The sequence below is a fragment of the Xanthomonas sp. NCPPB 2922 genome (genome assembly GCF_041520885.1).
GTDB classification, from domain to species: Bacteria; Pseudomonadota; Gammaproteobacteria; order Xanthomonadales; family Xanthomonadaceae; genus Xanthomonas; species Xanthomonas campestris.
Genome location: NZ_JBGOFY010000019.1, coordinates 1 through 57,671 on the forward strand (window position 1 = coordinate 1; position 57,671 = coordinate 57,671).

33 protein-coding genes and 3 pseudogenes are annotated in these 57,671 nt (G+C 65.2%); 19 read left to right on the plus strand and 17 right to left on the minus strand.

Features of this window, described 5'->3' with window-relative positions:
* Nucleotides 1–461: 461 nt before the first annotated feature.
* A pseudogene (locus tag ACD584_RS17560) lies at nucleotides 462–1,847 on the minus strand (glutamine synthetase family protein).
* A 6-nt stretch (nucleotides 1,848–1,853) separates the two neighbouring features.
* A complete protein-coding gene (locus tag ACD584_RS17565) occupies nucleotides 1,854–2,609 on the minus strand; it encodes a gamma-glutamyl-gamma-aminobutyrate hydrolase family protein (RefSeq protein WP_116923815.1) in 756 nt (251 codons plus the stop codon).
* A 129-nt stretch (nucleotides 2,610–2,738) separates the two neighbouring features.
* Here ACD584_RS17565 and ACD584_RS17570 point away from each other — a divergent pair, with 129 nt between their 5' ends.
* From ACD584_RS17570 to ACD584_RS17585, 4 genes are all read left to right on the plus strand, one after another.
* Nucleotides 2,739–4,118 carry a glutamine synthetase family protein gene (locus ACD584_RS17570; RefSeq protein ID WP_076035590.1) on the plus strand — a complete coding sequence of 460 codons (1,380 nt, stop codon included), beginning with the start codon at nucleotides 2,739–2,741 and terminating at the stop codon, nucleotides 4,116–4,118.
* Entirely contained in the window at nucleotides 4,118–5,431 is a 1,314-nt protein-coding gene (locus ACD584_RS17575) for an FAD-binding oxidoreductase (protein WP_076035589.1), read from the plus strand. The genes ACD584_RS17570 and ACD584_RS17575 overlap by 1 nt, the downstream gene beginning before the upstream one ends.
* 74 nt (nucleotides 5,432–5,505) lie before the next feature.
* On the plus strand, nucleotides 5,506–6,804 hold the full coding sequence (locus ACD584_RS17580; RefSeq protein WP_019237577.1) for a diguanylate cyclase: 1,299 nt from the start codon (nucleotides 5,506–5,508) through the stop codon (nucleotides 6,802–6,804).
* 85 nt (nucleotides 6,805–6,889) lie between these two features.
* Complete coding sequence (locus ACD584_RS17585; protein WP_075285614.1) at nucleotides 6,890–7,351, plus strand: bacteriohemerythrin; 462 nt, start codon at nucleotides 6,890–6,892, stop codon at nucleotides 7,349–7,351.
* 261 nt (nucleotides 7,352–7,612) lie between these two features.
* On the opposite strand, the gene ACD584_RS17590 is transcribed toward ACD584_RS17585, so the two are convergent.
* The 5 genes from ACD584_RS17590 to ACD584_RS17610 form a co-directional block, all read right to left on the minus strand.
* Entirely contained in the window at nucleotides 7,613–8,893 is a 1,281-nt protein-coding gene (locus ACD584_RS17590; protein ID WP_076035588.1) for an MFS transporter, read from the minus strand.
* Nucleotides 8,894–9,305: 412 nt separating this feature from the next.
* Nucleotides 9,306–9,575, minus strand: coding sequence for a hypothetical protein (locus tag ACD584_RS17595; protein WP_175611431.1), 270 nt, complete (start codon nucleotides 9,573–9,575; stop codon nucleotides 9,306–9,308).
* Complete coding sequence (locus ACD584_RS17600; protein ID WP_076035586.1) at nucleotides 9,565–11,913, minus strand: FdhF/YdeP family oxidoreductase; 2,349 nt, start codon at nucleotides 11,911–11,913, stop codon at nucleotides 9,565–9,567. Before ACD584_RS17600 ends, ACD584_RS17595 begins: the two co-directional genes overlap by 11 nt.
* Nucleotides 11,910–12,755 (minus strand): formate dehydrogenase accessory sulfurtransferase FdhD, encoded by an 846-nt coding sequence (gene fdhD / locus ACD584_RS17605; RefSeq protein WP_076035585.1) that lies wholly within the window; start codon nucleotides 12,753–12,755, stop codon nucleotides 11,910–11,912. Before fdhD ends, ACD584_RS17600 begins: the two co-directional genes overlap by 4 nt.
* Nucleotides 12,756–12,761: 6 nt before the next feature.
* A complete protein-coding gene (locus ACD584_RS17610) occupies nucleotides 12,762–14,441 on the minus strand; it encodes an OFA family MFS transporter (RefSeq protein ID WP_076035584.1) in 1,680 nt (559 codons plus the stop codon).
* 358 nt (nucleotides 14,442–14,799) lie between these two features.
* Here ACD584_RS17610 and ACD584_RS17615 point away from each other — a divergent pair, with 358 nt between their 5' ends.
* The 6 genes from ACD584_RS17615 to ACD584_RS17640 all read left to right on the plus strand — a co-directional run bounded on the left by ACD584_RS17615 (nucleotide 14,800) and on the right by ACD584_RS17640 (nucleotide 26,030).
* Nucleotides 14,800–16,152 (plus strand): aspartate aminotransferase family protein, encoded by a 1,353-nt coding sequence (locus ACD584_RS17615; RefSeq protein WP_076035583.1) that lies wholly within the window; start codon nucleotides 14,800–14,802, stop codon nucleotides 16,150–16,152.
* 253 nt (nucleotides 16,153–16,405) lie between these two features.
* Nucleotides 16,406–17,260 carry a plasmid replication/partition related protein gene (locus ACD584_RS17620; protein ID WP_076035582.1) on the plus strand — a complete coding sequence of 285 codons (855 nt, stop codon included), beginning with the start codon at nucleotides 16,406–16,408 and terminating at the stop codon, nucleotides 17,258–17,260.
* A 438-nt stretch (nucleotides 17,261–17,698) separates the two neighbouring features.
* Nucleotides 17,699–19,003, plus strand: a complete 1,305-nt coding sequence (locus ACD584_RS17625; protein ID WP_075285610.1) for a DUF445 domain-containing protein — start codon at nucleotides 17,699–17,701, stop codon at nucleotides 19,001–19,003.
* A 155-nt stretch (nucleotides 19,004–19,158) separates the two neighbouring features.
* Complete coding sequence (locus ACD584_RS17630) at nucleotides 19,159–23,253, plus strand: CHASE domain-containing protein (protein WP_116923811.1); 4,095 nt, start codon at nucleotides 19,159–19,161, stop codon at nucleotides 23,251–23,253.
* A 33-nt stretch (nucleotides 23,254–23,286) separates the two neighbouring features.
* A complete protein-coding gene (locus tag ACD584_RS17635) occupies nucleotides 23,287–24,270 on the plus strand; it encodes an HD-GYP domain-containing protein (RefSeq protein ID WP_070691097.1) in 984 nt (327 codons plus the stop codon).
* A 329-nt stretch (nucleotides 24,271–24,599) separates the two neighbouring features.
* A complete protein-coding gene (locus ACD584_RS17640; protein WP_076037659.1) occupies nucleotides 24,600–26,030 on the plus strand; it encodes a DHA2 family efflux MFS transporter permease subunit in 1,431 nt (476 codons plus the stop codon).
* Between the two features lie 126 nt (nucleotides 26,031–26,156).
* Here ACD584_RS17640 and ACD584_RS17645 read toward each other — a convergent pair whose 3' ends face one another.
* The gene (locus ACD584_RS17645; protein WP_076037658.1) at nucleotides 26,157–26,645 is read right to left on the minus strand and encodes a cysteine hydrolase family protein; all 489 of its coding nucleotides are present in this window, start codon (nucleotides 26,643–26,645) and stop codon (nucleotides 26,157–26,159) included.
* A 205-nt stretch (nucleotides 26,646–26,850) separates the two neighbouring features.
* Here ACD584_RS17645 and ACD584_RS17650 point away from each other — a divergent pair, with 205 nt between their 5' ends.
* Nucleotides 26,851–27,852, plus strand: coding sequence for a GlxA family transcriptional regulator (locus tag ACD584_RS17650; protein WP_070691095.1), 1,002 nt, complete (start codon nucleotides 26,851–26,853; stop codon nucleotides 27,850–27,852).
* A gap of 310 nt (nucleotides 27,853–28,162) precedes the next feature.
* Here the strand turns inward: ACD584_RS17650 and ACD584_RS17655 are convergent, their stop codons facing one another.
* The gene (locus ACD584_RS17655; RefSeq protein WP_076037657.1) at nucleotides 28,163–33,172 is read right to left on the minus strand and encodes an NAD-glutamate dehydrogenase domain-containing protein; all 5,010 of its coding nucleotides are present in this window, start codon (nucleotides 33,170–33,172) and stop codon (nucleotides 28,163–28,165) included.
* Nucleotides 33,173–33,460: 288 nt separating this feature from the next.
* Between ACD584_RS17655 and ACD584_RS17660 the strand changes: the two genes are divergently transcribed.
* Genes ACD584_RS17660 through ACD584_RS17670 form a run of 3 tightly spaced genes read left to right on the plus strand, consistent with a single transcriptional unit; the run spans nucleotide 33,461 to nucleotide 38,628 of the window.
* Nucleotides 33,461–34,120 (plus strand): TetR/AcrR family transcriptional regulator, encoded by a 660-nt coding sequence (locus ACD584_RS17660; RefSeq protein WP_011037509.1) that lies wholly within the window; start codon nucleotides 33,461–33,463, stop codon nucleotides 34,118–34,120.
* A 14-nt stretch (nucleotides 34,121–34,134) separates the two neighbouring features.
* Entirely contained in the window at nucleotides 34,135–35,445 is a 1,311-nt protein-coding gene (locus tag ACD584_RS17665) for an efflux RND transporter periplasmic adaptor subunit (protein WP_042597754.1), read from the plus strand.
* Nucleotides 35,446–35,457: 12 nt separating this feature from the next.
* On the plus strand, nucleotides 35,458–38,628 hold the full coding sequence (locus ACD584_RS17670) for a multidrug efflux RND transporter permease subunit (RefSeq protein WP_076037656.1): 3,171 nt from the start codon (nucleotides 35,458–35,460) through the stop codon (nucleotides 38,626–38,628).
* Between the two features lie 731 nt (nucleotides 38,629–39,359).
* Here the strand turns inward: ACD584_RS17670 and ACD584_RS17675 are convergent.
* A complete protein-coding gene (locus ACD584_RS17675) occupies nucleotides 39,360–40,355 on the minus strand; it encodes a LacI family DNA-binding transcriptional regulator (RefSeq protein WP_116923812.1) in 996 nt (331 codons plus the stop codon).
* 162 nt (nucleotides 40,356–40,517) lie between these two features.
* Here ACD584_RS17675 and ptsP point away from each other — a divergent pair, with 162 nt between their 5' ends.
* The 4 genes from ptsP to ACD584_RS17695 all read left to right on the plus strand — a co-directional run bounded on the left by ptsP (nucleotide 40,518) and on the right by ACD584_RS17695 (nucleotide 47,328).
* Complete coding sequence (gene ptsP, locus ACD584_RS17680; RefSeq protein ID WP_076037653.1) at nucleotides 40,518–43,034, plus strand: phosphoenolpyruvate--protein phosphotransferase; 2,517 nt, start codon at nucleotides 40,518–40,520, stop codon at nucleotides 43,032–43,034.
* Complete coding sequence (gene pfkB / locus ACD584_RS17685; RefSeq protein ID WP_076037652.1) at nucleotides 43,031–43,987, plus strand: 1-phosphofructokinase; 957 nt, start codon at nucleotides 43,031–43,033, stop codon at nucleotides 43,985–43,987. Before ptsP ends, pfkB begins: the two co-directional genes overlap by 4 nt.
* A 152-nt stretch (nucleotides 43,988–44,139) precedes the next feature.
* Nucleotides 44,140–45,879: a PTS fructose transporter subunit IIC gene (locus ACD584_RS17690; protein ID WP_076037651.1), complete on the plus strand. Its 1,740-nt coding sequence runs from the start codon at nucleotides 44,140–44,142 to the stop codon at nucleotides 45,877–45,879.
* Nucleotides 45,880–46,050: 171 nt separating this feature from the next.
* Nucleotides 46,051–47,328: a carbohydrate porin gene (locus ACD584_RS17695; RefSeq protein WP_161960870.1), complete on the plus strand. Its 1,278-nt coding sequence runs from the start codon at nucleotides 46,051–46,053 to the stop codon at nucleotides 47,326–47,328.
* A 239-nt stretch (nucleotides 47,329–47,567) separates the two neighbouring features.
* Here the strand turns inward: ACD584_RS17695 and ACD584_RS17700 are convergent, their stop codons facing one another.
* From ACD584_RS17700 to ACD584_RS17720, 5 genes and pseudogenes are all read right to left on the minus strand, one after another.
* A complete protein-coding gene (locus ACD584_RS17700; RefSeq protein ID WP_040942294.1) occupies nucleotides 47,568–48,218 on the minus strand; it encodes a hypothetical protein in 651 nt (216 codons plus the stop codon).
* A 40-nt stretch (nucleotides 48,219–48,258) separates the two neighbouring features.
* A complete protein-coding gene (locus ACD584_RS17705) occupies nucleotides 48,259–51,552 on the minus strand; it encodes a hypothetical protein (RefSeq protein ID WP_323370228.1) in 3,294 nt (1,097 codons plus the stop codon).
* A 786-nt stretch (nucleotides 51,553–52,338) separates the two neighbouring features.
* Nucleotides 52,339–52,977: a DUF1629 domain-containing protein gene (locus ACD584_RS17710; RefSeq protein WP_040941153.1), complete on the minus strand. Its 639-nt coding sequence runs from the start codon at nucleotides 52,975–52,977 to the stop codon at nucleotides 52,339–52,341.
* Between the two features lie 115 nt (nucleotides 52,978–53,092).
* Nucleotides 53,093–53,617, minus strand: a pseudogene (locus ACD584_RS17715) (hypothetical protein); the annotation flags it as partial.
* Nucleotides 53,618–53,747: 130 nt separating this feature from the next.
* Nucleotides 53,748–53,980, minus strand: a pseudogene (locus ACD584_RS17720) (imm11 family protein); the annotation flags it as partial.
* Nucleotides 53,981–54,593: 613 nt separating this feature from the next.
* Between ACD584_RS17720 and ACD584_RS17725 the strand changes: the two are divergent.
* A complete protein-coding gene (locus ACD584_RS17725; protein WP_076037648.1) occupies nucleotides 54,594–54,818 on the plus strand; it encodes a SymE family type I addiction module toxin in 225 nt (74 codons plus the stop codon).
* 159 nt (nucleotides 54,819–54,977) lie between these two features.
* On the opposite strand, the gene ACD584_RS17730 is transcribed toward ACD584_RS17725, so the two are convergent.
* Complete coding sequence (locus tag ACD584_RS17730) at nucleotides 54,978–55,442, minus strand: hypothetical protein (protein ID WP_043921809.1); 465 nt, start codon at nucleotides 55,440–55,442, stop codon at nucleotides 54,978–54,980.
* Nucleotides 55,443–57,410: 1,968 nt separating this feature from the next.
* Nucleotides 57,411–57,659: a hypothetical protein gene (locus tag ACD584_RS17735; protein ID WP_043921810.1), complete on the minus strand. Its 249-nt coding sequence runs from the start codon at nucleotides 57,657–57,659 to the stop codon at nucleotides 57,411–57,413.
* Nucleotides 57,660–57,671: the final 12 nt, after the last annotated feature.

Consider the following 57,671-nt stretch of genomic DNA (forward strand, 5'->3'; position numbering starts at 1 on the left):
GGGTTGCCTTGCTTTGCTCTGTGCCGCTGCTCTGCTCTGCTTTGCACGGCTGTGCGCTGCGCTGCCCTGCGCTTTGCTTTGCCCTGCCCTGCTCACGCTCTTCCGGGGCCCCATACCGCAGCGGCAAGGCCGGCAGATACAACCCGCAGGGCGGCGCGCACGGATGCGCGACGTTTTTGTAAGGGACATGGATGTCCCTTACAAAAATTTCTGCCGGACTTGCGCACCCGTCGCGCGCAGCGCGCCGGGCGCGAGGACGGGGTGTGCTTTCTTTTGGTTACTTTTCTTTGCACAAGCAAAGAAAAGTGACTCGCGCCCGAAGGGCGTGAAAGCCCTGCTTACTGCTTCATCTTGCATCAAGGAAAACACACAGCTGCGAGGAGCCCGTACAAAAAAACACAAAAAACTGCACTCACCTCACCAGCAAGCAACCGGTCAACCGGTCAACCGGTCAACCAACCTCACACATTCAACAACAAGAACTCCCGCTCCCACGAACTGATCACCCGAAAAAACGTCTCGTATTCTTTCCGCTTCACAGAAATATAGGCCCGCACAAACCGCGGCCCCAACATCTCCTTCAACGCCTCACACCCCTCCAACTCATCCAACGCCTCCCCCAACGACCGCGGCAAATCGTAGCCCTGCTCCTTGCCGTTGCTGCTGATCGGCGCGGTCGGCTCCAGCTTCTCGCGGATGCCCAGGAGCCCGCATGCCAGGGTTGCCGCCATCGCCAGGTACGGGTTGGCATCGGAGCCTGCAAACCGGCTCTCCACCCGCATGTTCTGCGGCGCATCGATCGGCACCCGCAACCCGCAGGTGCGGTTGTCGAAGCCCCACAGCACATTGCTTGGCGAGACCTCGCCGAACATCAGCCGCCGGTACGAATTGACGTTGGGCGCCAACAGCCCCATCGCCATCGGAATGTACTTCTGCAGCCCGCCCAGATAATGCGCGAAGGTGTCGCTGAAGCCGCCCTCGCGCTTGCCGCTGAACACGTTCTTGCCGGTGCCGGCATGCAACAGGCTCTAGTGGATATGCATCGCACTGCCGGGCTCGGTCTCCATCGGTTTGGCCAGGAAGGTGGCATACACCCCGTGCCGCAACGCCGCCTCGCGCATGGTGCGTTTGAACAGGAACACCTGGTCGGCGCGCGACAACGCATCGGCGTGGGTGAAATTGACTTCCAGCTGCGCGGCGCCGGATTCGTGGATCAAGGTATCCACGTCCAGCTCCATCGCATCGCAATAGTCGTACATCAGATCCAGGATCGGGTCGAACTCGTTCACCGCATCGATCGAATACGATTGCCGCGCGGTTTCCGGGCGCCCGGAGCGCCCTGCCGGCGGCAGCAGCGGAAAATCCGGGTCGGTGTTTTTCTGCACCAGAAAAAATTCCAGTTCCGGCGCCACCACCGGCTGCAACTTGACCTCGGCATAGGCCTCGAGCACGCGGCGCAGCACGTTGCGCGGCGCCAGTTCGTGCGGCTGCCCGTCCTTGGTGTAGCAATCGTGGATGACCTGCGCGGTGGGGTCGGCGGCCCACGGCACCATGCGCACGGTGGAGGCATCCGGGCGCAGGTGCATGTCCGAATCCGATGGCGAGGTCAGCGCGTAGTAATCGTCCGGAAAATCGCCGGTGACCGTGGTGGCGAAGATGCCTTCGGGCAGGCGCGTGCCGTAGTCATGGGAAAACTTGTCGGCTGGAATGATCTTGCCGCGCGCATTGCCGGTGATGTCTGGTACCAGGCATTCCACTTCGGTGATGTGGCGCTCCTTGAGCCACCGGCGCAGCGCGCTCTCCGGCTGCTTGGGCGTGGACTTGCGCGAACGTGTACGGATCGACATGCGAGCTCACTTTCCGCGCTGGGCGGCGTACTGGCGACAGGCCTCGCCAAAGGCCTGGAAGATGGCACGGTAGAACGGATGCTGTGTGACACGCCACTCCGGATGCCACTGCACCGCGAGCAGAAACCCCGGGCCAGGGCCGCGAAAGGCCTCGATCAGGCCATCCGGCGCGGTGGCTTCCACCACCAGCCCCGCGGCCAACGTGGCGATGCCTTGCCCATGCAGCGAGTTCACCTGCACCTGCGCGGTGTCGCTCATGCCGGCCAGCCAACCGCCCGGCTGCAGCTGCACCGGATGCGCGGGGCCGTATTGGGTGTCCAGCGGCGCGCTGCGGTCTTCGCGATGGTCCGCCAGGCCCGGCACCTCGTGCACGCGCTGGTGCAGGCGCCCGCCGAGCGCCACGTTGACCTCCTGCAGCCCGCGGCAGATGGCCAGCACCGGCAGGCCGCGCGCCAGTGCCTGCGGGATCAACGCCAGGCTGGTGGCATCGCGCGCGGGATCGTGCGGGTTGCCCTCCCAACTGGGTTCGTTGCTGTAGTGATGCGGTTCCACATTGCTGACCGCCTCGGTCAACAGCAGGCCGTCGAGCCGCTGCAGCCAGGCGCCGGCATCCAGCGGCGGTTGCAGGCTGGGCAACAGCACCGGCTGTGCACCGGCCGCCTCCACCACCGCGCGCACGTACTTCTCGCCCGCTGCCAGGAACGGGTGCGGCCCGTGCAGGCTGCGGTCGGTCGGCAACCCGACCAGGGGAACCATGGTCATCAACGCACTCCGCTGGCGGTCCTTCGAACTTAGCGCGCCGCCCGGTGCATTGCCACCGTGCGCACGCAACTCCTGCACCTGCTCACGCCCGCTTTGCTACGCTGGCCCGCGATTTCACAGGTGTGGCCCATGGCAACCGAAACCCGTGTCGCGTCCCTGCCCAGCACCGATGCCGCCACCCTGGCCGCGATCGAGGGCTGTGCGCTGGTGGACCTGCTGCTGCCCGATACCAACGGCGTGTTGCGCGGCAAGCGTGTCACCCGCGAGGCGCTCGACAAGGTCTACCGCGACGGCGTGTGCCTGCCGATGTCGCTGATCGCCACCGACATCACCGGCAATACGGTGGAAGAAACCGGCCTGGGCTACGCCATTGGCGACGCCGATCGCGTCTGCCGCCCGATCGCCGGCTCACTCCGCCCGGTGCCATGGGCGCCGCAGCCGATGGCGCAGCTGTTGCTGGCGATGCACACCCCCGACGGCGCCTTGTTCGAGGTCGCCCCGCGCGCGGTGCTGCAACGCGTGGTGCAGGGGTTCGCCGCGCTGGGCCTGACGCCGGTGATCGCCGTGGAGCTGGAGTTCTACCTGTTCGACGCCATGGCCGATGCCCAGGGCCGCCCGCAGACGCCGCGCGATGCATACACCGGCGAGCGCAACACCAGCACGCAGGTGTATGCATTGCAGGACCTGGACGACCACCGCAGCTTCACCGATGCCGTCACCGCGGCGTGTCGGCAGCAGGGCATTCCGGCCGATACTGCGGTGGCCGAATACGCGCCCGGGCAGTTCGAGATCAACCTGCAGCACCGCGCCGATGCGGTGGCCGCGTGCGACGAGGCGCTGCTGCTCAAGCGCACCATCAAGGCGATCGCGCAGCAGCAACACCTGCTGGCCAGTTTCATGGCCAAGCCGTTCGCTGGCCAGGCCGGCAGCGGGCTGCACGTGCACGTCAGCCTGCTCGATGCCGCGGGCCACAACGTGCTGCACGGCACAGCGGATGCGCCGGCCGCCGCTCTGCGCCATGCCATTGCCGGGTTGCAACGGCATGCGGACGCATCGCTGCTGCTGTTCGCGCCGCATGCCAACAGTTACCGCCGCTTCGTGCCGAATGCGTTCGTGCCGCTGGACGCCAGCTGGGGCTTCAACAACCGCACCGTGGCCTTGCGCATCCCGCACAGCGATGCGCACAACACCCGTATCGAGCACCGCATCGCCGGCGCCGATGCCAACCCCTACCTGGTGGCGGCGGCCGTGTTGGCCGCGATGCTGGACGGCTTGCAGCACCCCGGCGACCCCACCGCCCCGGTGCAAGGCAACGCCTACGCGCAGGCGACCTTCACCCCGCGTACCTGGCAGGGCGCGGTGGATGCGTTCCTGCGCAGCGACTTCATCGCCACCCAATTGGGTACGCAGTTCCAGCATGTGTTCGGCCAGCAGAAGCAGCGTGAGCTGCTCGACTATCAGGCGGTGGTGCCGGACCTGGACTACGCCCGGTATCTGCGGACGGTCTGATGGCCACCGCCTTGCCCGCCGGCTCGACTGACGCACCGGGCAACGGGTATCCCGACAGCTGGTATGCGCGCAGCACGCCGCCCTTGCCTGCGCAGGCGCCGCTGCACGGCGCGCAGCGCAGCGATGTCTGCGTGCTCGGCGCCGGCTACACCGGGCTCACCGCGGCGCTGGCGCTGGCCGAGGCCGGCTACCAGGTCACCGTGCTGGAGGCCCGGCGGATTGGCTGGGGCGCCTCCGGGCGCAACGGCGGTCAGGCCATCGTGGGCTATGGCTGCGAACAGGACACGCTGGAAGCGCTGGTCGGCGACCGCGATGCGCGGCTGCTGTTCGACTATTCGCGCGATGGCATGCGGCTGCTGCGCGAACGCATCGCGCGCCACGGCATTGCCTGCGACTGGCGCGACGGCCACGCGCACGTGCCGTTGAAGCCACGCCAGGTGCAGGCCCTGCAGCGCGGCATCGTGTGCATGGCCGAACGCTATGACTATCCGCTGCAGTGGTGGGACCGCAGCCAGCTGCGTGCGGAGCTGGACAGCCCGCTCTATCTTGGCGCCATGTTCGACGCGGCCAGCGGCCACTTGCAGCCCCTAGCCTATGCGCTGGGGCTGGCCCGCGCAGCGCTGGCCGCCGGCGTGCGCATCTACGAGCACAGCGCAGTGACGCGGGTGCAGCAGGGTGAGCGGATCGTGCTGCACACCAACCAGGGCAGCGTCTCGGCGGAGTTCGGTGTGCTTGCCGGCAACGCGCTGCTGCGCGGCATCGCCGCACCGCTGGAGCGCCGCATCATGCCGGTGGGCACCTACGTCGGCGCCACCCCGCCGCTGGGCGCCGCGCGGGCCCGCAGCCTGATCCGCAACGACATGGCGGTGGCGGATACCAACTGGGCCCTGGACTACTACCGGCTCAGTGCCGACCACCGGCTGCTGTTCGGCGGGCGGGCCAGCTATTCGTCGCTGCCCCCACCGGGGCTGGCGCGGCTGATGACCCGCCGCATGCACACCGTATTCCCGCAACTGCGCGACGTGCCGCTGGAAACAGTCTGGGGCGGCTACGTGGACATCTCGGCCAACCGGGCGCCGCACTGGGGCCGGCTGGCCCCGAACCTGTATTTCGCACAGGGCTTTTCCGGCCACGGGGTAGCTGCCACCGGGCTGGCCGGCCAGGTCATCGCCGAGGCCATCACCGGCCAGAGCCAGCGCCTGGACGTGTTCGCCCGCATTCCGCACGCGCCCTTCCCCGGCGGCCGGCTGCTGCGTACCCCGCTGCTGGTGGCGGCGATGAGCTGGTACCGGCTGCGCGATGCGCTGTGGTGAGTGCGACGCAGTGCTCAAGTTCTGCCGAACCGAGCCGTTAGCTGACCTGACGGTTCGATCCAGACGGCTGACCGATGTCCCCAGGCACCCTACATCGCAACAGTGAAAGCGAAGTCCTGCCGCAGCGCGTGCTGCTGGTGGAGAACTCGCGCACGTTCACCAGCATGCTGCGCGAGGCCATCGAGCAACGCGTGGAGCTGCCGGTCACGGTCGTATCGACCCTGGCCGAAGCCGCACGCGTGCTGGACGAAGAAAGTGGCTGGTTCCTGGTCCTGACCGGCCTGGTACTGGTGGACGGCGACCGCGACAAGGTGGTGGAGTTCTTCCTCTCGCGCAACCTGCCCACCGTGGTGGTCAGTGGCGTCTACGACGAAGACCTGCGCCAGCGCGTGCTGCAGCAGCAGATCATCGATTACGTCCTGAAGAACGCGCCAGGCAGCATCGAATACCTGGCCTGGCTGGTGCAGCGCCTGGAGCGCAACCGCCGCATTGGCGCGCTGGTGGTGGACGACTCGTTGTCTGCACGCACCTATGCTGCGGCGTTGTTGTCGATGTATGGCTACCGCGTGGTGCTGGCTGCCGACGGTGCTGCCGGGCTGCAGGCGATCGAACGCGACCCCGGCATCCGCCTGACCATCGTCGACCAGGAAATGCCCGGCATGGAAGGGGTGGAATTCACCCGCCGGCTGCGTGCGATCCGCTCGCGCGACAAGGTGGCGGTGATCGGCATCTCCGGCAACAGCGATTCGTCGCTGATCCCGCGTTTTCTCAAGAACGGCGCCAACGACTTCCTGCGCAAGCCGTTCTCGCGCGAAGAATTCTTCTGCCGCGTCTCGCAGAACGTGGACCAGCTGGAGCTGATCGGCACGCTGCAGGACCTGGCCACCCGTGACTTCCTCACCGGCCTGCCCAACCGGCGCTATTTCCTGGAGCAGAGCCAGCGGGTGATCCCCAAGTTGCTCTCGGAAGACCAGACCGTCACCGCGGCGATGCTGGATATCGATCACTTCAAGCACATCAACGACACCTGGGGCCATGAAGCCGGCGACCAGGCGCTGCGTGCGGTGGCAGCCTCGGTGTCCGGGCACGCCCGCCCGCAGGATCTGGTGGCCCGCTTCGGCGGCGAAGAATTCTGCCTGCTGGTTCCGGGGCTGGATGCCGCCAACGCCACGGGTTATTTCGAAACCCTACGCGAGCGCATCAGCGCCCTGCGCGTGCGTATCGGCGACGAGACGCTGAGCATGACCGTGAGCATCGGCGTGTGCATCGCCACCCAGCGTGACCAGTCGCTGCATCACCTGCTAGGCGAAGCAGACAAATACCTCTACCTGGCCAAGGCCGGCGGCCGCAACCAGGTGCGCCTGGCCAGCTGAGCCGCAGCGCTGGCTTGATCCAGATCAACGCGCATGGCGCGCGTGATGCCTATCGTGCGCCCATCGCATGGGGCAAGGCATATCGATGGCACTGCTGATCTGGCAGGACGAGCTCAACACCGGGATCGAGGTGATCGATCACCAACACCGCCGCATCGTGGAGATGATCAATCACCTGTACGTGGCGCAGACCAGCCTGCAGCGGTTGGTGGTGTCGGACGTGATCGACGAATTGATCGACTACACGTTGTCGCATTTCGCCTTCGAAGAAGAGCTGATGGAAGAAGCCGGCTACCCCTTCAGCCACGCCCACCAGCGGGTGCACGCGGTGTTCGCCAAGCGCGTTGGCGACTATCGCCTGCGTTTCCAGGCGGGCGAAGATGTCAGCGACGAACTCCGCAACATGCTTTCGCGCTGGTTGTTCAACCACATCCGCGGCGACGACCAGGCCTACGCCCCACAGGTGATCGCGCACCTGGATCAATTCAGCCGCACCCATCAACACGGCAGCTGGCTGGGACGGACGCTCAAGCGCTTGTTTCGCTGATGTATCGCGTGGCTGAGCCCGCGTAGGAGCGCGCTTGCGCGCGACCAAGCGTCGTCGGTAACGCCCGTCGCGCGCAAGCGCGCTCCTACGGATATGTGGCCCATTTTCTTCAGCGCCACGGTGCATCAACTGCGCGCACTCTCTGGGCACGTCATTTCAATTCAGAACAAGCAGCCTGGTAGGAGCGCGCTTGCGCGCGACCAGACTTCACCGGCGTTGCAGTCACACTCAAGCGCTCAGATGCTCAGACGCGCGCCTACCTCAGCGCCGCGATCGACGTGCCAGCATCAACGCAAACAGGCTCAGCACCGCCGCACCGCCGAGGTAATAACCCACCGCCTGCACGCCGTAGCGTGCGGCCAGTTGGGTGGCCACATACGGTGCCGGTGCCGCGCCCAGGATGCTGGCCAAATTGAACGACAACGACGCGCCGGTGTAACGCACTTCGGTGGGGTACAACTCGGCCAGCAACGTGCCGCACGGGCCGTAAGTCAAGCCCATGAAGAAAAACCCCAGCGACAAAAACGCCAGCACCTGCAGCGGGTGATTGGCCTGGAATAACGGCGCGAACGCCAGGCCGAAGGCCACGATCGCCACGCTGGCCAGCATCATTGCCAGCGGCGCGCCGTGGCGGTCGCCGAACTTGGCTGAGATCGGAATCCCAAGCGCGAAAAAAACGATGCCGGCCATCTGCAGCAGCAGGAACTGCTCCTTGTCGTAGCCCAACGTCTTGGTGCCGTAGCCCAGCGCAAACACCGTCATCAGGTAGAACAACACGAACGTTGCAAACGCGCCCAAGGTGCCGATGATCAGTGCCGGCCAGTGCTGCGCAATCACCGTGCCCAGCGGCAGCCGCACACGGGTGTTGCGATCCAGGGCTTTCTGGAAGTCCGGGGTTTCGGTGATGCTCAGGCGCACCCACAGACCGGTGAGCACCAACGCGGCGCTGGCCAGGAAAGGGACGCGCCAGCCCCAGCGCATGAACTGCGCATCGTCCAGCAGCGCGCCCATGCCCAGAAAGGTGCCGGCGGAGAGCAAAAAGCCCAGCGGCGCGCCCAATTGCGGGAACATGCCGTACCACACGCGCTTGCCGGGTGGCGCGTTTTCGGTCGCAAGCAGCACCGCCCCACCCCACTCACCGCCCAGGCCCAACCCCTGGCCGAACCGGCACAGCGCCAGCAGCAACGGCGCGAACACGCCGATCTGCGCGTAGCTGGGCAGCAGCCCGATCGCCACGGTGGAAATGCCCATCGTCAGCAGTGCTGCCACCAGCGTGGCCTTGCGCCCGACACGATCACCGAAGTGCCCGAACACCGCCGAGCCCACCGGCCGCGCGATGAAGGCCACCGCGAACGTCGCCAGCGACTGCAGCATGGCCGCGCCGCCATCGCCGGCCGGGAAGAACAACGTGGGAAACACCAGCACCGCCGCAGTGGCGTAGATGTAAAAGTCGAAGAACTCGATGGTGGTGCCGATCAGGCTGGCGAACAGCACGCGCGCAGGCGAATTGATGGGCGTGGCGGGCGGCGTGGCGGCAGTCATCGAGGATCGGCATCCGTTGGAAACACGGCCGATTCTCGCAGATCACACCGCGGCATTGCGCAGCCTCCGCCAACCCGCAAAAGTTGCATGCGTTACCGAACCACACACAGTGCGTTGCGTGTCACGGTTGGCCCGGGACCGTCCGGATGAAGAACGACGCCGTCTTGTGTTGAAGGCGAGACGGAGGCGTCTGTAGACAAGCGCTGTGCCTGGAGACGTCAGCTGCTCTCAACACGGAAGAGGTACATCACTACCGAAGCGCGTGCTGATCAGCATGGTGTGCATCTGAAATCGCCCAGCCCGCCGCGCGGCAGAGAAACCTCACCGCGCCTGCAACGCCACACCGACGACGTTTCGAAATACGCTCGCCTGCGCAGCCTGCCCCCCGCAGCGGAGAGCAAGCGCCTTAACGTTACCCGTCCGCCAACGACCCACGCTGCGCATGCGCATCCACTCCCGCCGGCGTCAGCACTGCAAACTGGCGATCGCTGCGCTCCTCCACCCGGATCCAGCCCGGGCCCGGCTGGCCATCCAGATTGGCGCTGCCGAGCCAGGCCAGCGTGCGCAGCAACACGCTCATGCGCACGCCAAGCTGCTTGCACAGCCGCGCCAGCGATACGCCCTCGGGCGCATCGGCCAAGACCTGCAGCAGCTGCGCGGTGAGGTGCGGATCAGCGGACAAGCACCGCTCCGATATCACGCGGCGCGGCATCGGCCGTTTCTGCGCGATGCGGCAACACCACCACCGGGATCGATTTGGACGTGGGCGTGCGCGCTTCGTCGGCAAAACTCGACAGCGGCACCAACGCGTTGGTCTCCGGGTAATACGCGGCCAGGCAGCCGCGCGGGATGTTGTAGTCCACCAGCAGGAAGCGCCGCGCCTCGCGGTGCACGCCGTCCTCGCACAGGCTTTCCAGGTCCACCCAGTCGCCAGCCTTCATATTCAAGGCCGCGATATCCGCGCCATTGATGAACAACACGCGGCGCTCGCCGAACACGCCGCGGTAGCGGTCGTCCAGGCCATAGATGGTGGTGTTGTATTGGTCGTGCGAGCGCGTGGTGGCCAGCGTGAACACCATCTGCTCGCCGCGGCTGCGCCGCGCGCGATGGATCGGGTTGTCGGTGGGCACTGCATGCGGCTTGAACACCGCGCGTTGCTCCGGCGTCACCCACTGGCGGTCGCTCGCGGTATTGGACAGGCGGAAGCCGCCCGGCGTGCGCACGCGCTGATTGAAATCCGCGAAGTCCGGGAACACCTGCGCGATCAGATCGCGAATGCGGTCATAGTCGCCCACCAGCCAGCGCCAGCGGATCGCGCTGCGCGCGCCCAACGTGGCCTCGGCCATGCGCGCCACGATCGCCGGCTCGGACAGCAGATCCTGCGACGCCGGCGGGTTGATGCCCGCCGACAGGTGCACCATGCTCATCGAATCTTCCACGGTGACGCCTTGCGAGCCGGCGTCCTGGATGTCGATTTCGGTCCGTCCCAGGCACGGCAGGATCAATGCATCCTTGCCGTGCACCAGATGGCTGCGATTGAGCTTGGTGGTCACATGCACAGTCAGTTCGCAATTGCGCAGCGCGCGGTGCGTGGCGTCGGTATCGGGCGTGGCCGCCGCGAAGTTGCCGCCCATCGCGAAGAACACCTTGCCGCGCCCGTCCAGCATCGCCTCGATCGCACCAACCGTATCGAAACCGTCCGCACGCGGCGGGTCGAAACCGAACACCGACTGCAGCGTGTCCAGGAACGTGGCCGGCGGCTTTTCGTAGATCATCATCGTGCGGTCGCCCTGCACGTTGCTGTGGCCGCGCACCGGGCACACGCCTGCGCCGGGCCGGCCTAGGTGGCCGCGCAGCAACAGCAGGTTGGTGATCATGTGGATGGTGGCCACCGAATGCTTGTGCTGGGTGATGCCCATGCCCCAGCAGGCGATCACGCGCTCGGCCTTGAGGTAGATCTCGCCGGCCTTGCGCAGCGCGGCCTCGTCCAGGCCGGACTCTTCGACGATGGTGTCCCAGGCTTCCGCATGCACGTCGGCAGCGAACGCGTCGAAGTTGGCGGTGTGCTCGGCAATGAACTCCAGGTCCAGCAAACGCGGCGTGCCATCGCGCTGTGCCTGCGCATCGCGCTCCAGCACATGCTTGATCATGCCCTTCACCGCGGCCAGGTCGCCACCGATCTTGAGCTGGAAATAATCCGAGGCGATGCGCGTGGAGCCGTTATGCAGCATCTCCAGCTTGTCCTGCGGGTCGGCAAATTTCTCCAGACCGCGTTCGCGCAGCGGATTGAACGCGGCAATCGCTGCGCCACGCTTGGAGGCCTGGCGCAACTCGCCGAGCATGCGCGGATGGTTGGTGCCCGGGTTCTGGCCGAAGATCAGGATTGCATCGGCCAGCTCGAAATCATGCAGCGACACCGTGCCCTTGCCCACGCCGATCTGCGAGCGCAGCGCGGTGCCGGATGGCTCATGGCACATGTTCGAGCAATCGGGGAAGTTGTTGGTGCCGAACTCGCGCACGAACAGCTGATACAGAAATGCCGCCTCGTTGCTGGTGCGCCCGGAGGTGTAGAAGATCGCCTCGTCCGGCGTGGCCAGGCCATTGAGATGCCCGGCGATGTGCGCGAATGCGTCGTCCCAGCTCACCGGCACGTAATGGTCGGTGGCCGCGTCGTAGCGCATCGGATGCGTCAGGCGGCCCTGCCCTTCCAGCCAGTAGTCGCTGTATTGCGACAGCAGGCTCACGCTATGCGAGGCGAACAACTCCAGCCCGGCGCGGCGCGCGGTGGATTCAGCGGCCACGGCCTTGGCGCCGTTCTCGCAGAATTCAAAGGTGGACGTGTGATCGCGATCCGGCCACGCGCAACCCGGGCAATCGAAGCCGTCGGGCTGGTTGGCGTGCAGCAGCGTCTTGGCGCCCTGCACCGCGATGTCCTGTTCCATCAGGTGTTTGGCCACCGAGCGCAATGCGCCCCAGCCGCCCGCGGGATTGTCGTACTGTTTGATGGTTTTCTTGCTCATGCGGGCTCTCCCACGGCAACGCCCAGATCCAGGCGTTGAGGATGGCTGTAAACAACACAATCGTGATCGCGGGCAAACCCGATCAGGGTCAAACCCGCACTGTCGGCCAGGCTGATCGCCAGCGCAGTGGGTGCCGAAATCGCCGCCAACAGCGGGATTCGGGCCTGCGCAGCTTTCATGGCCATCTCGTAACTTGCGCGGCTGGTCACCACCGCAAACCCTTGCGTTGCATCGACGCGCGCACGCGCCAACGCACCGATCAACTTGTCCAACGCATTATGCCGGCCCACGTCTTCGCGGACCAACTGCACCATGCCCTGCGCATCGGCCCAACCGGCCGCGTGCACCGCGCCGGTCTGCGCCGCGATGGGCTGCCGCGCGTGCAGTGCATCCAGCGCGCGCGCCAACGCGTCGACATCGATGCGCAATGCCGACTGCAGGACCGGCGGCACACGCAACACTGCTTCGATCGACTCGTTGCCGCACACCCCGCAACCGCTGCGCCCGTCCAGATTGCGCCGCCGCTGATCCAACGCGGCCGCGCGCTCGGGCGGGATCTCGATCTGCAGCGAGGCGCCTTCCAGAAAGGTATCCACCGCCACCACCCGCAGGTCCTGCGGGTGGTCCACGATGCCCTCGCTAAACGAAAACCCCAGCGCGAAATCTTCCAGGTCTTCGGGGGTGGCCATCATCACTGCGAACGGCACGCCGTTGTAGTTGAAGGCGACCGGCATTTCGGCCGCCACCATGTCCTGCACGGTGGCGCTGCGGCCACCGCGATGGCGGCGGACCGTACGCACCACACTGCCGGGGCGCACGGGAGTGGAAGGCTGGCCGGTCATCTCATCTCAATGAAACAGCACGAAGGCTTTTTGCAGCGTGACCCAGATGCCGAATGCCATCGGGACGCCCACTGCCAACCAGGCAAACGCCACCAGCGCAGGATTGCCGCCGTGGCCGATGCGCGCCATGTCTTCTGGCGCCAGCACGGCCTGCCCACTGCGGTCCACCTTTTCGTGGGCCAGCTGCTTTTCGCGCGCCAGTTCGTCGGGCGTCATGAAGTGACGCGCGGCTACCGGGCGCACCAGCAGGTTGCAGATCAGACCAAGCACGAGCATGCCGGCGAGGATGTACATGGTGGTGTTGTAGACCTGTGACGGCGGGCTGCCGTGCGCCAGCTGGTACTCGCGCATGTAGCCAACCACCACCGGGCCGAGGATGCCGGCAGTGGCCCAGGCGGTGAGCAGGCGGCCGTGGATGGCGCCGACCATCTGGGTCCCGAACAGGTCGGCCAGGTACGCGGGAATGGTGGCAAAGCCGCCGCCATACATCGACAGGATGATGCAGAAGATGCCCACGAACAGCGCGACCCCGCCCACGCCACCGGCCGACGGCGCGGCCGCATACAGGCAGATGCCCAGCAGGAAGAACAGCGTGTAGGTGTTCTTGCGGCCGAGCTTGTCGGACATGCTGGCCCAGAAGAAGCGGCCACCGATGTTGAACAGGCTCAACAGGCCGGTGAAGCCGGCCGCAATCGCGGCGATGCTGGCCAGCTGCGCGGCATCCAGGCTGCCGAAGCCGGCATCCACACCGATCAGACGGCCGCCGAACACTTCCTGCAGCATCGGCGAGGACATGCCGATCACGCCGATACCCGCCGACACGTTGAGGCACAGCACGCCCCACAGCAGCCAGAACTGCGGAATGCCCCAGACCTTTTTCACGTGCACGTGGTTGGCAGTGATCATGGCGTTGTTGGAGGCCACCGGCGCGGTCCAGCCGGCCGGCGTCCAGCCGCTGGGCGGCACGCGGTAGCCGAAGGCGCCAGCCATCATGAAGACGAAATACAGCGCCGCCATCACCAGGAAGGTTTCCATCACGCCCACCGAGGTGGGGGTGGCGAAGTGGCGCATCAGCGCATCGGCCAGCGGGCTGCCGATCATCGCGCCGCCGCCGAAGCCCATGATCGCCATGCCGGTCGCCATGCCGCGGCGGTCCGGGAACCATTTGATCAGGGTGGACACCGGCGAGATGTAGCCCAGGCCCAGACCAATGCCGCCGATCACGCCCGAGCCCAGCCACAGCATCCAGATCTGGTGGAAGTGGATCCCGGCCGCGGAAATCACCAGGCCGCCGCACCAGCACAGTGCCGAGACCACGCCGGCCTTGCGCGGGCCGGCGCGTTCGAGCCAGCCGCCCCAGATCGCGGCCGAACAGCCCAGCAGCACGAAGAACAACGTGTACATCCACTGTAGTTCGCTGATCTTCCAGTCGCAGGTGGTGGCCACCATGCGCGCGAACAGGCCCATGTCGGCCGGGCAGGCGATCGATTCGGTGATGCCCAGCGCCTTGGACAACGGCAGCCAGAACACGCTGAACCCGTAGGCCATGCCGATGCACAAATGAATCGCCAAGGCAGCCGGCGGCACCAACCAACGATTAAAACCAGGCCGCGCCACAATGCGCTCCTTGGACAACAAACCGGCATCTGCGCCGTTGGCGTTCGCCACGGTGGACCCTTGCGTCATGCGTATTTCCCCTAACTGACTGATGTGAAGTCCATTGATGGCTGCGATCGATCTGCGCGATCCGATGGGTGCAGCGGCGACGCTTGGGTCCGTCTGGTGGTCGTCTCGCGCATCATCGACGATCACCACCGGTTTGCAACGCTTTACAGCGCGCCAAAGCGTCTCAAAAACCTGCCGCGCGCAGCCGCACGCAAGCGTTCCTTGAGGTTAGCGGCCGACGCTGCGACTAATTGACTAGTCCCTATGGATTAGGCCTACGGCCGCCACGCGGCCCGGGTGCGCCAGGTGCGCGCCGCTGCGGTTCCAGATGACGCAGCTGCTGCCGTAGAGTCGGCCCATCCCCGCCCCGGAGCCTGCGATGCACGACCACCCTTCGAGCGATGCCGCCCACGCGGCACAGACACCGGCGGCGATGGAGGCGTTCTGGATGCCGTTCACGGCCAACCGGCAGTTCAAGGCGCGCCCGCGCCTGCTGGCCTCGGCCGCAGGCATGTATTACCGCGACGTGGAGGGCCGGCAGATCCTGGATGGCACCGCGGGGCTGTGGTGTTGCAACGCCGGCCATGCGCGCGAGCGCATCGTGGCCGCGATCCGCGCGCAGGCCGGCACGCTGGATTTTGCGCCCACCTTCCAGATGGGCTCACCGCTGCCGTTCGCACTGGCCGAACGGCTGGCCGCGTTGGCCCCGCCGGGCCTGGGCCATGTGTTCTTCACCAACTCCGGGTCGGAAGCCGTGGATAGCGCGATGAAGATCGTGCTGGCCTTTCACCGCCTGCGCGGCGAGGGCCAGCGCACCCGCTTCATCGGCCGCGAGAAGGCCTACCACGGGGTTGGCTTCGGCGGGATGTCGATCGGCGGGCTGCCCAATAACCGTAAATGGTTCGGCCCGCTGCTGGCCGGCACCGATCACCTACGGCACACGCTGGATCTGCAGCGCAATGCGTATTCGCGCGGCCTGCCCGCCTTCGGAGTGGAGCTCGCCGACGACCTGGAACGGCTGATCACCCTGCACGACGCCTCCACCATCGCCGCAGTGTTCGTCGAACCGGTGTCCGGCTCGGCCGGGGTGATCCTGCCGCCGGAGGGCTATCTGCAGCGGCTGCGCGCCATCTGCGACCGCCACGGCATCGTGCTGGTGTTCGACGAGGTGATCACCGGCTTCGGGCGCGTGGGCGAGGCCTTCGCCGCGCAGCGCTTCGGGGTGACCCCGGACCTGATCACCGCCGCCAAGGGCCTGACCAGCGGCACGGTGCCGATGGGCGCGGTGCTGGTGGCCGATGCGATCCACGATGCCTTCATGCATGGGCCGCAGGCGGCGATCGAGCTGTTCCATGGCTACACCTATTCCGGACATCCGCTGGCCTGCGCCGCAGCCCTGGCCACGCTGGACACCTACGCCGAAGAACAGCTGTTCACGCGGGCAATTACGCTGGGGCCGCAGTGGGAGGAGGCGTTGCACAGCCTGCGCGGACTGCCGCACGTCATCGACATCCGCAACATCGGCTTGATCGGTGCGATCGAACTGGCGCCGCGCGAGGGTGCCCCGGGGGCGCGCGGTTACGAGGTGTTCGAACGCTGCTTCCACGAGGGCGGCCTGCTGGTGCGTGTCACCGGCGATGTCATTGCGTTGTCGCCGCCGTTGATCGTCACCCCCGACCAGATCGGACAAATGGTGGAGACGCTGGCCGCGATCCTGCGCAAGGTGGACTAAAGGCCTTTCAGTGCGAGCGGCCGCTCGCATTGGCGTGCCGACGCGCTGGCTGGCCAGTGTGTCACCGGGCCGCGCCATGGCCGGCCGCCCTGCCCGCCACACGGCGACGTCCCGTGCCGCTACGCTCCTTACTGCGAGCAATTAAGACCCGGCAACAGGCGCCCGCGTGTCATGCCAACGGGCGCCACGTCAAGCGCGCAAAGCCGGGGCAGGCTCACTACAATGCCGGCCCCGCTCCTCCCGCAGTTGCCGCATGAACATCGTTGTCAAAGAAGAACTCAAGGCCTACATCGACCCGCTGACGCCCGACGAGCACGAGGCGCTGGAGCGCAGCCTGCTGGCCGAAGGCTGCCGCGATGCGCTGGTGCTCTGGGGCGAGGTGCTGGTGGATGGGCACAACCGCTACGGCATCTGCCAGAAGCACGGTTTGCCGTTCCAGACTGTGCAGAATCCGCACTTCCAGTCGATGCAGGACGTGCATCTATGGATGATCGAGCAGCACCTGGGCCGGCGCAGCGTGTCGGACTTCCAGCGCGGCGTGCTGGCGCTGCGCAAGCGCGAGATCCTGGCGGCCCGCCAGCGCAGCCAGCGCGATGCCGATGCCGCCGGCAGCCCCCCGGAGGCAAGCGATGCCGAGCTGAGCGTCGATACCTCCGACGCCGCAGCGCGCCCGGCCGAAGCGCTGGACAGCCCGCCGTGGGAGGAGACCTCCACGCCAGTCAGCCGCGCCGAGCTGGCACGCGAAGCACGCCTGAGCAGCAACCAGGTGACCATGATCGAGCGCATCCACAAGCAGGCCGCGCCGGAAGTGGTGCAGGCGGTCAGGGCCGGTGAGATTTCGATCAGCGCCGCCGCCGCGGTGGCCACCTTGTCCGAAGACGAGCAACGCGCCGCCGCCCAGGCCGGCAAGGCCGAGCTGAAGCAGGCCGCCAAGCGGGTGCGCGACGCCAAGCGCAAGCCCAAGCCGGACGAGGCCGAAGGCGGCGAAGCCGAACGCCGCGACGTCAAGGCGTTGCAACGGCGCGTCACCGAACTGGAAAACGAGAACGCCGCCCTGCAGACCAAGGTCGCCGCGCTGCAGGCGCAGCTGGAGCGGCTGCGCGCCTGAGGCCGTGGTGGCAGGTCTCCGGCCTCCCGTAGGAGCGCCCTTTGGCGCGAGGGCATTCCCGGTAAGGCCCCATCGCGCCCAAGGGCGCTCCTACGTAAGTCACGCGTGCTATGAGAGAACGTAGTGCCCGTGTTGCACGCGCTGGTGGAGCACCTGCAGCTCAGCCGCGCGAGCGCGCAAGACACCGCAATCCCGTACGAGCGCCCTTGGGCGCGAGGGCACGCACGGTAACGCCTCTCGCGCCCAAGGGCGCTCCTACGTTAGGTACGGGGCTTTGAGAGACCAAGGTCACTCAGGCCGCTGAGACGCGCGACACACCGTAGGAGCGTACCCCGGCGCGACGGGCTTTGCCGGGAATGCCCTCGTGCCCGGGTGCGCCCCTACCGCCACCACACAGCGTGGACATGCCCTCGCATCCCGACTGGGTACACTTCGCGGATGGAACCACGCGTCAGCGACACCCGTCCGATCGATCCCCGCCGCGCACAGCTGCAGCGCATGAAACTGCTGGCAGTGGCCCTGTTGCTGGCCATGTTCGCCGGCTTCGTCATCAGCCACCTGATGGGCGAACACGGCATCTGGGCCTGGGTGTCGGCATTCTGCGAAGCGGCCACCGTCGGCGCGCTGGCCGACTGGTTCGCGGTGGTGGCCCTGTTCCGCCGCCCGATGGGCTTGCCAATTCCGCATACCGCGATCCTGCCGCGCGGCAAGGAGCGGCTGGCCGATGGGCTGGCGGGCTTCGTGCGCGATCAGTTCCTGGCCCCGGACGCGCTGATGGAAAAGTTGCGCGTGTTCGACCCGGCCAGTCGCCTGGGCGAATGGCTGTCCAAGCCGGAACAGGCGCGCATGCTGGCGCAGATGGCGCGCGGCTGGCTGCTACAGGCCCTGAACCTGCTGGATGAAGAAGCCGTCCGCCGCGCGATCCAGCGCTTCGTGGTCGACCGCCTGCGCAAATGGAATGCCGCCGCCACCGCCGGCGATGTGATGGCCTTGCTCACCACCGATGGCCGCCACCAGAAGTTGCTCGATGAGGTGCTGCTGCGGCTGGGCCAGTGGCTGGACGAAGAGAAGGTGAAGACCCGCACGTCAGCGCTGATCGTGCGCTACGCGCGCCGCGAGTGGCCCAAGCTGGTGGGCACGGTGAACTGGGTCAAGCCGATCGAAGAGATCGGCGACAGCCTGGCCGACCGCATGGCGCGCGCAGCGATCGACGAACTGCAGGACATCCTCACCACGCCCGAGCATCCAATCAGGCTCGACTATGAGGCGTGGCTGCAAACCTACATCGCCCGCCTGCGCGAGGAGCCGGAAATGGCCGCGCGCGTGGAAGAACTCAAGCAACGCGCGATCGAGCACCCTGCCCTGCAGGAATACGTGCAAGGCCTGTGGAGCGAGATCCGCGAAGCCCTGCGCAATGATCTGGCGAAGGAAGATTCCTCGATGGCCGCGCACATGGAGCGTTCGATGCAGTCGCTCGGCCAGTCGCTGTCACAAGACCCATCGCTGCGCGACGCACTCAACGTGCACATGCTCGATGCAGCCGACAAACTCACCACGCGTCTGCGTGCATCGGTCACCGAGCACATCGCATCGACGATGAAAAGTTGGGACGAACGTCACCTCGTCGAACAATTGGAATTGGGGGTCGGCCGCGATCTGCAATACATTCGCTTCAACGGAACGTTGGTGGGTGGATTGATCGGACTTGCGCTGCACGCCTTGTCGATCTGGCTGTCGTTCTGATGCTGCAACCGCAGCGGTGATCATCACGCACGTGAATGCACTAGCCGTGTGGTGGCCGTGTATGGTTTGCTGCGATACGTTGCGTCACACCGCAAGGCCGGCATCGCGTCGACCGCGGTAGGACGCAAGGCAACAGGCAAGGCAAAGGAAGAAACATGCCGCACGGCCGCTGGGATTTGCGCAGGAAATACGGACGCCGTGCCTCCATCGGCGCCGTCCTGCTGCTGAGCGCAGGCCTGATCGCCGCATTCCTGGTCGGCTTCGCGGTGCATCGGCATAACGAGCTGGAGCGTGAGCGGCGCTTCGATCTGGTGGTGCGGGTACTGGCGCGCAACATCAGCGAGCGCATGTACACCTTCGAGCATGGCCTGCGCGGCGCGCGCGGTGCGGTGATCGGTGCCGGCAGCGATGTGATCAGTCGAGATCGCTTCACCCGTTACAGCCGCTCGCGCGATTACCCGCGCGAATTTCCAGGCGTGCTCGGCTACGGCTACATCCATCGCGTTGCCGCCGCAGATGAAGCGGCCTTCCTGGATGCCGCACGCGCTGACGGTGCGCCCGATATTCAGCGCAGGCTGCTGGCGCCGTGGGATGGCGAGCGCTTCATCGTGCTGTATTTCGAACCGGAGTCATCCGGTAACCGCCCGCTAGGGTTGGATGTTGCGTCCGAGCCACGCCGGCGGATCGCAGCGATCGCAGCCGCGCGCAGCGGCCAGCCGACCATGACCTCGCCGGTCTCGCTGTCGGGCTACCAGACTCCCAGCGAAGGCGGCTTTTTGGTGTTGCTGCCGGTCTACCGCGAAGGCATGCCACTGCAGACACCGCAGCAGCGCATGGACGCGACCACCGGCTGGGCGTACGCGCCACTCAGCGTCAAACAGATGCTGGAGAGCACCCTGGGCGACCGCGATGATGTTGCGATTAGCCTGAGTGATCGCGAGGACACCCAGCACACCTTCTACCGGAGCGGCATTGCCGCGCCAGAAAGCATGCGCCGCGCTGCACACACCCAGCTGCTGCCAATCTATGGCCGCACCTGGGTGCTTACCGCGCGGCCCACGCTGCACTTCATCGGCTCACTCAACCAGAACTCGCCGTGGCTGATGGGCAGCCTGGTCCTGGGCACCGCCATTCTGCTGGCCGCGCTGCTCGGGCTGTATTTCAGTAACGGCCTGCGTCGCGAAGAGGTGCTGCGCAAGCAGATGGAACTGGCCGCCCTGGTCAGCCATTCCAGCGAAGCGATCGTGGCCGAAACACCAGACGGTGAAATCACGCACTGGAATCCGGCAGCCGAGGCCATGTTCGGTTATCCGGCCGATGTGGCGATCGGCCAGGACCTGACCACGCTGTTGTCGCCGCAACCTTATGCGATGCCGCAGATCGACCAGGACGAGGCACCGCCGGTCGCAGCCCTCTCCGCCGCGCAGACCATGCGCCACCGCGACGGGCATCAGGTGTTCGTGCTGGCGAGCAAGGCGCCGATCATCGAGCACGACAATGCGGTCAGCGGCCACTCGCATTTCTTCCGCGACATTTCCGAGCGTGTGCGCTCGCATCAGCGCATTGTCGATCTCAACGCCTCGCTCGAGCATCAGGTGGCCGAACGCACCAGCGAGCTGGTGCAGTTCTCGGTGCTGCAACGCGCGATCCTGGCGCACGCCGGTTACGCCATCATCGCCACCGATTCCAGCGGCTTTGTCACCCTGTTCAATCCAGCCGCAGAAAAACTGCTTGGCTACAGCGCCGACGATGTGATCGGCCGGCGCAAGGCCAGCCAGTTCATTGAAGCGGACGAACTGCAGGAGCGCGCACTGCGGCTGGCCGAACAGACCGGCACCCCGGTCGCCGGCACGCTGGAAGCGGTCGCTGCGCTCACCAGCCTCGGCCGCAGCGACACCAGCGAATGGACCTATGTCAGCCAGGACGGCCGTCGCCTGCCAGTGCTGCTGACCCTGAGCACGTTGCGCGACGACAACGACCAGGTGATCGGGTATCTGGGCGTGGCGGTGGATCTCACCGAGCAGAAACTGCACGAAAAACAGCTGCGCTTGGCAATGGACGCGGCCAGAAGCGCCAACCAGTCCAAATCGGATTTCCTGGCCAACATGAGCCATGAAATCCGCACGCCGATGAACGCCATCCTGGGCATGCTGTACCTGCTCCAGCGCAGCGAGTTGCCGGGCGCCGCGCAGGACATGGTGACCAAGATCGACCGCTCGGCACGGTCGCTGCTGGAGATCATCAACGACATCCTGGACTTCTCCAAGATCGAAGCCGGGCGCATCGATCTGGAGCGCGCACCGTTCGACCTCAATCAATTGTTCGACAACATCGCCGACCTGATGCGCTCCTCGCTCAGCGCCAAGCCGGTGGAGATGATCGTCGAGCCGTTGCCGCGCGAATGCCGCTGGCTGCTCGGCGATGCGCTGCGTATCAACCAGGTGCTGGTCAACCTGGTCGGCAATGCGATCAAGTTCACCGAACAAGGCGAAGTGGTGCTGTCGGTGCGCCGCTTCCCCAGTGGCGACCCCAACAAGATCAAGCTGCTGTTCTCGGTACGCGATACCGGCATCGGCATCTCCAAGGAAAAGCAGAGCCTGATCTTCTCGCCGTTCCTGCAGGCAGATACCTCCACCAGCCGCCGCTACGGCGGCAGCGGGCTGGGTCTCACCATCAGCCGGCGCTTGATCGAACTGATGGGCGGCGCGCTGGAAGTGGAAAGCGTGCCCGGGCGTGGCAGCGAGTTCTATTTCGTGATCACGTTGGAAAGAACCGACCCGCCCAAGGCCCAGCAGGAAGCGGCGCTACTGCCGCCCGAATCCATGCCGCGCGTGCTGATTGCCGACGACCACGATGCGGCCTTGAACAACCTGGTGCGGATCGCTACCGAGCTGGGCTGGCGGGTGGATGCGGTGGCCAGCGGCCAGGCCGCGATGCAAGCGATCGAAGACGCCACCGAACCGTACGACATCTTCCTGCTGGACTGGCGCATGCCCGACATCGACGGCGTGGCAATCGCGCGCCAGGTGCGTGCCCGCGCCACACCGGGCCGGCATCCGGTGATCGTGATGGTCACCGCCTACGAACGCCGGCTGCTGGAGCAACACCCCGAGCAGCAGGACCTGGATGCGGTGATGACCAAGCCGGTGACCAGCGCTGCGCTGCATCGGCTGGTGGAACAATTGGTCGACGAGCGCCCCAAGGCGCGCCCGAGCACGCCAACCTTCGTCGCGCGCCGGCTGGAAGGCGCGCAGCTGCTGCTGGTGGACGACAGCGAGATCAACTGCGAAGTGGCACAGCGCATCCTCGAAGGCGAAGGCGCCATGGTCACCGTGGCCCACGACGGCGAGCAGGCGGTGAACACGCTCAAGCGCGCGCCGGACCTGTTCCACCTGGTGCTGATGGATGTGCAGATGCCGGTGGTGGATGGCTACGAGGCCACCCGCCGCCTGCGCCAGATTCCGTCGCTGGCCAGCCTGCCGGTGATCGCGCTGACCGCCGGTGCCTTCCGACCGCAGCAGGAAAAAGCGCTGGAAGCAGGCATGAACGGTTTCATCGCCAAGCCCTTCAACGTGGAGGAACTGGTCACCGCAATCCGGCACTTCCTGCAGCCCGGCAGCCGGCGGGTATCCTCGCTGCCGCACGAACGCGCGCCGGCCGCAGGCCCGGAGTGGGCGCACACCGATCCGCTGCTGCTGGATGCCGCACGCGCGCAAAGCCTGTGGCGCGAGCGTGAGCCGTACGAGCGCTACCTGCTCAAGTTGCTGCGCGACAACCCCGACCCGGCCGAGACCGCCGCCGCGCATCTGCGCAACAACGAGCTGCCGGCGATTGGCGCACTGGCACACAAGCTGCGCGGCGCCGCCGGTTCGCTGGCCCTGCCCGCCCTGGCCGGCGCGTCGGGCGAGCTGGAATCGCGTGTGGAACAGGGCCATGACCTGACCGCCGCATTGCTCGCGCTCAAGGACACCATGGCGCAGACCACCGCGGCCATCCACGCCTTCCTGCAGACCAGCCCCAGCACACAAGATGCCGGGCAAACCGGTGCCGCCTTGGACGACGACAGCGCGCTGATCCTGGAAAACGCGTTGCGCAGCGATGATGCGGACAAGATCGACCACGCGCTGCTGATCTGTGCCCCACGTCTGCCACCGCCCTTGCAGGAAGACCTGCAGCGCGCCGTGGACGACTTCGATTTCCGCCGCGCCGAAGCCACCCTGCGCGATTGGCAAGTCAACCACCCACGCTGACCGTGTCCCCGTACCGGTTCGCAAGGATTCCGCATGCCAGCCCGTCCCCTGCTCTGCGTTGACGATGAATCCAGCAATCTGGCCACCCTGCGCCAGTTGCTGCGCGACGACTATCCACTGGTATTCGCCAAATCCGGCGGTGAAGCCCTGGATGCGGTGGCCCGGCATGCGCCGGCGCTGATCCTGCTGGACGTGGAACTGCCGGACATGGATGGCTACGCAGTGGCGCGCACACTCAAGCAGGACCCGGACAGCACCGCCATCCCCATCCTGTTCGTGACCTCGCGCAGTACCGAGCACGACGAGCGCACCGGCCTGGAGGCAGGCGCCGCCGATTACGTGAGCCGGCCCTACTCCGCCGCCTTGCTCAAGGTGCGCATCGCCACGCATCTGACCCTGGCCGAAAATGCGCGCCTGGCGCAGCAATACCGCGACGCGATCCACCTGCTGGGCACCGCCGGCCAGGGCCAGGACGCGGACACCGGCGCGCATATCTGGCGCATGGCCGCCTATGCGCGCCTGCTAGCGGAGAAAGTCGGCTGGCCGCCCGCGCAGGCACAGCTGCTGGAAGATGCCGCGCCGCTGCATGACGCCGGCAAGATCGCCGTGCCCGGCAGCATCCTGCACAAGCCCGATTCCCTGGACGAGCACGAGCGCGAGGTGGTGCGCCAGCATCCGCAAGTGGGCCACGATCTGCTGCGGCACGGCCGCGGGCCGCTGTTCCAGCTGGCCGCCGATATCGCCCTGCACCACCACGAATGCTGGGACGGCAGCGGTTATCCGCAGGGCGTGGCGGGCGATGCCATCCCCGAAGCCGCACGCATCGTGGCGGTGGCCGATGTGTTCGATGCCCTGTGCGGGCGCCGCGCCTATAAGTCGCCGTGGGCGGTGGAAGACGCCATGCGCAAGCTCGACAGCATGGCAGGCAAACAGCTGGAGCCACGTTTGGTGCATGCATTTCGCGACGCCCTGCCGCAGATGCTGAAGATCAAGGACGCCTGGGATCGGGAGCGTTGAGAGCTGGGAATCGGGAGTAGGGAATCGGGAATGGGGGGGCACTGGGGGCGTTGTTGATTTTGGTGCTGTAGCGCGCACTTGGATTCGCCAGGCGGTGCGTCTGTCATGCGAGATGGCGAGAGTTCGGGCGATCGCTGGCCAACGATCTCGCCTAGTCGGGCACGCGCTTGCAAACCGCCACGTTGCGCACGCAGTGTTGCCCGCGGCGTGCTTGAACCATCTGGCCGGCAGGCGGACAATGCCCATGTTGCGCCGCACAACACCGTGCGACGCGGGCCGCTCCAGCCGTCGCACCGTGCTGTTGCAGCGGCCCCGCAACCGAGACTCCGATGTCCTCCAGCGTGTCCGAGGCCGGCGCAGCGCCGGCGCCGCGTTATCCCGATTACCGCATCATTTCGCTGATCCTGGCCTGCGCCATTTTCATGGAGCAGATGGATGCCACCGTGCTGGCGACGGCACTGCCGACCCTGGCGCGCGACTTCGGCGTGGCCGCGCCGGCGATGAGCATCGCCATGACCAGCTACCTGCTGGCGCTGGCGGTGCTGATCCCGGCCAGCGGCGCGATCGCCGACCGCTTCGGGCTGCGTCGCGTGTTCAGTGCCTCCATCTGGGTGTTCATCGGCGGCTCCATCCTGTGCTCGCTGGCCGACAGCCTGCCGACCATGGTGGCTGCACGGGTGCTGCAGGGCGCCGGCGGCGCGATGATGGCCCCGCTCGGGCGGCTGATCCTGCTGCGCACCGTGGAGCGCCGCCACCTGGTGTCCGCAATGGCCTGGACGCTGGTGCCGGCCTTCATCGGCCCGATGCTTGGGCCGCCGCTGGGCGGGTTCTTCGTGTCCTACCTGGACTGGCGCTGGATCTTCTACATCAACGTGCCAATCGGCATCGCCGGCTTTTTGCTGGTGCGGCGCTTCATTCCGTATATTCCCAGCGAATCTGCACCCGCGCGCTTTGATCTGCGCGGCTTCGTGCTGTGCGGCACCGCCCTGGGCTGCCTGCTGTTCGGGCTGGAAATGGTCAGCCAGGAAGATGGCATCCCGCGCGCCAGCTGGCTGCTGGCCATCGGTGGTGCCACGGCGCTGGGCTATCTGTGGCATGCGCGCCAGCATCCGGCACCGTTGCTGGATCTGAGCCTGCTGCGGATCGACTCGTTCCGGCTGTCGGTGATCGGTGGCGCGCTGATGCGCATTACCCAGGGCGCGCATCCGTTCCTGCTGCCGCTGCTGTTCCAGATCAGCTTCGGCTTCAGCGCCGCGCGCAGCGGGCGGCTGATCCTGGCCACCGCGCTGGGCGCGCTGCTGATGCGCAGCATCACCCCGCAATTGCTGCGCCGCTTCGGCTACCGCAACAGCCTGATCGGCAACGGCGTACTGGCCAGCCTGGGCTACATGGTGTGCGCGCTGTTCCGGCCAGACTGGCCGCCGGCGCTGATGTTCGGTTTGCTGCTGTGCTGCGGGGCGTTCATGTCGTTCCAGTTTGCCGCCTACAACACCATCGCCTACGAAAACGTGCCGGCCGCGCGCATGGGCCGCGCCAGCAGCCTGTACACCACGCTGCAGCAATTGATGCTGTCGGTCGGTGTGTGTGCCGGCGCGATGATCCTCAAGCTGGCGATGCTGGCGGGCGATCACCCGCAGCCGCAGCAACGCGATTTTTCGCTGGCGTTCTGCGTGGTCAGCCTGATCTCGCTCAGCGCCACGTGGTGGCACGTGCGCTTCGACAAGCATGCCGGGCAGGAAATGAGCGGGCATCGCGCCTGAGCCTGCGTCGCCGTGGCGACGCACTGCACTTGGCTGAGCGCGCGCCTGTCATCGCGTGATGGCTGATCAGGCGCGCGACGCTGCGGTGGTTGCACGCCTGCAGGCCGCAGCAACCAGCACCCCAGATCACAGCACCGTGCAACGCCCCGCCAGGCCGGACAGCGCAACGTCGCTGATCACCGCCGTTGGCGCAGCGCAGGCCGCAGCGATGATCGACACATCAAAACCAGCGGCGTCCGGCGACAGCGCGGTGTGGGTGATGCAGTGCTGCGTCATCATGCCGGCAAGCTGGATCGCTGCAACATTCGCACCGGCAAGCGTCTGTCCGAGCGAGGTGCCCAGAAAGCTATCGGCCTGATGCTTCTCGATCACCGTGCAGCCTTCGAGCGCCGCGGCAATCGCCGGATGAAACTCGGCGCCCACACTGCCATCGGCAAGGAACGGGCCATCGCCCGGTGCGGTGTGCCGGATGCCGATCACCACGTGGCCGGCCTGCTTGGCCTGCGCAATGTGCTCCAGGGCGCTGGCCAATGCCTGCTCGCTGTTCTCGATCGGGAAACGGCCACCGGGGAAGTAATCGTTCTGGATATCCACCACGATCAATGCAGTGTTCATGTGTTGCTCCTCGAATGTCAGGGGTTGCCGGGTGTGGCCAGCCACACGCCGGTGTGCAGCGGCGCAACGGGATCTCGGTGACGCGCAGCGGCACGAAAGCAGCAGGCAGCGGTTGATGTCGCTTCCGAAATCCACCGCCACAGCTTGACGGCGACATCCCGGCACCGATACTGGCCTGCGAGACCAACATCGATGAGATCGGGCCATGCGCACGCAACGTTCAGTCCACCCTAACCCTGCGCCGCTCTCGGTCGTGGTGGTGGCGCCAGCGGGCATCAGTCCCTTTCATCTGTCGGTGCCGATGATGATCTTCGACCTGCAGCCGGACGATCGCCCGCTGTTTACGCTGCGCATCGCCGCCGAAGACACGCGTGTCGCGCTGGCCGGAGGCCAGGTGGGCGTCACGCCGGACGGCGACCTGAGCCTGCTGGATCAGGCGGACGTGCTCATTGTTCCCGGCTGGGCCGATCTGGACCGTGCTCCCAGCGCCGCACTGCGCGCCGCGCTGGTCGCGGCGACTCAGCGCGGCGCGCACGTGGTGGGCCTTTGCTACGGTGCCTATGCGCTGGCCTATGCCGGCCTGCTGGACGGAAAACTGGCCTCGACGCATTGGCATGCCCAGGCCGATTTCCACCACCGCTTTCCGCGCGTTCGGCTGGACATGAATGCGCTTTACGTCGATGAGCAGCGCATCGTGACCTCGGCCGGAACCGGTGCGGCGCTGGATTGCTGCATGTATCTGGTGCGCAAGCTGTGTGGCGCGCGCCAGGCCAATGCGATCGCACGCATGATGGTGCTGCCCCCGCATCGCGATGGTGGCCAGGCGCAGTACATCGATCAGCCCGTGCCCGCCTCGCCACAGGATGCGGCCCTGAGCCGACTGCTGGACTTCATGCGCGCGGATCTGCAGCAGGATCATGCACTGGATGCACTGGCCGAGCGTGTGGCGATGAGCCGGCGCTCGTTCACCCGCCGCTTCCACCAGGCCACCGGCATGACCGTGGGTGAATGGCTCGGCGCCGAACGCCTGCGGCGTGCCAAGGATCTGCTCGAATCCACCGCGCTGTCGATCGAGCAGGTGGCCGAACGATCCGGTTACAAAACTGCGGTGTCGTTCCGGCAGCGCTTCAACCAGGCATTCCAGACCAGCCCGCGCGAATGGCGCAAGCGATTCACCCTGCTAGAGCAGGAATCGTTGCGGGTTTGAACAAGGCGTTTTCTGCGCATCGTCATGCGTTGCGTGACACGGATGACGCAAAAAAAAAGCGCCCGCAACTGCATGCGAGCGCTTTTCAAATCAGAGCGTCAGGCGACGCGGAGCACGCAGACCTTGCGTCCTGGGTGCAGCAACACGTAAACCGCCGCAGCCGTTGTTCCTGCCAGGCGTGGTCACGCTAATCACGCAGCACACCGGCACGCCTGCAAGGCCGAAAGCACCGGGCCACCACGCGCAACGCTGCCGCCTACCAAACGCACGACGGCGAAGCCGCAACTCCGCCGTCATGCCACACCTGCGATTACACGCCGTGCGCAGCCAACTGCCCCAACCGCTGCACGGCCACCGACACGGTCGGGTAGTCGAGCGTCTTCTGCTCGGCCACATCGCTCAGCATCGCCAGGGTGAAACGCAGGCTGGAGTCATCGCGTGCCAGCCAGTTGGCCACCTTGTCCTCGGCACTGGCGCCGGGCATCGACAACACCTGACCGGCCAGCGTGCGCTGGTGCGCGGCCAGCTCGTCGCGCAGCACGCCACGTGCCACCGCGTGCCAACGGCCGTTGACCTCCAGCGCGTCGATCTGCTCGAACAGCCAGGGCAGACGCAGCGCTTCGCCAAGACGGAAATGCACCTTGGAGACTTCCACCGGCTTGAGCTTGCGGGTGCGCGCCAGTTCGATGATGTCGAAGGCCGGTTCCAGGTAACGCAACTCGCACAGCTGTTGCGCCAGCTCGGGCGTGAGCCCCTTCTCCTGCCATTCCTGCACGCTGGCCTCGTACACCGGGCGCTGCGCATCCGGCAGCACGCCGGAGGCCACGCGGATGTCGTTGAACGGGCCGTGGTAGCGCTCCACCGCTGCAGTGATCCCCGGCATCTGGCCCGGGCGCGACAACAACCAGCGCACGAACGAGCGCTGCAGGCGCCAGATCACTTCCAGCGCGTCGATCTGCACCGATTCGGGCACCTTGCCGTCCAGCGCGTCGATCTGCGTCCACAGCGCGCGCGCATCCAGCGTTTCGCGGCTGATGGTGTAGGCCTTGGCCACTTCGGCAATGCTGCGGCCGGTGTCTTCCTGCATGCGCATCAGGAAGGTGGCGCCCATGCGATTGATGGTGGTGTTGGTCACCGCGGTAGCGATGATCTCGCGCTTGAGGCGGTGGCGCTCCATCGCATCGGCGTACTTTTTCTGCAGCGGCTGCGGGAAATACCGCTGCAGCTCCTTGGACAGGTACGGGTCCTCGGGGATGTCCGATTCCAGCAACTGCTGGAACGCCACCAGCTTGGAGTACGACAGCAGCACCGACAGCTCCGGCCGGGTCATGCCCTGCCCGCGTGCCTTGCGGGCAGACAGCTCGGCATCGGAAGGCAGGTATTCGATCTGGCGATCCAGCAGGCCCTGCAGCTCCAGCGTGCGAATGAAGTGCTGCTTGGAACCCAGGCGCTTGACGCTCATCCGCTCCATCAAACTGATGGCCTGGTTCTGGCGGTAGTTGTCCCACAGCACCAGGTCGGCCACTTCATTGGTCATCGACGCCAGCAGCTTGTTGCGCGCGTCGTAGGTGAGCTTCTTGGCCTGCACCACATCGTTGAGCAGGATCTTGATGTTCACCTCGTGATCGGAGGTGTCCACGCCGGCCGAGTTGTCGATGAAGTCGGTGTTGAGCAACACGCCGGTCTGCGCGGCCTCGATGCGGCCAAGTTGGGTCAAGCCTAAATTACCGCCCTCGCCCACCACCTTGCAGCGCAGCTCGCCACCATTGACGCGCAGGCCGTTGTTGGCGCGGTCGCCGACGTCGCCGTGCGACTCGCTGGACGCCTTGACGTAGGTGCCGATGCCGCCGTTCCAGAACAGGTCCACCGGCGCCTTGAGGATGGCGTTCATCAGCTCATTGGGCGAGAGCTGCTTGACGCTGGCGTCCAGCCCCAGCGCCTCGCGCACCGGTGCGCTGAGTTCGATCGACTTGAGCGTGCGCGGGTAGATGCCGCCACCGGCGCTGATCAGCTTGGCGTCGTAATCGGCCCAGCTGGAACGCGGCAACGCGAATAGCCGCTCACGTTCGGCGAAGGACACCGCCGCATCCGGGTTCGGGTCCAGGAAGATATGCCGGTGATCGAACGCCGCCAGCAGGCGGATGTGGCGCGACAACAGCATGCCGTTGCCGAACACGTCGCCGGACATGTCGCCGATGCCGACCACGCTGAAATCCTGGCTCTGGCAATCGCGTCCCAGTGCACGGAAGTGGCGCTTGACCGACTCCCACGCACCGCGCGCGGTGATGCCCATGCCCTTGTGGTCGTAACCGACCGAGCCACCGGAGGCGAATGCATCGCCCATCCAGAAGCCGTGGTCCAGCGCGAGGCCGTTGGCGATGTCCGAGAAAGTCGCCGTGCCCTTGTCGGCCGCCACCACCAGGTACGGGTCGTCCTGGTCATGACGCACTACCTGCGGCGGCGGCACGATCTTGCCGCCCACAATGTTGTCGGTAATGTCCAGCAGGCTCTGGATAAACAGCTTGTAGCAGGCGATGCCTTCGGCCTGGATCGCATCACGATCGCCGCCCACCGGCGAGCGCTTGACGTAGAAACCGCCCTTGGCACCGACCGGCACGATGACGGTGTTCTTGACCATCTGCGCCTTGACCAGGCCCAGCACCTCGGTACGGAAATCCTCGCGGCGGTCCGACCAACGCAGGCCGCCACGCGCCACAGCGCCAAAGCGCAGGTGCACGCCTTCCACGCGCGGGCCGTACACGAAGATCTCGCGGTACGGGCGCGGCTTGGGCAGGTCCGGCACCAGCGACGAATCCAGCTTGAAGCTGATGCAATGGCCGTGCTTGCCATCCTTGCTGGTCTGGTAATAGTTGGTGCGCAGCGTGGCGTCGATCACGTCGATGAAGCTGCGCAGGATGCGGTCTTCGTCCAGGCTGGAGACGCGGTCCATCAGCTTGAGCAAGGTGGCGCGGGAGGCTTCCTGCTGCGCGGCGCGGTCGCTGCCGCGCGCCTGCAGCACCGGTTCCAGTGCCTTCAGCGTGGCCTCGTCGCCGGCAGCCAGCACCGACAGCTGCTCGCGCAGACGCTCCTGCCCGGCAAGGATCTGCGCCTTGGTTTCACCGCCGGTGGACGGGTCGAAGCGTGCTTCGAACAATTCCACCAGCAAGCGGGCCAGCAGCGGGTAACGGGTAAAGGTGGCCTCGACATACGCCTGCGAAAACGGCGTGGCCGTCTGCAGCAGGTATTTGCAGTAGCCGCGCAGCAACGCGACCTGCCGCCAATGCAGGCCGGCAGCCAGGATTAGCCGGTTGAAGCCGTCGTTTTCCGCATCGCCATTCCAGATACGCTCGAACGCCTCGCCAAACGCCGCATCGGCGCTGCTGGCGTCGATGTGGCCGGCGGTGGATTCGACCTCGAAATCCTGGATGTAGACCGGCGTGTCGCTGACCTGCAAGCGGTACGGGCGCTCGGAGATCACTCGCAGGCCCATGTTTTCCATCATCGGCATCGCGTCGGACAACGGGATGTCGTCGAGCTGGCGGTACAGCTTCAGGCGCAGGCCGTCGCCGGTATCCAGGCGCACCGCGCTATCGCGGCGCACTTCCTGCAGGCTCAGATGCAGATCGTTAGGGCCATCCAGCGCGGCCAGGTGTTCGACGTCGGCGACCGCCGATTCGATCGACGAATCCTCGATGTAACCGGCCGGCAGCGCGCGGCCGAAATTGGCCGCCATGCGCAGGCCATGCGCTTCGCCATGACGGGCGACCAAGGCCTCACGCAGGGCGTCGTGCCAGTTGCGCAGCACGTGCGCCAGGCGGGCTTCCAGCGCGGTGGTGTCGAACTCCAGCGCCTCGCCACTCTTGGCACGCACGATCAAGTGCAACTGCGCCAACGGCGATTCGCCCAGCACCACGCTCGAATCGATGTACTCGCCATGCAGCGCATCTTTCAGCAGCGCTTCGATGCGCAGACGCACATCGGTGTTGAAGCGCTCACGCGGGATATACACCAGCGCGGAAATGAAACGGCTGTACTTGTCGCGACGCAGGAACATGCGGCTGCGCACGCGCTCCTGCAGCCCCAGGATGCCGATCGCGGTGCGATACAGCTCGTCCTGGTTGGACTGGAACAACTCCTCGCGCGGCAGCGTTTCCAGGATGTGGCGCAGCGCCTTGCCGCTATGGCTGCTTGGGGTCAGCCCGGACTTGCTCATCACGTATTCGTAGCGCTGGCGCACCAGCGGGATTTCCCACGGGCGGCGGTTGTATGCGCTGGAAGTGAACAGGCCCAGGAAGCGCTGCTCGCCGACGATGCGGCCCTTGGCATCGAATTCCAGGATGCCGATGTAATCCATGTAGCCCACCCGATGCACACGCGAACGTGCATTGGTCTTGGTCAGGATCAGCGCGTCCTTGAGCTTGGCCGAGGTGTTCAGGCCATGCGCGGCCAGCGAGGTCACCGGCCGTGCCGGCGAAATGTCATGCCCGCGCATCAGGCCCAGGCCGCTTTCTTCCACCGGCGCCAGCACCTCCTGGCCGTCCTGCTTCTCCACGCGGTATTCGCGGTAGCCGAAGAAGGTGAAGTGGTCCGAGGCCGCCCAGCGCAGGAATTCCTGGGCTTCGTGGCGGCTGATGTCGTCCATCGGCAAGCGGCGCGTGGCCAGGTCGTCGGCCAGCATCACCATCTTTTCGCGCATCGCGGCCCAGTCGTGCACGATCGCGCGCACTTCGGCCAGCACCTTGCGGATGGCCGCCTCCACCTTGGGCATTTCGTCGGCCGGCTGGCGGTCGATCTCCAGCACCATCAGCGATTCGCTCTTGCCCTCGCCCACCGCGGTGAGCTTGCCGCCCTTGTCGCGCGCAATGCGCAGCACCGGGTGGCCAAGCACGTGCACGCCGATCCCCAGTTCCGACAGCGTCATGCTCACCGAGTCCACCAGGAACGGCATGTCGTCGTTGACGATCTGCAGCAGCGTGTGCGGCGACTCGTAGCCGTGGCTCTTCAGGGTCGGGTTGAACACCCGCACATTGACCGTGCCGGCCTTGCGCGTACGCGCAAACTCCAGCATGTCCGCCGCCAGCGCCGCCCACTGTTCCGGCGGGTGGTTGGGAAACTCGTCTTCTTCCATGCGGCGGTAGAAATCGGCGGCGAACAGCTGCACTTCCGACTGACGCGCGGCCGGGTAGCGCTTGCGCAATGCGGCAAACACCGGCTCGAGGGTGATCTCCTGCGGAGCAGTGGCGACCACGGGGACGGCACGTTCGGCGACCGGCTTGGCTGACGTCGTGGACGAGTTCGAAGCGGCTTTCTTGGCTTTCATGAGAGAGCTGGGATGCTCGGTGGAAAACCTGAATTGTACCGATGCACGATGACGACGCCTTGCTGCATAGCGCAAACGCAGGCAGGCCAGGCTTTTGCAAACTGGAGCAACGCCGGCGGCGGCGCATTACAGGAGTGAAGCGTCGCCCAACCGCCTCTTGAGGGCCTCGATTGCCCGCGCGCCAGACGGCGCAAGGCTTGCGGACCTGGGTCGCAGAAAAGTTGCGCAGACCAGGCGGGCGTCGTCAAGGCTGTTTAAAAACTAAACTGGACGGTATAGTCTACCGCCATGACCCCTCGTTCCCCCCGTGCTGCCCGGCGTTCGGACTGCGACCGCCGTATCCACGCTGCCGTGCACGCGCTGCTGGCCGAGCGCGGCATGCGGGTGAGCATGACGGCGGTGGCCGAGCGTGCGGGCTGTTCCAAGCAGACCCTCTACAGCCACTACGGCTGCAAGGAAAACCTGCTGCGCGATGTGCTGCAGGAACACGTACAGCTGGCCACGGTGCCGCTCGGGACTGCCACCGGCGACCTGCGTGAAGACCTGCTGGCCTTCGCATTGGCCCATCTTGACCGGCTCAATCGCCCGGATGTGCTACAGACGTGCCGTCTGGTGGAGGCGGAATCGCACCGGTTCCCCGGCCAGTCGCAGCAGATCTTCCATGAAGGCGTGGTTGGCATGCAGGAACGACTTGCGTCGCGGTTTGCACAAGCGATCGACGCCGGTCAGCTGCGGCATGACGATCCGCACTTCATGGCCGAGCTGCTGCTCAGCATGATTGTTGGCCTGGATTTCGACCGTCAGCGCTTTCAAGTGCCACACCGCGCCGGCCTGCCCGCCAGGCAGCAGTGGGCACAGTTCGCTGTCGACACGTTTATGCGTGCGTTCGCCGCGGTGGTCACGCCGCCCCGGACGCCCGCGCGTTCCTTTCTCACTTCAAGACCCTAACGGAGTTCCTCCTCATGATTGCCCCGCTCCGCACCTTCGGCCTGGCCTGTGCCATCACCGTGGCGCTCGCTGCCTGCAGCAAGCCCGAACAACAGCAGGCTCCGCCGCCGCCGGAAGTGTCGGTGCTGGAAATGAAACCGCAGACGCTGCCGCTGGAACGTGACCTGGTCGGTCGCCTCTCGGCGTTCCGCTCGGCCGACGTGCGTGCCCGTGTGGACGGGGTGCTGCTCAAGCGCCTGTACACCGAAGGCACCGACGTCAAGGAAGGCCAGCCGCTGTTCGAGATCGACCCGATGCCGCTGCGCGCAACGCTGCTGCAGGCACAGGGCCAGCTGGCTGCCGCCGAGGCAACCTATGCCAACGCCAAGATCGCCGCGCAGCGCGCGCGCAGCCTGGCGCCGCAGCAGTACGTCTCGCGCGCCGACATCGACACCGCCGAAGCCACTGAGCGCTCGTCCGGCGCCAGCGTGCAGCAGGCGCGCGGTGTGGTCGAGTCCGCACGCATCCAGCTCAGCTTCGCCAGCGTGACCTCGCCGATCACCGGCCGCGCCGGCATTCAGCGCGTCACCGAAGGCGCGCTGGTCGGGTCGGGTGAAGCCACCTTGCTGACCACGGTCGACCAGATCGACCCGCTGTACGTGAACTTCGCCATGAGCAGCGAAGAACTGGCGGCACTGCGTCAGGCGCAGAGCAGCGGCAACGTCCAGCTCAGCGGCGACGGCAAGTCCACCATCAACGTGGAACTGGGCAACGGCACGCAGTACCCGCACCCCGGCACGCTGGACGTGTCCGCGGTGACGGTGGACCCGAGCACCGGTGCGGTGTCGCTGCGCGCCACCCTGCCAAACCCGGAAATGGCGCTGCTGCCAGGCGCGTTCGTGACCTTCAAGGCCAGCCTGGGCCAGCGCAACAACGCCTATCTGGTGCCGCAGCAGGCGCTGCAGCGCGATGCCACCGGCGCCTACGCGCTGGTGCTGGGCAAGGACGGCAAGGTGGTCCGCAAGAACCTCACCGTGGATGGCCAGCAGAAGGGCCAGTGGATCGTCACCGCCGGCGTCGCGCAGGGCGATCAGGTCATCGTCGACGGCGTGCAGAAGGCGAAGGAAGGCCAGCCCGCCAAGGGCGTGCCGTGGGATCCGAACAAGCCCGCGCAGGGCGGCCAGCCCGGTGCGCCGGGTGCCGCCCCCGCCGCGGGTCAGGCCGGCAACGGCCAGGGCGCACCGGCGGGCGCCGGCAAGGCCGACGCTGCCGCTCCGGCGGCTGGCGAACAGCCCAAGTCCGATGACGCGGCCCAGCCGTCCGATTCCCAGTCCAAGCAGCAGTGACGGAACCCCGCCATGCCTAAGTTTTTTATCGAACACCCGGTCTTTGCCTGGGTGGTGGCGATCCTGATCTCGCTCGCGGGCGTGATCTCGATCCTGAATCTGGGTATCGAGTCGTACCCCACGATCGCCCCGCCGCAGGTCACCGTCACCGCCAACTTCCCCGGTGCCAGCGCCGATACCGCCGAAAAGGCGGTGACGCAGGTCATCGAACAGCAGCTCACCGGTATTGACCACCTGCTGTACTTCAACTCCTCGTCGGCCTCCAACGGCCGCGTGACCATCACGCTGACCTTCGAAACCGGCACCGACGCGGATATCGCGCAGGTGCAGGTGCAGAACAAGGTGTCGCTGGCCACGCCGCGCTTGCCTTCGGAAGTGACCCAGCAGGGTGTGGTGGTGGCCAAGGCCAACGCCGGCTTCCTGATGGTGGCCGCGCTGCGCTCGGACAACCCGTCGATCGACCGCGACGCGCTCAACGACATCGTCGGTTCGCGCGTGCTCGAGCAGATCTCGCGTGTGCCCGGCGTGGGCAGCACCAACCAGTTCGGCGCCGAGTACGCCATGAACATCTGGTTGAACCCGGAGAAGCTGCAGGGCTACAACCTGTCGGCCACCCAGGTGCTGACCGCGGTGCGTAACCAGAACGTGCAGTTCGCGGCCGGTTCGGTCGGTGCCGACCCCACCCCGCAGGGCATCAGCTTCACCGCGACCGTCTCGGCCGAAGGCCGTTTCAGCTCGCCGCAGGAGTTCGAAAACATCATCCTGCGTACCGATAACAACGGTGCCACGGTGCGGCTTAAAGACGTTGCACGCGTCACGGTGGGCCCGAGCAACTACGGCTTCGACACCCAGTACAACGGCAAGCCGACCGGTGCCTTTGGTATCCAGTTGCTGCCGGGCGCCAATGCGCTGAACGTCTCCGAGGCGGTCGGTGCCAAGCTCGACGAGCTGCAGCCCACCTTCCCGCAGGGCGTGACCTGGTTTGCGCCGTACGAGTCCACCACCTTCGTGCGTATCTCCATCGAAGAAGTGGTGCACACGCTGGTGGAAGCCATCGTGCTGGTGTTCCTGGTGATGCTGCTGTTCCTGCAGAACTTCCGCGCCACGGTCATCCCGACCCTGGTGATCCCGGTGGCGCTGCTGGGCACGTTCTTCGGTATGTACGTGATCGGCTTCACCATCAACCAGCTGACGCTGTTTGCGATGGTGCTGGCGATCGGCATCGTGGTGGACGACGCGATCGTGGTGATCGAGAACGTCGAGCGCATCATGAGCGAGGAGCACCTGGAGCCGAAGGCGGCCACCCAGAAGGCGATGACCCAGATCACCGGCGCGGTGGTGGCCATCACCGTGGTACTGGCGGCGGTGTTCATTCCCTCGGCCATGCAGCCGGGCGCCTCGGGCGCGATCTACAAGCAGTTCGCACTGACCATCGCGATGGCGATTGCGTTCTCCGCGTTCCTGGCGCTGAGCTTCACACCGGCCCTGTGCGCGGCGTTCCTGAAGTCCACCCATTCGGACAAGAAGAACTGGATCTACCGCACCTTCGACAAGTACTACGACAAGCTGGCGTATCGCTATGTGGGCGTGGTCGGCAACACGCTCAAGCGTTCGCCGGCCTGGATGGTGGTGTTCGTGGTGCTGGTGGTGCTGTGCGGGTTCCTGTTCACGCGCATGCCGGGTAGCTTCCTGCCGGAAGAAGACCAGGGCTTTGCCGTGGCCATCGTGCAGCTGCCGCCGGGTGCCACCAAGATCCGCACCAACGAGGCCTTCGCGCAGATGCGTGCGGTGCTGGAAAAGCAGCCGGCCGTGGAAGGCATGCTGCAGATCGCCGGCTTCAGCTTCCTGGGTTCGGGCGAAAACGTCGGCATGGGCTTCATCCGGCTCAAGCCGTGGGAAGAGCGTGACGTCACCGCCGAGCAGTTGATCCAGCAACTCAACGGTGCCTTCTACGGCATCAAGGGCGCGCAGATCTTCGTGGTCAACCTGCCCACCGTGCAGGGTCTTGGCCAGTTCGGCGGCTTCGACATGTGGCTGCAGGACCGTTCCGGTGCAGGCCAGGAGGCGCTGACCCAGGCCCGCAACATCGTGCTCGGCAAGGCGGCGCAGAAGCAGGACACCGTGGTGGGCGTGCGCCCGAACGGCCTGGAAAACTCGCCGCAGCTGCAGTTGCATGTGGACCGCGTGCAGGCGCAGTCGATGGGCCTGGAAGTCAGCGACATCTACAGCTCGATCCAGCTGATGCTGGCCCCGGTGTACGTCAACGACTACTTCTCCGAAGGCCGCATCAAGCGCGTCAACATCCGTGCCGACGACCAGTTCCGCACCGGCCCCGAGTCGCTGCGCAACTTCTTCACCCCCAGCAGCACGGCCACCGGTGCAGATGGTCAGCCGGGGATGATCCCGCTGAGCAACGTGGTCAAGGCAGAGTGGACCTACGCCTCGCCGGCGTTGAACCGCTACAACGGCTATTCGGCGGTGAACATCGTCGGTAACCCGGCCCCGGGCGGCAGCTCCGGCCAGGCAATGCAGGCGATGGAGGAGATCGTCAACAACGATCTGCCGCCGGGCTTCGGCTTCGACTGGAGCGGCATGTCGTACCAGGAAATCATCGCCGGTAACGCCGCCACGCTGCTGCTCGCCTTGTCGGTGGTGGTGGTGTTTCTCTGCCTGGCGGCGCTGTACGAAAGCTGGTCGATTCCGGTGGCCGTGCTGTTGGTGGTGCCGATCGGTGTGCTGGGTGCGATCACCTTCTCGATGCTGCGTGGCCTGCCGAACGATCTGTACTTCAAGATCGGCATGATCACGGTGATCGGCCTGGCGGCGAAGAACGCGATCCTGATCGTGGAGTTCGCAGTCGAGCAGCGCGCGGCCGGCAAGACGCTGCGCGAGGCAACGCTGGAAGCGGCGCATCTGCGCTTCCGCCCGATCCTGATGACCTCGTTCGCGTTCATCCTGGGTGTGTTGCCGCTGGCCATTTCCACCGGCGCCGGCGCCAACTCGCGTCACTCCATCGGTACCGGCGTGATCGGCGGCATGGTGTTCGCCACCGTGCTCGGCGTGATCTTCATCCCGCTGTTCTTCGTGGTGGTCCGCCGCATGCTCGGCGACAAGCTCGACGAGCCGTCCAAGGAATACCTGGCCGTGCAGAACGACAGCGGCACGCATCGCCCGGATCGTTGAGTCAGGCGTTCGCTGTAAACCAAAAAGCCCCGGCAATGCCGGGGCTTTTTTTTGTGTGCTGTAGCAACGAAACGCGATGCCCCGTAGGAGCGCCCTTGGGCGCGATGGAGCTTCACCGCCTCAGCGTATCGAAGTGATTCGACAGTGCGGATAGATCAGTTGTAGAGCCGCTGATCTGCGGCTTCGGTGCAGGCCCTTGCCCGCCTACCATCGCGGGACACGCTGCAAGTACGTCCCTGTAGGGAGTTTTGGTTGTCTGGACGTGACTGGAGAGTGCGGATAAATCAGGTGTAGAGCTGCTGATCTGCAGCTTTGCTGCAGGGCCCTTGCCCGCCTACCCTCGCGGGACACGGCGCAAGTACGTCCATGTAGCCTCTTACGCGGCATCCATGCCGCGTAAGGTCCCGCGACGGTAGGCAGGCAAGGACCAGTCGAGATGATCGGTGTGCATGGTTGCCAGCAGGGCATGACGTGCTTCTAATTGGCCAGCTATCGTGTTCTGCGAACCATGCCAGCAAGCCTGCGCAACGTGCGAAGCGACCAGCTTTTTATCCGGCTACCGACCAACGTCCTGGTGCGGTGCCCTCGCCGCTTGCGGGACCGTGTGGCGGCATGGATGCCGCCACCGAGCCCCCAGGGACGGGTTCACGGCGTGTCCCGCGAGCGGTGAGGGCACCGCACGCGCGACGAGCCAGGATTTTTGGCCGGCGCTGGGCGCTACTTCGGGACGGTCAGATAGCCGGCCTGCGGGCGCCGGTGGAGCCACGCACCACGCAGCGGCCGGTCATCACCATGCGGCGGATCGGCAGCTGCGGGCTGGCCAGGCGTTCGAGCAGCAGCGACATCGCCGCGCGGCCCATGTCCTCCACCGGCTGTTCGACCACTGTGATGCCCGGTTCGACCAGATCGGTCCAGCGCTCGTTATCGAATCCCGCCAGCGCCAGGTCCTGCGGCAGCCGCAGGCCGGCCGTACGTGCGGCCTTCAATGCGCCCATCAGCAGCAGGCTGTTACTGGTGACGATGGCCTCGGGGCGGTCGGTGGCCGCCAGCCAGTGCTCCAGTTCGGCAATCGCGGCCTCGGCGGTGGGTGCCACTTCGCGGTAGTCCGGTGCCAGACCCTGGGCATGCATGGCGGCCAGGTAGCCGTCGCGGCGCTCGGCCGCGGTGGTGCTGGTGCTGCCGAACAACCCGCCGATGCGGCGGTAGCCCTGCGCCTGCAGATGCGCGACCAGCTCGGCCATGGCCGCGGCGTTGTCCAGCACCACGCTGTCGTAGCGGCTGCCGGGGCCGGCGCGGTCCACCAGCACGGTGGGGTAATCCAGTACCAGCTCGTGCATGCGCCCCACCGTGACCCGGGTGGGCGCGAAGATCAGCCCGGTGATGCGTTCTTCCTGCATCAGCTCCAGGTACAGCGCCTCGCGCTCGGGATCTTCATCGGTATTGCACAGGGTCACGCGCATACCGGCCTTGTAAGCGACCTCTTCCACGGCACGGATCAGCGCGGTGAAGTACGGGTTGCGGATGTCGGCCACGATCACCCCGAGGATGCCGGAGTGCTGGGATCGCAATCGCCGCGCCATCAGGTTGGGGCGATAGCCGGTCTTGCGCACCGCAGCCTCCACCTTGGCGCGCACTTCTTCGCTCACCGGGCCGGTGCCCAAGGCACGCGACACCGTGGACTTGGACACTCCGGCCACGCGGGCCACGTCATTGATGCTGATACTCACTGGGACCGTTCCCGCTCCATATTGCGCACCTGGACCCAGGCGCCCTGCCATTCCGATGCTAACCCGAAAGCACTACAGGGTTTTTGTGCACCGCACATTGACCTGGACCGTGGGAACGTTCCCACTATACTTCCCTGCCGTCCCCCACCCCCGGAGCCCGCCTTGTCCTCTCCGTCGATTGCCCCCGTCACCCCCGACCTGGTGCGCCTGCGCGCCACCGCCCGCGACAAGGACGACGCCATTGCCCAGGCCGCCCAGCTGCTGGTGGCAGCCGGTTGCGTGGCGCCGGGCTACGACGCCAGCATGCGGCGCCGCGAAGGCCTGGCGAATACCTTCCTGGGCCACGGCCTGGCGATCCCGCACGGCGTGGGCGAAGACCGGCACCTGGTGCGCCGCGACGGCATCGCGGTGTTGCAGCTGCCCGAGGGCGTGGAATGGAATCCCGGCCAGACCACCCGCCTGGTGGTGGGCATCGCCGCCCAGTCCGACACCCACATCACCCTGCTGCGCCGGCTGACCCGCCTGATCCAGGATCCCGCCCAGCTGGAAGCGCTGTTCACCACCGACGACCCGGCCGTGATCGTGGCCGCGCTGACCGGCGACCGCGCACCCGACACCAGCGCCGCCCCGGCCACCGACCTGGCCGAACGGTTCGAATGGACCATCGCCTACCCCAGCGGCCTGCATGCGCGTCCGGCCACCCGCTGGGCGGAGACCGCGCGCGGCTTTTCGGCCCGCGCCCAGGTCCGCGCCGGCGACCAGGCCGCCGATGCCAAGAGCCTGGTCGGCCTGCTGCAACTGGGCCTGCGCGCCGGCGACAGCATTACCGTCTCGGCCGAAGGCAGCGATGCCCCCGCCCTGCTCAAGCGCCTGCGCGCGGTGATGGACAGCCTGACCGCGCAGGAAAAGGCCGATGCCGAACGTGCCGCGCAACGCCGCGCCGCACCGGTCATCGGCTGGACCCCGCCGCAGGCACAGCCGGCCATCGTCGGCATCGGCGCCAGCCCGGGCGTGGCGATCGGCATCGTGCACCGCCTGCGTGCCGCGCAGACCGAGGTGGCCGACCAGCCGATCGGCCTGGGCGACGGCGGCGTGCTGCTGCATGACGCCCTCACCCGCACCCGCCAGCAGCTGGCCGCCATCCAGGACGACACCCAGCGCCGCCTGGGCGCCTCGGACGCGGCGATCTTCAAGGCCCAGGCCGAGCTGCTCAACGACACCGACCTGATCACCCGCACCTGCCAGCTGATGGTCGAAGGCCACGGTGTGGCGTGGTCGTGGCACCAGGCGGTGGAACAGATCGCCTCTGGCCTGGCGGCGCTGGGCAACCCGGTGCTGGCCGGCCGCGCCGCTGACCTGCGCGACGTGGGCCGCCGTGTGCTGGCCCAACTCGACCCGGCCGCCGCCGGCGCCGGCCTCACCGACCTGCCCGAGCAGCCCTGCATCCTGCTCGCCGGCGACCTGTCGCCGTCGGACACCGCCAACCTCGACACCGATTGCGTGCTTGGCCTGGCCACCGCCCAGGGCGGGCCGACCTCGCACACCGCGATCCTGTCGCGCACGCTCGGCCTGCCGGCGCTGGTCGCGGCTGGCGGCCAGTTGCTGGATATCGAAGACGGCGTCACCGCCATCATCGACGGCAGCAGCGGCCGGCTCTACATCAACCCCTCCGAGCTGGACCTGGACGCCGCCCGCGCGCATATCGCCGAGCAGCAGGCCATCCGCGAGCGCGAAGCCGCCCAGCGCGCCCTGCCCGCCGAAACCACCGACGGCCACCACATCGACATCGGCGCCAACGTCAACCTGCCCGAGCAGGTGGCCATGGCCTTGATCCAGGGCGCCGAAGGCGTGGGCCTGATGCGCACAGAGTTCCTGTTCCTGGAGCGCGGCAGCACGCCCACCGAGGACGAGCAGTACCAGACCTACCTGGCAATGGCACAGGCCCTGAATGGCCGCCCGCTGATCGTGCGTGCGCTGGACATCGGCGGCGACAAGCAGGTGGCGCACCTGGAGCTGCCGCACGAAGAAAACCCGTTCCTGGGCGTGCGTGGCGCGCGCCTGCTGCTGCGCCGCCCCGACCTGCTCGAGCCACAGCTGCGGGCGCTGTATCGCGCGGCCAAGGACGGCGCACGGCTGTCGATCATGTTCCCGATGATCACCTCGGTGCCGGAGCTGATCAGCCTGCGCGAGATCTGCGCACGCATCCGCGCCGAACTCGACGCACCGGAGCTGCCGATCGGCATCATGATCGAAGTGCCCGCCGCCGCCGCCCAGGCCGATGTGCTGGCACGGCACGCAGATTTCTTCTCGATCGGCACCAACGACCTCACCCAATACGTGCTGGCAATCGACCGCCAGAACCCGGAACTGGCCGCCGAAGCCGACAGCCTGCATCCGGCGGTGCTGCGCATGATCCGCAGCACGATTGACGGCGCGCGCAAGCACGACCGCTGGGTCGGGGTGTGCGGCGGGCTGGCCGGCGATCCGTTCGGCGCCAGCCTGCTGGCCGGGTTGGGCGTGCAGGAATTGTCGATGACGCCCAACGACATTCCCGCAGTCAAGGCGCGCCTGCGTGGCACGGCGCTGAGCACCTTGCAGCAGTTGGCCGAGCAGGCGCTGCACTGCGAAACCGCCGAGCAGGTGCGTGCGCTTGAAGCGCAGCGCGAGGCCCAGGCATGAGCCTGCAGGCCATCACCGTCACGCTGAATCCGGCGATCGACCAGACCATCCAGCTCGATCGCCTGCAACCTGGCGCCGTGCACCGCGCCAGCAGCGTGCGCAACGATGCCGGCGGCAAGGGCATCAACGTGGCCGCCTGTCTGGCCGACTGGGGCAGCCAGGTCGCCGCGCTTGGCGTGCTTGGAGTCGGTAACGCAGGGGTGTTCGAAGCGCTGTTTCGCGAGCGCGGCATTACCGATCACTGCCAACGTGTGGCCGGCGACACCCGTACCAACCTCAAATTGGTCGAAGCGCAGGTCAACGAGACCACCGACATCAATCTGCCCGGCCTGCAACTGGACCAGGCGCATCTGCAAGGCGTGGCCGACCATCTGGCCCCGCTGCTGCGCGCCGGCTTGCCGGTGGTGCTCTCCGGCAGCCTGCCAGCCGGCCTGCCCGAGGACAGCTGGGCGCAGCTGCAGGCGCAGGCCAGCGCGGCGGGTGCACGCGTCCTGCTCGACACCAGCGGTGCGCCGCTGGTGGCCGCACTCGGTGCCGCTCCCGCCGCAATGCCGTATGCGGTGAAGCCGAACCGCCACGAACTGGAAGCCTGGACCGGCCATCCGCTCGGCGACCGCGCCGCACTCACCGCCGCCGCGCATGCGCTGATCGCCCGCGGCATCCAGCTGGTGGTGATTTCCATGGGCACCGAAGGCGCGCTATTCGTGCAGCGCGACCAACAGCTCATTGCGCGCCCGCCATGGCTGGCGCAAGGCAGCAGCGTGGGCGCCGGCGATGCCATGGTGGCCGGCCTGGCGGCCGCGTTGCTGGACGACGCCACCGCGCTGGAACAGTGCGCGCGGCTGGCCACGGCGTTTTCGATGTGCCGGCTGGAAAGCGGCGACGCGCGCCGGATTACGCCCGAAGGCGTGCGCCGCGCCGCCGCCGCCGTCGTCATCGAGGCGGTGCCGTGAGCGCAGCCGTCCACCGGCCGCAGCGCGCTGCGCTGTACGCGCCATCGCCAGCTGTGCCGCCTTGCCACGCTGCGACGCAGCAGCCGCGCGCCTAGCCCTTCGAATCCCCCCGCCGGCTGCGCCGGCGACCGCAATACAGCAGGAGTTTTGCCATGTCCTCTTCCATCGTGGTCATCGCCGCCGGCGAACGCAGTACCGAGGCCGTCCTGGCCGCCGAAGCGCTGCGACGTGCGGCCACTGCCGCCGGCCGCAGCGTGACGATCGAAATCCGCAGCGACCAGGGCGTGCTGGGTGCCCTGCCCGCCGAGCTGACCCGTGGCGCGGCCCAGGTGCTGGTGATCGGCGATGCCGACGCCGACACCGCCCGCTTCGGTGACGCGCCGCTGCTGCGCCTGAGCCTGGGCGCGGTGCTGGACGACCCGGCCGCCGCGGTCAACCAGCTCGCCACACCAGCAAGTGCAGGCGCCACGCCCAACGCGGGCGGTGCGTCTTCCAATGCCAGCAAGCGCATCGTGGCAATCACCTCCTGCCCCACCGGCATCGCGCACACCTTCATGGCCGCCGAAGGCCTGCAGCAGGCCGCCAAGAAACTCGGCTACCAGATGCGGGTGGAAACCCAGGGCTCGGTGGGCGCGCAGGATGCATTGACCGACGAGGAGATCCGCGACGCCGACGTGGTCATCATCGCTGCCGACCGCGAAGTGGACTTGGCCCGTTTCGGTGGCAAGCGGCTGTTCAAGAGCGGCACTAAGCCGGCGATCAACGATGGCCCGGCCCTGATCACCAAGGCGCTGGCTGAGGCCGGCGTGCATGGCGGCAGCGCACCGGTGGCTGGCGCGGCAAAACCCGAGGGCAAGGCCAACGGCCGCACCGGCGCCTACAAGCATCTGATGACCGGCGTATCGTTCATGCTGCCCTTCGTCACCGCCGGCGGCCTGTTGATCGCGCTGGCCTTCGCGCTCGGCGGCATCTATGCCGGCGACGACGCGCACCAGGGCACGCTGGCCTGGTCGCTGTTCCAGATCGGCGCCAAGGCCGGCTTCACCCTGATGGTGCCTGCACTGGCCGGCTACATCGCCTACTCCATCGCCGACCGCCCCGGCATTGCGCCCGGCATGATCGGTGGCCTGGTCGCCGCCAACCTCAACGCCGGTTTCCTCGGCGGCATCATCGCCGGCTTCATCGCTGGCTACGGCGTGGCCGCGCTCAACCGCTACATCAAGCTGCCGCGCAACCTCGAAGGGCTCAAGCCGGTATTGATCCTGCCCGTGCTCGGCACGCTGCTGGTCGGCCTGGCGATGATGTACGTGTTCGGCCAACCAGTGGCCGACCTGCTGGCCTGGCTCACCGCCTGGCTGCGCGGCATGCAGGGCAGCAGTGCGCTGCTGCTGGGCCTGTTGCTGGGCGGCATGATGGCCTTCGACATGGGCGGGCCGGTCAACAAGGCCGCCTACGCGTTTTCCACCGGTCTGATCGCCAGCCAGGTCTACACCCCGATGGCCGCGGCCATGGTGGCCGGCATGACCCCGCCGCTGGGCATTGCGCTGGCCACCTGGGTGTTCCGCAACCGCTTCACCCTCGAAGAACGCGGCTCGGCCACCGCTGCCGGCGTGCTCGGGCTGGCGTTCGTCACCGAAGGGGCGATTCCGTACGCCGCACGCGACCCGCTGCGCACCATTCCCGCCCTGGTGATCGGCTCGGCCGTGGCCGGTGCGATCTCGATGTCGGTCGGCGCCGAACTGAAGGCGCCGCATGGCGGCATCTTCGTGTTGCTGATCCCCAACGCCGTGACCCACCTGGCGATGTACGTGCTGGCCTTGCTCGCCGGCGTGGTGGTTACCGCCGTGGCCCTGCGCCTGCTCAAGAAGCCGGTGGCCGACGTCGTCGCCTGACGCCGGCACCCTGCGGCGGCCGCGTGCCGCCGCACCCGACGTGCCGGACGCGCGTCACCCCTGATCGATCACCGCTGCGCCGCGTACCGATGTGCGCCGCCAACGGCTTGCCCACCCCCGTGCTGTCGCGTCCGCCATCTCGGCCACGCCCTCTTTGTTCGGAGTCCTGCCATGACCGCCCTGCCCTCCCGCCGCGCCCATCCCCGCCTGCTGTGCCTGTCGCTGGCCCTTGCGCTGGCCCCGCTCGCCCACGCGCAGGACGCCGCCGACGCCTTCAAACTCAAGCTCGGCTACACCGGCGAAGCCGCCTCGATGATCGACGGCGGCCGCAAGGGCGGCGACGCCTACGCCGGCCAGTTGATGGTCGGCACCGACGTCGATCTGAACAGCCTGTTCGGCTGGCACGGCGCCACCGTCAAGGCCTACGTCACCAACCGTCACGGCACCAACCTGTCCAACAGCAGCATCGGCAACAGCACCTCGGTGCAGGAAATCTACGGCGGCCAGGGCACCCGCCTGGCCAACCTGACCCTGGTGCAGAAACTGTTCGACGACCGCCTGGAACTGGAAGCCGGCCGCAGCGTGGCCAACATCCACTTCCTTGGCTCGGACCTGTGCCAGTACTTCCAGGGCAACTCGGCCTGCGGCAACCCCACCTTCGTGTTTCGCACCAGCAACTTCACCTACTGGCCGGTCTCCAGCTGGGCCGCGCACGCCACCGCCTGGGTCACGCCCAAGGTCTACGTGCATGTAGGAGCCTACGAAGTGAACCCGGTGCAGGCCCAGGACGGCCAGCACGGCCTGAAGTGGAGCACCGACGACACCACCGGCGTGGTGGTGCCCTACGCCATCGGCTACAAGAACAAGGGCGGCGACGGCACGCTGGCGGCGATGTACGAACTCGGCGGCTGGCAGGACAACTCCGACTACACCGACCCGCTGCGCGACCGCAACGGCAACCCGGCCGTGCTCAGCGGCCTGGGCTATGAAAACAAGCAGGGCCGCTCCGGCTTGTTTGGCCGCTTCGAACAACAGGTCACCAACCCGGACCCGTCCGGTACCCAGGGCCTGACCGTCTTCGCCGCCATTCTCAAGAGCACCGGCGGCCAGGCCATCGAGGATCACTTCGTGCAGCTCGGCCTGGTGCAGAAAGGCACCTTCGCCAGCCGTCCGCAGGACAACATTGCCTTTGTGATCACCCAGCAGAAGTACAGCGACGAGGCGATCGAAAACCTGCGTCTGGCCCGCGCCTCGGCCGGCGGCACCGGCACCCCGGCCGACAACCAGATCATGATGGAGCTCAGCTACGGCATCCAGGTCACCAAGCGCCTACGCATCGCCCCGAACCTGCATTACGTAATCAACCCCGACCAGTTCAACGAACCGACCCGCACCAACGATCTGAAGAACGCATTGATCGCGGGCATGCGGATCGATTGGAATTTGTGACCCGTCGAGAAGCTGCGCGCGTTGCGCGCATGCTTGGCGGGTACCACTGCTTGAAGTGAGTGGCGGGTGCGTTGCATCTGACTGCAGTGCAACGCATTACGTCGACTCGGTTGGCCTGGGCATTTGCCGGATATGGCCGACGAGTTTGATGAACCGCGTAGGCGCGCGACCGCACGCGATGTGGCTTTTTCAGCCGCCGCTGTCGCGCGCTAGGCAGTCGCTGTAATGACGACGTCGCATCATTGCGAATCTGATGTCGCACGCAGATTGATCGCTCTGTATTGCCTTTGGTTGCCGTAACGCGGCCCATTCTTCTCCAAGGTGGCACAGAGCCGGCCTTCGCCACAGGGAGCTAGGTCGGCACGCGACACGCGATCCAGGTAGTCGATGGAAGCTCGAAGCTTTGCGAGTTCGGTTCGCTTTTCGTTGATGATGCCAACCGAATAGACCACCGCGCCCAGGCCCAACACGCCGGCCACGAGCATCGTGGCGGATGCAAGGCCCATGCGTCGCGTGATCTTTGTTTCCAAGGACTGCTGGGCCTGTGCGTAACGTCGAGTGGCTTGCTGCAATGTCTCATCCGCAGTGGTCATTTCTTTGTTGAATCGCTTGGCTGCCGGTTCCAGCGTCTGCGTCAACGCTTGATTGGTCAGCTGAGTGAGCCGCGGCAGTGCGTTCTCGAGCACCCGATTGACTTTGGAGTCGGCGCTGCCCACCGCGTTCTGGAGCACTTGGAGCTGCTCGGCGACCACATCGCGCAACCGTTGTTCGCGCTGCTGCATGGATGCCATCAGCGTCGTCAGCACCGTGATGGTCTCTTGCAACGACGCATTGGATGCGTTCAACGTCGCCATCAGTTCCGCCATTGCGGCGGCGTCTTGCCTGTCCATGAGGTCTCCTAAACTCGGCTGGTCACGGAAGAGATTCTGACTAACCGCCGCCCCCTCCACCACCACCACCGCCTCCTCCACCGCCCCCACCGCCGTCTCCACCTCCGCCGCCGTCCCCTTGGGGACCGCTCTGCATTGGCCCCTTTGCAAACTCGGGCAAGGTCATCACCATCACCGGCCCGCGGCTGGTGTTGATTTCCGCTGAGACATCCATCCCAAGCGCCTGGTGTGTGGCGACCTGCTCCTGGGCCTCCTGCTGGGCCTGCGCTTCCAGGAAATCATTGCCTTTTTTCAGCAACGCCTGCGTGGCTGCGCTGTTGGCCACACGATTTAGCGCCTGCTCAATCGCCAACTCGTTCTTGCTGTCGAGCGCGTAGAGCACCTCGTCCACATCCGGGTCGCCGGTGATGGATTTCCGCTCGGTTTGCAAAGAATCATCTGGCCCATCCCCTACCCCTGGACCGTTAGAGCGCTGAGTTAGATGTGGAAAGGTATCGGTTTGCTCAGCAGCTTCACTGGGCGAGCGACGCGCTTGCTCGCGCTGCGGGAACTCGTCGAGGCTTGCGCCGTCCACGCTTTGGATCTCGTCGCGAACGAAGGGATAGGGTTCTCCGCGCTCGCGATGCTCCTTCCATTCCTGGTGGAAGCGTTCGTCTTGCCGATCTGCCAGCTCAATTTCCTGTTGCAGCTGGCGTAGCGAGCGCATGGCCTCTTCCAGGAATAGGGCACCGCCCGGGTCTGCGACGCTGCGGTCCTGCGCCGGAGTCGATTGGGTGCGCAGGCCTTCCGCTTCCGCCGACCCGACAGGCAAGTGATTCTCTGCACTGGCTTCCAAGGACTGCTCGCGTGCCTGCGCGAAGTGTGCTGCGGGCAGCAAAGCCGCCTCCTGATAGGCATGCAGCGCGTCTGAAGGACGGGGCTGCTCTGCCTTGGTTTCTTGCTCCTCAGGAGTGGTAAGCGCCTTGGCCTGCGATGCAATCAATGCTTCTGCTGTCGCAGGCTTAGTTTGGGCCATGACGCGAACTGGCTTTGCTTCCTGCTCACGAGCCACGTATTGCTGACGGACCGACGCTTGCTCCATCTCTCCTTGCTGCGTTTTCACCTGGTAATGCAGTGCTGGCGGCACCACATCGCCCCCCGCGCTTTGCGAAAGTCGGTTGTAATTTTCCAGCTCAGTTGCAGGCATCTGAGGGCGCGCTATGTCGCGACTCTCCACTGCGGGCATTTTCAGCGCGTGCTCCGCTTCTTGCGCTTGACGCGGCTGCGCATCGCCTGGACCGGGCGTTTGCTTCAGCTGATCGCGCACGTCAGGAGCGAGGTGTTCGCGTGCCTGCTGGTTCTGTGCCTCTGGCTGTTGGCGCGCGCCCTCCTGCTGTAACTGAGGACGCGACGTGTGCTGAGTCAGCGCGGCATCCTGAGCGTGCGGTTGAGTGTCCGGTTGCGGCGAGGACTCCTGACGCTGGGCCTGCTGCTGATCGAGTCCTTGAGTGTGTTGCTGCTGATCATGTGTTTGCTGAGCCTGAGCTTCCTGGACCTCAACTTGCCGGGTTTCCTGAGCCTGGCGGTCTCGCTGCTCCCGCTGCTGGTTGTCCTCGGCTTGGCGTTCCTGCGCCTGTCGTTGCTGTACTTCCCTACCCTCACGCTCCTGCAGCTCGCGTTGCTGGCTGGTCTGTGCTTGGAGCTCCTGCACTTGGCGTTCTTCTAACTCACGTTGCTGCTCCGCTTGGCGTTGACCTTCCAGCGCTGTGTGCACCTGGAGCGCTTGCTCGCTTTGTGACCTGTCTTCGTGCTCAGGCTGTGCCTGCTGGATGTGCTCGCGCACCTGCGCTGTGTGTTGCTCTTGCGCGAGGCGATCTTGCTGTTCGCGTTCTTGCCGTGCCTGCGCAGCGACAGAGGCTTGCATGCGCGCCTGGATATCCAGCACCTGCTGCGGATTGGACGACTCGGAGGTCGAGGTGTCCGCCTCTGCCGTTCCCTCAGACACGCGTCCTAGGCTTGGCGACTTTGGTTGATTGCCTTGCGTCTCGCTCAACGCCTGCCGGATGTCTTCGCTGCTGGTGACGGCCACAACGCGAGTCACCCCATCGCTGCCGCGCCGAAGGTGCGCGATGGGGCTGTCATACCCGTATTGCCCCGACTCATTGCGTTGTAGCTGCTGCATGGTCGGCCCAGCGATGCCATTGGCGTCCCTAGTCCGCTGCGCGGCCAGCTCCACTGCCTGCTGGGTCTGCGGGTTGACGTTCAAATCGACGCCTGCGGCCCGGTAACGGTGCAGCAGTTCGTTGTGCTCTATCTGCGCAGCCGTGGGCGCGGGAAGCGCCTGGATCGACGCCAAGGCTTCCCGGGCACGCTCCAACGACGGCTGGCGCACCTGATCCGTCAGCTCCAGTTCGACCGCCAGATTGCCAGTGGCCACCCCGTCCTTGCCGGCCCACTGTCCGGACTCGTTCCGCTGGTAGACCTGGCCGTCGTGTCCCTGCACGTGGTCGTGCTTGGCCAGTGCGCTTTCCACGGCTGCCGGCACTTCCACTCCATGCGCCTGAGCCCGCTGCGCGGCATGGTTTTCCAAGTAGGCGAAGGCGATGGCTTCGCGCCCCGTGGCGATGTTGCTTTCGATGCGGCCAAGGGCTTCTTGGTTGAGCTGTTGCGCGCGGTCCCGGGAAGCGGTTTGGTGTTCGTAGCTGCCTCGGTCGGCAGCACCCGACACAGCGATTTTGACCTGTCGTTCCCACGCCTGGCTTTCCGGATTGCGGTGCCAGTTCTGGTTGTCTAGTCCAACTTGGTCGCTGGCCCGTGCTGGGAGGTTGAAGGGGTCCTGGGGCGGCGGCGCCTTGCCCAGTGCCAGTTCCACCGCCCTTGCGTTGGCCAGCGCGCCCAATTCCTGGGATTTTTCGTAGCTGGCCACCACGGGCTGCTCGCCGCTCGTGCGCCGGCCATCATGGGCCAGATCTATGGCCGCTTCGCGCTGCCAGTTGCGACCGTTGAACTCCCACTCAACGCCCGCCTTGTCGGTCTGGTGGTAGATGGCGCGGTTGTCCAGCAGATCGGCGCCTTTGTCGAACGCCTTGCTCATCAACAGCGCGTCGCCGACCACCAACGCCGCGGGCACGAAGCCAGTTCCGCCCAGCGCTGCTGCCGTGGAGGCACCACCGGCCCACCCGCCCGCATTGCGGGCAATGGCATGCTGAACTTCCGATTGCGCGGCCGTGGCATTGCCCTGTTCCAGCAACTCGGCGGAACTGCGGGCAGTCAGCACTGCGTCTGCGCCGGTGGCCAGCAAGCCGCCCGAACGCACCAAGGTGCTGGCCGATGCATTGCCGAGCAACACTTCCATGGACGCCGCACCGCTCTGACCGCGAGGAACTCGCAGAGGTCTGGCGGCTTCCTCGCCCAGGGTGTTCTCGACGACAGCAACACCCCCCGGCGATATGGTCAAGCGCCCGCCGTGGTAAGCGTTTGAAATAGCCTGAGACAGACCATGCCGCTGGAGTTCGACCGCACCACCGCGGGTCAGAGGATTGGGGACGCTCTGGATATATTGGAGTGTGCCCACTACACGGCCTTCGGTGTGGGTGACGGCAGCCCAGCCATGATCTCTTGGCGCGTAGCCCTTCAAGCTCTGAAGTTGCGCAACATGGGCCTTTCCATAACCGACTTCGTTGCGAAAGAAATTCTGGACGCTTGGGCGAATATCGTCGGCGCGAAGGCCAAGTGGCGCATTGGTGTGCAAATCGCCATTAATGAGACCCACACGAACCGTGTCGCGGAGGGTCTCTACGCGTGCTGCAATCCGACCCAGGGCTTCTGGGTCGCCGCTCCGTGCGTCAATGTAGTCAGTGCTTCGTTGCAAACGCCGCAAGTTTTGCTGGAGCCCGATCTGGTAATCCGAGATAGGACCACCGCTATGCGGTGTGATGCCAAGTGTTTGTGCGAATGCAGGATCGGCTGGCAGGAATATCCGGTTTTCCGGGGCATGAATATCGAATTTCCCCTTTTCTGCCAGCATCTCCAAAAGTGGGCTTCGTTCAAGCGTCCTTTGCTCGATGGCATGATGATCTTGAAAAACAGGTCCGTTGCGAGGCATGAAGCAGGCTCCTTACTTCTCAGCGTTACCGCGCTGCTAGATGTCCGAGGCGTCGATAAACCACAGGCCGTCGGCATCGGTGTCGGTAGCGATACCTGCGGCAGCAGCCGCATCCTTGAAGAACCGATCGCAGAAAACCGTGTCGTTATAAGGGGTCTTGAAAACATGTGCGGCACCCAGCCGGTCATGCTTAAACGTGACGCTTGTGCCACCAGTCAAATCGTAAAACTTACCGTTGATGAACTCTTCGCCAGTCTCGATGGAGAGTATGGAAGTCGACTCGTCCAATGCGTCAATCTCTTGGACCACGTCACAGAGGTAGTAGCGCCGCCCCTCCGCTCCATCGGCGAGGCGGTAGTCTACTTCCGCAAAAGCAAAGGCTTTGGAATCGACCGATAGCATGACTCGATGAAGCCTCTCAGACACAAGCCAGTAGCCACTAAAACCAGCTTCCAAATCCCGCGGAGGAACACCTTTGCTTGGACTGTAGATCAATTGAGGCTTCTCCCGTAGCGCAGGAAAGCCCCCCCCTTCTGGCAAAAGAATCAAGCGCGGCGGCGTCAGCAATCTATCCAAGTTCACAAAGACGACGCCATGCCCGGGGCCGTTGATCGCGCCCGCTTCGAGGATGAAGAACTCACCAGCCTTAGGCTGATTGGCTGTTGTCGTTTCCATGGGTTGTATCCGTCATTGATTTATGTCACCGGGATCATTGCGGCACAGTCTAGCGCCGCAGCCTCATTTCCGGACAGACGGTGCAACGGTAGTGTTCTGTAACCCGCTCTAGATTTTTGACCTGACGCTCGGGATTGCGATGCCATTTCTGGTTGTCTAGTCCAACTTGGTCGCTGGCCCGTGCTGGGAGGTTGAAGGGGTCCTGGGGCGGCGGCGCCTTGCCCAGTGCCAGTTCCACCGCCCTTGCGTTGGCCAGCGCGCCCAATTCCTGGGATTTTTCGTAGCTGGCCACCACGGGCTGCTCGCCGCTCGTGCGCCGGCCATCATGGGCCAGATCTATGGCCGCTTCGCGCTGCCAGTTGCGACCGTTGAACTCCCACTCAACGCCCGCCTTGTCGGTCTGGTGGTAGATGGCGCGGTTGTCCAGCAGATCGGCGCCTTTGTCGAACGCCTTGCTCATCAACAGCGCGTCGCCGACCACCAACGCCGCGGGCACGAAGCCAGTTCCGCCCAGCGCTGCTGCCGTGGAGGCACCACCGGCCCACCCGCCCGCATTGCGGGCAATGGCATGCTGAACTTCCGATTGCGCGGCCGTGGCATTGCCTTGTTCCAGCAACTCGGCCGAACGGCGGGCTGATACGCCCAGGGTTTCCTAGACATCTCAAGGCCATGGAAAATGGTCGATTCGGAGGTGTCTATGAGCAGCAAGCGATATACGGATGAGTTCAAGATCGAGGCGGTCCGGCAAGTGACTGATCGTGGGTTTGACCTCCTCCCTCTAGATCCTGAGGCAACGCCCCTTCCATGGGGTTGGAGATCAATAGTGGCGTCTCTCTCAACGGAGGAAATCCTTCTTCGTCCGGTTGCAAAATAAGCTGCGGCGGCGTCAAAAGAGGCTGCTCATTTTCGAAGATCACCCCATGGCCCTTCCTCCACGCCGGCCGTCCGGCAGCAGCTCGAAAAACTCGCCCTTTTTGGGCTGATTGGTGATGTTGGTTTCCATGTATTGCATCCCGTCCACAGGCTCACACCCATGGATTGCTGTGACCGAAGTCTAGCGCCATCATCGGCTGCATGGGCATTCAACTACTTCTGTCAGCCAATCTGGAGTTTGGCAGAAGGCCTGGTTGATAAGTGCGACTCGTTCTTCAGCGTCTGCTGCTCGATCTCATGATGATCTTGAAACCGACGCCCCCCGTGCGTGCTGAGGCAGCTGACGAGGTAGAACGCCAAGTTGTTTTGCTTCACCACCGCCTAACGCCTGAGTCAAGCCGCCCCGCAGCGGGGCAGCGACTACGTGCTAGCGTAGCGTAAAGCACGCTGGCGCTGCCACGATGTGGGGTCGGCTTGAACGAATTGTTAGGCCCATGCCCACCAGTTGACCGAGAGCCAGTAGGGCGCTAAGTTGACCTAAGGTACTCAACATACCTTCCGCTAGCAGTGCCCGCGACTGAAACGCGGTTTTTTTGCGTCCATAGTTTCTATGGCCGAGTAGCGTCCAGTCATACAAGACCCGGCTTGCCGGGGAAAGCTGGGGGCCGTCTAGCGGCGGTGTTGAAGTACTCGGTCGCCCTCTCAACAGGGGCGTAACTCAACAATCCGCTAGGAGCACCACTATGGCCGTAAAGAGAAAGACTGCGCAACCGGAACTGCGTTTTTTAACCGTTGGCTATCAGGTCTACGAAAGTAAGCACAAAGATGTAGAGCGCCGGACCCGGCCGAGACAGGTACCGTTCTTGCGTTTGAGCGGAGATTGGTTGCAAGCGGCAGGATTTTCCGTAGGCCACAAAGCACAAGTGCAAGTGACTGAACGTGGCATCACAATCATTGCCGAAGAGTGATACTAACAATGCCGCAGACGGATCAGTGTCCGTCTGCGGCATTCTGTTTTTACGTGCCTAACGCCTGAATTAAGCCGACTTGCGCAGTGGAGGCGACAACATGGCAAGCTCTTTGGCCATGTTGTGCCGTAACGAAGCAAGTTCGGCTTGAATGAGTTGTTAGACATTTGCCCGGAAGTAAAGGGCAAGACCCAGGGCCAGAAGCAATGATGCTGAAAAGAGACCAAGACCGACCCCTGCTAGCACTTTGCGAGACGTAATAACCTTTTCTCTCGCTGCTTTGATGTCTTCAATCACATTGATATTTATGGTTGCATGGCGAGGGTAGTAGCCCCACGCAAAGACAACAGAACTCAGCAACATGAGCAGAAGTGGCAGGATTAGCAACCAACCCTCGGCCATAGGAACCTTGGCCTCCTTGTCGCCCCAGACCAATACAGGGATTAGGGCTGCTACAAGTGTTCCGAATGTGGCGCTGATTCCAAGCATGGTCTTGTGGAAGTCCAGCGCGGTCTCTGTGGATTTCAAGAGAAGTTGCTTTCCGTACTCCACAAGCGCCGCCTCGGTAGGCGTAGGCATTCGGCCGGCGGTTGGTTGGAGATCAGGTTGCTGCTGTTGGTTCATCGTAAGGCCCTTTAGACAACTCTGAGCAGCTCTTGGCCGGACCAAAGCGTAACTGGGACGTCGACGATAAAAGAGCCTCCTTTGGTTGGGCAATTAACAGCACAAGTTCGTCTTTCAACACGACTTGTCATCATGTGCATTACCCCAACCATCTCCTCAATCAGAACGTTGAAGTCGAAGCTATGTACCTCGGCACATATCGGGCACTGAGTCAGCGATATGCTAGTTGTCTGAGTAACTCGTTGTTTCTGTATCATGATCTCTCCAGAAAGGTCTAACGCCTTAGTTAAGCCGCGCCGAAGGCGTCGGCTTGAATGATTAGTTAGGCCGCGTATCGCCGGCCACCGGGCAACGGTACCTCACAGTCTCTTGGCCGGGAACTGAGGTGCTGTCCACCAGCCGCTGCCCGTCCGCCGAGAGAGTGAACCTTGCTGTTGCTAGCCAGGTCTCTCCTTCTCCCGTTAGCTCCGCAATCAGTGCGAACTCGTTCTGACCGCGGGAAACGACAGCACGAATCGGTCCTTCGCTCTCCCAGTAGGAGATGTGACTGGCACCTACACGCAGCACAAGGTCGTCAGCATCAGAGTCACAGGCATCGGGGCTGCCTGCCCAGTGGCCAACAAATTGAGTAGGGACGACAGAGCCAAAGGCGCTTGCGCCGGAAGAGAGGAGAAGTGTTGCAAGAGAAACCGCGAGCTTCATTGGCGTGTCCTAGCGGCCTAAAACCTGAATTAAGCCGCGCCGCGAAGCGGCGTCGGCTTGAATGAATAGTTAGCCACCTGGCCGCATCACCGGACAAGCCCCCACTAGCGCGTTCGACACGAGAACATTCATGGGGTCTTTCCAGACATCTTTGTTGGTCAGCACATGCTTATCAACAACGTCTCGCAATGCCTCGCTGCTCATTTCAGAAGTACATGCATGAACCTTCTGCACCTCTTCCTTAGAGGCTCCGTAGAATCCAGAGCTCAGCAGCCCGTCTACAACGCCCATTACATAGGCTGATCGAGTGGCAGGTGACTGCGTCACATACGTCTCGCCTTTCAAGTACCCATCATAGACGTGCACCGACTGCGCAGAACTAGTCGAGGCAGCTAACAACAGACCAGCGAATAATCCAAATCGCATAACCAAATCTCCTAGGGGCTAACGCCGGAATTAAGCTGAGTTGCGAAGCAACTTCGGTTTGAATTAATTGTTGGCCCACATGTCAGTATGCATAAATGAATGCAGCCAACAGAGGTAGGTAGATAGGGGGAAAAAACCGCCAGAACAACTGGGTAGATCAGCGGTCCGGACATTATGGGGCCGCCTCGCCTCCCCGCTAAGTCGCGCTGAAGTATGCTAATCAGCGCCACTTTGGTGAGATAGACAGCCAAAATCGTTGTGGTAAGAACGCCAGCTAAAATTGGGATTGGGCTGTCCGTCGCATGTCGCATAATCGCAATGGCGGCGTAGGACCCAAGAAACAATAAGATGGCGGTCCTTGGGTTAGGTAACAGTCTTTCCCGACTAAATAGACCGATTTGCTTTTGGGCGTCCATTGAGTTCTGATAGATGGCTAACGCTTGAATTAAGCCGAGTTGCGAAGCAACTCGGCTTGAATGAGTTGTTAGGCAGTAAGTGGCCGCAAAGGTTGGATGGTGCAACCATGCTCTCCAGCACTGCCGCCTGGACCAAGTGTGCCACAGCTTGCGGGATAGAGCTTGTCCAGCGATGCAGCGGCGCGTGATGCCATAGAAGCCAAGCGCACCGAACGCGGCATGGGAACGACTTGCCAAGGAGAAGTACCAAACTTACCGCAACCAGCAACGGTGATGACTACTGTCCGAAGCCAACCGCATGCACGCCTGCGAACTCACCGAAGCGGCGACCACCAATGCATTTGCTCCACCACGGCCTAACGCCTGAATTAAGCCGAGTTGCGAAGCAACTTCGGCTTGAATGATTTGTTAGGCGGCTGATCCATTAATGGACGCCGCTGGGCGGACCAATGAGGGAGTCAATTCCCTCATCCCGAATAGTGCGCAACGCCTCGTCGAGTGCGGCCTGGTCCGTTGCGAATAGGTCATCCCAGATGGTGGAGTTGTTGAATTCATCAACAGCCTCAAGGGTCCAGTCGGTGTCGAGCCCGCGATAGATCTCTAGGCGAACAGTGCGGCCATCGGTCGTGACGGAGCGGCATAGGGGCGATGTAACAAGCTGATAGTTGTCCATGAAAAGTCTCAG

Coding starts and splice junctions, on each gene's coding strand:
- ACD584_RS17650 (WP_070691095.1), top strand. CDS start 26,851: ATGCGCACGCAACGTTCAGTCCACCCTAACCCTGCGCCGCTCTCGGTC.
- ACD584_RS17635 (WP_070691097.1), top strand. CDS start 23,287: ATGCCAGCCCGTCCCCTGCTCTGCGTTGACGATGAATCCAGCAATCTG.
- ACD584_RS17630 (WP_116923811.1), top strand. CDS start 19,159: ATGCCGCACGGCCGCTGGGATTTGCGCAGGAAATACGGACGCCGTGCC.
- ACD584_RS17725 (WP_076037648.1), top strand. CDS start 54,594: ATGGCCGTAAAGAGAAAGACTGCGCAACCGGAACTGCGTTTTTTAACC.
- ACD584_RS17590 (WP_076035588.1), bottom strand. CDS start 8,893: ATGACTGCCGCCACGCCGCCCGCCACGCCCATCAATTCGCCTGCGCGC.
- ACD584_RS17585 (WP_075285614.1), top strand. CDS start 6,890: ATGGCACTGCTGATCTGGCAGGACGAGCTCAACACCGGGATCGAGGTG.
- ACD584_RS17615 (WP_076035583.1), top strand. CDS start 14,800: ATGCACGACCACCCTTCGAGCGATGCCGCCCACGCGGCACAGACACCG.
- ACD584_RS17565 (WP_116923815.1), bottom strand. CDS start 2,609: ATGACCATGGTTCCCCTGGTCGGGTTGCCGACCGACCGCAGCCTGCAC.
- ACD584_RS17580 (WP_019237577.1), top strand. CDS start 5,506: ATGTCCCCAGGCACCCTACATCGCAACAGTGAAAGCGAAGTCCTGCCG.
- ACD584_RS17730 (WP_043921809.1), bottom strand. CDS start 55,442: ATGAACCAACAGCAGCAACCTGATCTCCAACCAACCGCCGGCCGAATG.
- ACD584_RS17625 (WP_075285610.1), top strand. CDS start 17,699: ATGGAACCACGCGTCAGCGACACCCGTCCGATCGATCCCCGCCGCGCA.
- ACD584_RS17600 (WP_076035586.1), bottom strand. CDS start 11,913: ATGAGCAAGAAAACCATCAAACAGTACGACAATCCCGCGGGCGGCTGG.
- ACD584_RS17640 (WP_076037659.1), top strand. CDS start 24,600: ATGTCCTCCAGCGTGTCCGAGGCCGGCGCAGCGCCGGCGCCGCGTTAT.
- ACD584_RS17665 (WP_042597754.1), top strand. CDS start 34,135: ATGATTGCCCCGCTCCGCACCTTCGGCCTGGCCTGTGCCATCACCGTG.
- ACD584_RS17705 (WP_323370228.1), bottom strand. CDS start 51,552: ATGGAAGTGTTGCTCGGCAATGCATCGGCCAGCACCTTGGTGCGTTCG.
- ACD584_RS17575 (WP_076035589.1), top strand. CDS start 4,118: ATGGCCACCGCCTTGCCCGCCGGCTCGACTGACGCACCGGGCAACGGG.
- ACD584_RS17645 (WP_076037658.1), bottom strand. CDS start 26,645: ATGAACACTGCATTGATCGTGGTGGATATCCAGAACGATTACTTCCCC.
- fdhD (WP_076035585.1), bottom strand. CDS start 12,755: ATGACCGGCCAGCCTTCCACTCCCGTGCGCCCCGGCAGTGTGGTGCGT.
- pfkB (WP_076037652.1), top strand. CDS start 43,031: ATGAGCCTGCAGGCCATCACCGTCACGCTGAATCCGGCGATCGACCAG.
- ACD584_RS17660 (WP_011037509.1), top strand. CDS start 33,461: ATGACCCCTCGTTCCCCCCGTGCTGCCCGGCGTTCGGACTGCGACCGC.
- ACD584_RS17735 (WP_043921810.1), bottom strand. CDS start 57,659: ATGGACAACTATCAGCTTGTTACATCGCCCCTATGCCGCTCCGTCACG.
- ACD584_RS17655 (WP_076037657.1), bottom strand. CDS start 33,172: ATGAAAGCCAAGAAAGCCGCTTCGAACTCGTCCACGACGTCAGCCAAG.
- ACD584_RS17690 (WP_076037651.1), top strand. CDS start 44,140: ATGTCCTCTTCCATCGTGGTCATCGCCGCCGGCGAACGCAGTACCGAG.
- ACD584_RS17710 (WP_040941153.1), bottom strand. CDS start 52,977: ATGGAAACGACAACAGCCAATCAGCCTAAGGCTGGTGAGTTCTTCATC.
- ACD584_RS17695 (WP_161960870.1), top strand. CDS start 46,051: ATGACCGCCCTGCCCTCCCGCCGCGCCCATCCCCGCCTGCTGTGCCTG.
- ACD584_RS17610 (WP_076035584.1), bottom strand. CDS start 14,441: ATGACGCAAGGGTCCACCGTGGCGAACGCCAACGGCGCAGATGCCGGT.
- ACD584_RS17700 (WP_040942294.1), bottom strand. CDS start 48,218: ATGGACAGGCAAGACGCCGCCGCAATGGCGGAACTGATGGCGACGTTG.
- ACD584_RS17570 (WP_076035590.1), top strand. CDS start 2,739: ATGGCAACCGAAACCCGTGTCGCGTCCCTGCCCAGCACCGATGCCGCC.
- ACD584_RS17670 (WP_076037656.1), top strand. CDS start 35,458: ATGCCTAAGTTTTTTATCGAACACCCGGTCTTTGCCTGGGTGGTGGCG.
- ACD584_RS17620 (WP_076035582.1), top strand. CDS start 16,406: ATGAACATCGTTGTCAAAGAAGAACTCAAGGCCTACATCGACCCGCTG.